This window comes from Brevibacterium ammoniilyticum (genome assembly GCF_038429965.1).
Lineage (GTDB): Bacteria > Actinomycetota > Actinomycetes > Actinomycetales > Brevibacteriaceae > Brevibacterium > Brevibacterium ammoniilyticum.
This window is the reverse complement of sequence record NZ_BAABNP010000014.1, coordinates 1-56,966: the sequence shown is the minus strand read 5'-3', so window position 1 is coordinate 56,966 and position 56,966 is coordinate 1. Positions and strand designations below refer to the sequence as shown.

54 protein-coding genes and 3 tRNA genes (1 of these 57 running past the window's edge) are annotated in these 56,966 nt (G+C 68.2%); 48 read left to right on the top strand and 9 right to left on the bottom strand.

The genetic code is table 11. From position 1 onward, the window contains the following. The 25 genes from AAHA49_RS14845 to AAHA49_RS14725 all read left to right on the top strand — a co-directional run. Nucleotides 1-291 carry the final stretch of an ABC transporter ATP-binding protein gene (locus AAHA49_RS14845; RefSeq protein ID WP_342038824.1) on the top strand. The gene continues 468 nt to the left of window position 1, outside the view, so only the last 291 of its 759 coding nucleotides appear in the window; its start codon lies beyond the left edge, outside the window; it ends in the stop codon at nt 289-291. Continuing rightward, complete coding sequence (locus AAHA49_RS14840) at nt 288-2,825, top strand: ABC transporter permease (RefSeq protein WP_342038823.1); 2,538 nt, start codon at nt 288-290, stop codon at nt 2,823-2,825. Before AAHA49_RS14845 ends, AAHA49_RS14840 begins: the two co-directional genes overlap by 4 nt. Before the next feature lie 43 nt (nt 2,826-2,868). After that, the gene (locus AAHA49_RS14835; protein WP_342038822.1) at nt 2,869-4,032 is read left to right on the top strand and encodes an MFS transporter; all 1,164 of its coding nucleotides are present in this window, start codon (nt 2,869-2,871) and stop codon (nt 4,030-4,032) included. Nucleotides 4,033-4,106: 74 nt separating this feature from the next. Further along, entirely contained in the window at nt 4,107-4,982 is an 876-nt protein-coding gene (locus tag AAHA49_RS14830; RefSeq protein WP_342038821.1) for a DALR anticodon-binding domain-containing protein, read from the top strand. Continuing rightward, entirely contained in the window at nt 4,983-6,422 is a 1,440-nt protein-coding gene (gene lysA / locus AAHA49_RS14825) for a diaminopimelate decarboxylase (protein WP_342038820.1), read from the top strand. It begins immediately after the preceding gene. 40 nt (nt 6,423-6,462) lie between these two features. Further along, entirely contained in the window at nt 6,463-7,770 is a 1,308-nt protein-coding gene (locus tag AAHA49_RS14820) for a homoserine dehydrogenase (protein WP_342038819.1), read from the top strand. Further along, nucleotides 7,767-8,885, top strand: coding sequence for a threonine synthase (thrC, locus tag AAHA49_RS14815; protein WP_342038818.1), 1,119 nt, complete (start codon nt 7,767-7,769; stop codon nt 8,883-8,885). The genes AAHA49_RS14820 and thrC overlap by 4 nt, the downstream gene beginning before the upstream one ends. Further along, the gene (gene thrB / locus AAHA49_RS14810; RefSeq protein ID WP_342038817.1) at nt 8,885-9,793 is read left to right on the top strand and encodes a homoserine kinase; all 909 of its coding nucleotides are present in this window, start codon (nt 8,885-8,887) and stop codon (nt 9,791-9,793) included. The genes thrC and thrB overlap by 1 nt, the downstream gene beginning before the upstream one ends. Before the next feature lie 219 nt (nt 9,794-10,012). Further along, on the top strand, nt 10,013-11,956 hold the full coding sequence (gene rho, locus AAHA49_RS14805) for a transcription termination factor Rho (RefSeq protein WP_342038816.1): 1,944 nt from the start codon (nt 10,013-10,015) through the stop codon (nt 11,954-11,956). Between the two features lies 1 nt (nt 11,957). After that, nucleotides 11,958-13,031, top strand: coding sequence for a peptide chain release factor 1 (gene prfA / locus AAHA49_RS14800; RefSeq protein WP_342038815.1), 1,074 nt, complete (start codon nt 11,958-11,960; stop codon nt 13,029-13,031). 25 nt (nt 13,032-13,056) lie between these two features. Further along, entirely contained in the window at nt 13,057-13,953 is an 897-nt protein-coding gene (gene prmC, locus AAHA49_RS14795; protein ID WP_342038814.1) for a peptide chain release factor N(5)-glutamine methyltransferase, read from the top strand. Nucleotides 13,954-13,967: 14 nt separating this feature from the next. Next, nucleotides 13,968-14,618, top strand: a complete 651-nt coding sequence (locus AAHA49_RS14790) for an L-threonylcarbamoyladenylate synthase (RefSeq protein ID WP_339391864.1) — start codon at nt 13,968-13,970, stop codon at nt 14,616-14,618. After that, nucleotides 14,619-15,728 carry an MraY family glycosyltransferase gene (locus AAHA49_RS14785; RefSeq protein WP_339391863.1) on the top strand — a complete coding sequence of 370 codons (1,110 nt, stop codon included), beginning with the start codon at nt 14,619-14,621 and terminating at the stop codon, nt 15,726-15,728. Further along, the gene (locus AAHA49_RS14780) at nt 15,725-16,177 is read left to right on the top strand and encodes a Cg1360 family ATP-synthase-associated protein (RefSeq protein ID WP_339391862.1); all 453 of its coding nucleotides are present in this window, start codon (nt 15,725-15,727) and stop codon (nt 16,175-16,177) included. Before AAHA49_RS14785 ends, AAHA49_RS14780 begins: the two co-directional genes overlap by 4 nt. Nucleotides 16,178-16,398: 221 nt before the next feature. Beyond that, entirely contained in the window at nt 16,399-17,211 is an 813-nt protein-coding gene (gene atpB / locus AAHA49_RS14775; protein ID WP_339391861.1) for a F0F1 ATP synthase subunit A, read from the top strand. Between the two features lie 80 nt (nt 17,212-17,291). Further along, entirely contained in the window at nt 17,292-17,522 is a 231-nt protein-coding gene (gene atpE, locus AAHA49_RS14770; protein ID WP_342038813.1) for a F0F1 ATP synthase subunit C, read from the top strand. A 15-nt stretch (nt 17,523-17,537) separates the two neighbouring features. Beyond that, nucleotides 17,538-18,089: a F0F1 ATP synthase subunit B gene (locus tag AAHA49_RS14765; RefSeq protein WP_342038812.1), complete on the top strand. Its 552-nt coding sequence runs from the start codon at nt 17,538-17,540 to the stop codon at nt 18,087-18,089. After that, nucleotides 18,089-18,895 (top strand): F0F1 ATP synthase subunit delta, encoded by an 807-nt coding sequence (locus AAHA49_RS14760; protein WP_339391858.1) that lies wholly within the window; start codon nt 18,089-18,091, stop codon nt 18,893-18,895. The genes AAHA49_RS14765 and AAHA49_RS14760 overlap by 1 nt, the downstream gene beginning before the upstream one ends. Before the next feature lie 77 nt (nt 18,896-18,972). Further along, nucleotides 18,973-20,607 carry a F0F1 ATP synthase subunit alpha gene (gene atpA, locus AAHA49_RS14755; protein WP_339391857.1) on the top strand — a complete coding sequence of 545 codons (1,635 nt, stop codon included), beginning with the start codon at nt 18,973-18,975 and terminating at the stop codon, nt 20,605-20,607. A gap of 31 nt (nt 20,608-20,638) precedes the next feature. Beyond that, nucleotides 20,639-21,571 carry a F0F1 ATP synthase subunit gamma gene (locus tag AAHA49_RS14750; RefSeq protein WP_339391856.1) on the top strand — a complete coding sequence of 311 codons (933 nt, stop codon included), beginning with the start codon at nt 20,639-20,641 and terminating at the stop codon, nt 21,569-21,571. 27 nt (nt 21,572-21,598) lie between these two features. Continuing rightward, nucleotides 21,599-23,050 (top strand): F0F1 ATP synthase subunit beta, encoded by a 1,452-nt coding sequence (atpD, locus tag AAHA49_RS14745; protein WP_339391855.1) that lies wholly within the window; start codon nt 21,599-21,601, stop codon nt 23,048-23,050. Between the two features lie 3 nt (nt 23,051-23,053). After that, nucleotides 23,054-23,314 (top strand): F0F1 ATP synthase subunit epsilon, encoded by a 261-nt coding sequence (locus AAHA49_RS14740; protein ID WP_342038811.1) that lies wholly within the window; start codon nt 23,054-23,056, stop codon nt 23,312-23,314. A gap of 23 nt (nt 23,315-23,337) precedes the next feature. After that, nucleotides 23,338-23,805: a DUF2550 domain-containing protein gene (locus AAHA49_RS14735; RefSeq protein ID WP_339391853.1), complete on the top strand. Its 468-nt coding sequence runs from the start codon at nt 23,338-23,340 to the stop codon at nt 23,803-23,805. Then, on the top strand, nt 23,805-25,118 hold the full coding sequence (gene murA, locus AAHA49_RS14730; protein WP_342038810.1) for a UDP-N-acetylglucosamine 1-carboxyvinyltransferase: 1,314 nt from the start codon (nt 23,805-23,807) through the stop codon (nt 25,116-25,118). Before AAHA49_RS14735 ends, murA begins: the two co-directional genes overlap by 1 nt. Nucleotides 25,119-25,328: 210 nt before the next feature. Continuing rightward, a complete protein-coding gene (locus tag AAHA49_RS14725) occupies nt 25,329-26,294 on the top strand; it encodes a hypothetical protein (protein ID WP_339391851.1) in 966 nt (321 codons plus the stop codon). 77 nt (nt 26,295-26,371) lie between these two features. Here the strand turns inward: AAHA49_RS14725 and nucS are convergent, their stop codons facing one another. Beyond that, nucleotides 26,372-27,067 (bottom strand): endonuclease NucS, encoded by a 696-nt coding sequence (nucS, locus tag AAHA49_RS14720; protein ID WP_342038809.1) that lies wholly within the window; start codon nt 27,065-27,067, stop codon nt 26,372-26,374. A 30-nt stretch (nt 27,068-27,097) separates the two neighbouring features. Here nucS and AAHA49_RS14715 point away from each other — a divergent pair, with 30 nt between their 5' ends. Next, nucleotides 27,098-27,394 carry a hypothetical protein gene (locus tag AAHA49_RS14715; protein WP_342038808.1) on the top strand — a complete coding sequence of 99 codons (297 nt, stop codon included), beginning with the start codon at nt 27,098-27,100 and terminating at the stop codon, nt 27,392-27,394. 99 nt (nt 27,395-27,493) lie between these two features. Here AAHA49_RS14715 and AAHA49_RS14710 read toward each other — a convergent pair whose 3' ends face one another. Next, on the bottom strand, nt 27,494-29,041 hold the full coding sequence (locus tag AAHA49_RS14710; protein WP_339391848.1) for a coiled-coil domain-containing protein: 1,548 nt from the start codon (nt 29,039-29,041) through the stop codon (nt 27,494-27,496). Nucleotides 29,042-29,271: 230 nt separating this feature from the next. Here AAHA49_RS14710 and AAHA49_RS14705 point away from each other — a divergent pair, with 230 nt between their 5' ends. The 10 genes from AAHA49_RS14705 (at nt 29,272) to ettA (ending at nt 38,786) form a co-directional block, all read left to right on the top strand. Beyond that, the gene (locus AAHA49_RS14705; RefSeq protein ID WP_342038807.1) at nt 29,272-30,462 is read left to right on the top strand and encodes an acetyl-CoA C-acetyltransferase; all 1,191 of its coding nucleotides are present in this window, start codon (nt 29,272-29,274) and stop codon (nt 30,460-30,462) included. 47 nt (nt 30,463-30,509) lie between these two features. Continuing rightward, on the top strand, nt 30,510-31,127 hold the full coding sequence (locus AAHA49_RS14700; protein ID WP_342038806.1) for an MOSC domain-containing protein: 618 nt from the start codon (nt 30,510-30,512) through the stop codon (nt 31,125-31,127). A gap of 44 nt (nt 31,128-31,171) precedes the next feature. Beyond that, on the top strand, nt 31,172-31,495 hold the full coding sequence (locus AAHA49_RS14695; protein ID WP_342038805.1) for a thiamine-binding protein: 324 nt from the start codon (nt 31,172-31,174) through the stop codon (nt 31,493-31,495). 59 nt (nt 31,496-31,554) lie between these two features. Continuing rightward, complete coding sequence (locus AAHA49_RS14690) at nt 31,555-31,764, top strand: hypothetical protein (RefSeq protein ID WP_339391844.1); 210 nt, start codon at nt 31,555-31,557, stop codon at nt 31,762-31,764. A gap of 105 nt (nt 31,765-31,869) precedes the next feature. Beyond that, nucleotides 31,870-31,943 (top strand) — tRNA-Arg (locus tag AAHA49_RS14685). Between the two features lie 77 nt (nt 31,944-32,020). Beyond that, nucleotides 32,021-33,718, top strand: a complete 1,698-nt coding sequence (locus tag AAHA49_RS14680) for a dynamin family protein (protein ID WP_342038804.1) — start codon at nt 32,021-32,023, stop codon at nt 33,716-33,718. After that, nucleotides 33,715-35,295, top strand: coding sequence for a GTPase (locus AAHA49_RS14675; protein WP_342038803.1), 1,581 nt, complete (start codon nt 33,715-33,717; stop codon nt 35,293-35,295). Before AAHA49_RS14680 ends, AAHA49_RS14675 begins: the two co-directional genes overlap by 4 nt. Before the next feature lie 178 nt (nt 35,296-35,473). Continuing rightward, nucleotides 35,474-36,292, top strand: coding sequence for a single-stranded DNA-binding protein (locus tag AAHA49_RS14670; protein WP_342038802.1), 819 nt, complete (start codon nt 35,474-35,476; stop codon nt 36,290-36,292). A gap of 137 nt (nt 36,293-36,429) precedes the next feature. Continuing rightward, nucleotides 36,430-37,059, top strand: coding sequence for a DUF6993 domain-containing protein (locus tag AAHA49_RS14665; protein WP_342038801.1), 630 nt, complete (start codon nt 36,430-36,432; stop codon nt 37,057-37,059). A 44-nt stretch (nt 37,060-37,103) separates the two neighbouring features. Continuing rightward, nucleotides 37,104-38,786 carry an energy-dependent translational throttle protein EttA gene (ettA, locus tag AAHA49_RS14660; RefSeq protein ID WP_342038800.1) on the top strand — a complete coding sequence of 561 codons (1,683 nt, stop codon included), beginning with the start codon at nt 37,104-37,106 and terminating at the stop codon, nt 38,784-38,786. 135 nt (nt 38,787-38,921) lie between these two features. Here the strand turns inward: ettA and AAHA49_RS14655 are convergent, their stop codons facing one another. Together AAHA49_RS14655 and AAHA49_RS14650 are read right to left on the bottom strand one after the other, a co-directional pair. After that, entirely contained in the window at nt 38,922-39,170 is a 249-nt protein-coding gene (locus AAHA49_RS14655; RefSeq protein ID WP_342038799.1) for a hypothetical protein, read from the bottom strand. Further along, the gene (locus AAHA49_RS14650; protein ID WP_339391837.1) at nt 39,167-40,075 is read right to left on the bottom strand and encodes an acyl-CoA thioesterase; all 909 of its coding nucleotides are present in this window, start codon (nt 40,073-40,075) and stop codon (nt 39,167-39,169) included. The genes AAHA49_RS14655 and AAHA49_RS14650 overlap by 4 nt, the downstream gene beginning before the upstream one ends. A gap of 85 nt (nt 40,076-40,160) precedes the next feature. Between AAHA49_RS14650 and AAHA49_RS14645 the strand changes: the two genes are divergently transcribed. Next, on the top strand, nt 40,161-40,700 hold the full coding sequence (locus tag AAHA49_RS14645) for an acyl-CoA thioesterase (RefSeq protein ID WP_342038798.1): 540 nt from the start codon (nt 40,161-40,163) through the stop codon (nt 40,698-40,700). Then, nucleotides 40,697-41,467, top strand: coding sequence for a DUF8185 domain-containing protein (locus AAHA49_RS14640; RefSeq protein ID WP_342038797.1), 771 nt, complete (start codon nt 40,697-40,699; stop codon nt 41,465-41,467). Before AAHA49_RS14645 ends, AAHA49_RS14640 begins: the two co-directional genes overlap by 4 nt. Before the next feature lie 155 nt (nt 41,468-41,622). Here the strand turns inward: AAHA49_RS14640 and AAHA49_RS14635 are convergent, their stop codons facing one another. Genes AAHA49_RS14635 through pepN form a run of 3 tightly spaced genes read right to left on the bottom strand, consistent with a single transcriptional unit; the run spans nt 41,623 to nt 45,888 of the window. Beyond that, complete coding sequence (locus AAHA49_RS14635; RefSeq protein ID WP_342038796.1) at nt 41,623-42,057, bottom strand: globin; 435 nt, start codon at nt 42,055-42,057, stop codon at nt 41,623-41,625. Beyond that, nucleotides 42,054-43,220, bottom strand: coding sequence for a mechanosensitive ion channel family protein (locus tag AAHA49_RS14630; protein ID WP_342038795.1), 1,167 nt, complete (start codon nt 43,218-43,220; stop codon nt 42,054-42,056). Before AAHA49_RS14630 ends, AAHA49_RS14635 begins: the two co-directional genes overlap by 4 nt. Before the next feature lie 13 nt (nt 43,221-43,233). Beyond that, nucleotides 43,234-45,888 carry an aminopeptidase N gene (gene pepN, locus AAHA49_RS14625; RefSeq protein ID WP_342038794.1) on the bottom strand — a complete coding sequence of 885 codons (2,655 nt, stop codon included), beginning with the start codon at nt 45,886-45,888 and terminating at the stop codon, nt 43,234-43,236. A gap of 160 nt (nt 45,889-46,048) precedes the next feature. On the opposite strand from pepN, the gene AAHA49_RS14620 reads away from it, so the two are divergent. From AAHA49_RS14620 to AAHA49_RS14610, 3 genes are all read left to right on the top strand, one after another. Then, nucleotides 46,049-46,654, top strand: a complete 606-nt coding sequence (locus AAHA49_RS14620; RefSeq protein ID WP_342038793.1) for a mycothiol-dependent nitroreductase Rv2466c family protein — start codon at nt 46,049-46,051, stop codon at nt 46,652-46,654. 111 nt (nt 46,655-46,765) lie between these two features. Beyond that, on the top strand, nt 46,766-47,239 hold the full coding sequence (locus tag AAHA49_RS14615) for a ribose-5-phosphate isomerase (protein ID WP_342038792.1): 474 nt from the start codon (nt 46,766-46,768) through the stop codon (nt 47,237-47,239). A 34-nt stretch (nt 47,240-47,273) separates the two neighbouring features. Continuing rightward, on the top strand, nt 47,274-48,386 hold the full coding sequence (locus AAHA49_RS14610; RefSeq protein WP_342038791.1) for an alcohol dehydrogenase catalytic domain-containing protein: 1,113 nt from the start codon (nt 47,274-47,276) through the stop codon (nt 48,384-48,386). A 107-nt stretch (nt 48,387-48,493) separates the two neighbouring features. Here the strand turns inward: AAHA49_RS14610 and AAHA49_RS14605 are convergent, their stop codons facing one another. Beyond that, entirely contained in the window at nt 48,494-49,660 is a 1,167-nt protein-coding gene (locus tag AAHA49_RS14605; protein ID WP_342038790.1) for a PQQ-dependent sugar dehydrogenase, read from the bottom strand. Between the two features lie 95 nt (nt 49,661-49,755). Beyond that, nucleotides 49,756-49,829 (bottom strand) — tRNA-Pro (locus tag AAHA49_RS14600). Between the two features lie 125 nt (nt 49,830-49,954). Here AAHA49_RS14600 and AAHA49_RS14595 point away from each other — a divergent pair. From AAHA49_RS14595 to AAHA49_RS14565, 7 genes are all read left to right on the top strand, one after another. Beyond that, nucleotides 49,955-50,028 (top strand) — tRNA-Gly (locus AAHA49_RS14595). 297 nt (nt 50,029-50,325) lie between these two features. Next, complete coding sequence (gene tig / locus AAHA49_RS14590; protein WP_342038789.1) at nt 50,326-51,690, top strand: trigger factor; 1,365 nt, start codon at nt 50,326-50,328, stop codon at nt 51,688-51,690. Nucleotides 51,691-51,928: 238 nt separating this feature from the next. Further along, nucleotides 51,929-52,525 (top strand): ATP-dependent Clp protease proteolytic subunit, encoded by a 597-nt coding sequence (locus AAHA49_RS14585; protein ID WP_009375387.1) that lies wholly within the window; start codon nt 51,929-51,931, stop codon nt 52,523-52,525. Nucleotides 52,526-52,551: 26 nt separating this feature from the next. Beyond that, entirely contained in the window at nt 52,552-53,193 is a 642-nt protein-coding gene (locus AAHA49_RS14580; protein WP_063249760.1) for an ATP-dependent Clp protease proteolytic subunit, read from the top strand. 272 nt (nt 53,194-53,465) lie between these two features. Then, nucleotides 53,466-54,752, top strand: coding sequence for an ATP-dependent Clp protease ATP-binding subunit ClpX (gene clpX, locus AAHA49_RS14575; RefSeq protein ID WP_009375390.1), 1,287 nt, complete (start codon nt 53,466-53,468; stop codon nt 54,750-54,752). 15 nt (nt 54,753-54,767) lie between these two features. Next, nucleotides 54,768-56,054 carry an MFS transporter gene (locus tag AAHA49_RS14570; protein ID WP_063249763.1) on the top strand — a complete coding sequence of 429 codons (1,287 nt, stop codon included), beginning with the start codon at nt 54,768-54,770 and terminating at the stop codon, nt 56,052-56,054. 394 nt (nt 56,055-56,448) lie between these two features. Beyond that, nucleotides 56,449-56,685, top strand: a complete 237-nt coding sequence (locus tag AAHA49_RS14565; RefSeq protein WP_063249765.1) for a hypothetical protein — start codon at nt 56,449-56,451, stop codon at nt 56,683-56,685. The last annotated feature ends 281 nt before the right edge of the window (nt 56,686-56,966 follow it).

Sequence of the window (56,966 nt, the reverse complement as noted above, 5' to 3'; positions counted from 1 at the left end):
CAGCAGCAGCGGGTGGCCGTGGCCCGGGCGCTGCTGACGAAACCCGATGTCGTCTTCGCCGACGAACCCACCGGCAACCTCGACTCCCTCTCCGGCGCCGAGGTCCTCGATCTCCTCCACGCCGCCGCCTCGCAGTACGGTCAGACGATCATCATGGTCACCCACGACCCCGTCGCGGCCGCCCACGCCGACCGCGTCGTGCTGCTCAAGGACGGTCGTGTGGGCGGTGAGATCACCGCGCCGACGACGGAGTCCGTCGTCACCGCGCTCAGCGAGCTGAGCGCCCGATGATCGCAGTCGCCCTCGCCCAGATCCGCGTCCACTGGGCGCGGTTCACGGCGATCGGCCTGGGCATCGCGCTGGCCGCCGGCTTCGTCTCGGCCACCCTCATCGTCAACTCCTCGCTCCAGGAGAGCATGCGGGAGGGGATCGGGGCGACATTCGCCCGGGCCGACGTCGTCGTCCTGCCCGCGCCGGGAGCCGCCATCGACCCCGCCGAGGTCGCAGCCCTGACCCGGGAGCTCTCCGGAGTTCCAGGAGTGCGGGCGGTCGAGGTCAGCGCCACCGCGATCGCCTCGGCCCGCGGCAGCGGTGTGCGCGACACCGATTTCGCGGTGACACCCGCCCCGGTGGATCCGCGGCTCGACACCTTCTCCATCACCACCGGCACCCGCCCGATCGGCCCCACCGACCTCGTCCTGTCCGCGGACACGGCCGCGGACCTCGGCCTGCGAGTGGGTGACACTCTGCGGTTCTCCACGGGCACGGCGCGCATCGACACGGATGCCGACTCGCAGCCGATCTACCGCGGTCCGCGGCACTCGGCGACCGACTTCACCGTCGTCGGGCTCGCGGAGATGGGCAACGACCCCCGGTACGTGGGCACGGCCCGGGCGATGACCACCTCGGCGAGCTACCGGGAGCACTTCGCACGGACCGGCGACGTCTCCGCGATCCAGATCGGAACGGCCACGGGCACTGACCCCGCCGAGGTGGGCCAGGGGATCGAGGCAGCACTCGGCGGGACCGCCCTGGCCGAGCGCATGGAGACGATGACCGTCGACGAGGCGGTCGATCGGAAGGTCGCCGAGTTCTCCGAAGGCAGCGACTTCATCGCCTGGATGCTGCTCGGCTGTGCGGGGATCTCCGTCGTCGTCGCCGTCCTCGTCGTTTCGAACACCTTCTCCGTCATCGTCGCCGGGCGTCGGCGGGAGCTCGCACTGCTGCGGTGCATCGGGGCCTCGCGGTCCCAGCTCTACGGCTCCGTCCTCGTCGAGGGCGTCATCGTCGGGGTGGTCGGTTCGATCCTCGGGGTGCTCGCCGGCGTCGGGGTCAGTGCGGTGCTCATCGGCATCGTCGCCGAGGTGTGGCAGCGCGAACTCTCCTACGTGTCCCTGTCCGTGCCGGCGTGGACGCTCATCGCGGGCGTCGTCGTCGGGGTGCTGCTCACCCTCTCGGCGACGATCCGCCCCGCTCGCGCGGCGATCGCCGTGACCCCGCTCGAAGCCCTCCAGCCCTTCGACGTGCCGAGCGCACCGACCTCCGGGTCCCGCGCCCGGCGGCTGCTGGGGTGGGGGAGCATCGGACTCGGGATCGTCGCCGTCGCGCTCTCCCTCATCTTCGCCGCGGCCTCCGGCGTCTGGGTGCTCGTCGGGGCGCTCGGAGGCACCCTCGTCGTCATCGGCCTCGTCCTGTGCTCAGGTGAGATCATCCCGCCGGTGGTCTCGTGGTTCGGCGACCTCGTCGTCAGTCCGTGGGGACTGCCCGGGCAGCTGGCGACGCTGAACACCCTGCGCAACCGCCGGCGCACCGGGTCGACGGCGGCGGCCCTGGTCATCGGGGTCACCCTCGTGTCCACGCTCGTCGTCGGCGGCATGTCGACGAAGGCGACGTTCGGCGCGGGCCTGACCCAGCACTTCCCGGTCGACGTCGCCGTCAACCTCGGCAATGCCGCGGACCAGGACGTCGTCGACCGCATCCGCGGCATCGACGGCGTCGACACGGCGGCTCTGGCCTATCACGCGGCCGTCGTCGACAGCGAGGCGGAGCTCTACATCGTCGACCCGGACTCGCTCAGCGCCCTCCTCGGCGAGTCGGCCCCGACACTCGTGCCGGGACGCGTGACGGTGCCCGAGGACTTCACGGGCGACACGGTGCAGGTGCGTGGACTGACCACGGCCTCGCTGCCGGTCGAGAAGTCCGGGGAGTCGGATCGGGTGTACTTCACCACCGCAGATGTGGGCAACCGGATCGGGGTCTCCGCCGCCTCGACGGCCGTGCTCATCACCCTGCGCCCCGACCAGAGCGTCACCGACGTGCTGCGCATCCGCCAGGACGTCGCCGAGGCGCTCGATGTCACGACCGACGAGGTCATCGGCTCCGCCGTCGACCGCGGGCTCTTCGCGCAGGTCATCGACATCCTCCTCCTCATGGCCGTGGGCGTGCTCCTCATCGCCGTCCTCATCGCGCTCATCGGAGTGTCGAACACCATCAGCCTCTCCGTCATCGAACGCCGGCGGGAGAACTCCCTGCTCCGGGCGCTCGGTCTCAGCCTCACCCAGCTGCGCGCCCTCCTCGCCTTCGAAGCCGTCCTCATCTCCGTCGTCTCGGCGCTCATCGGCCTCGCCCTGGGCGGTGCGCTCGGCATCGTCGGCACCCGACTCATCACCGTCGACTTCTCGAACGCCTTCGTCGTCGACTGGTCCATCCCCGCGTCCCTGGGCATCCTCGCAGTCGCCGTGGTCGCCGGCATCCTCTCCGCCCTCGCCCCCGCCCGGCGCGCGTCTCGGCTCTCTCCCGTCGAAGGGCTCAAGCAGGAGAACTGACCCGGCCGGCGGCCGACTGTGCCGGCAGTGGTAGAAAGGCCCCATGAGAACCGCGATCATCCTCACAGGAATCGTCGTCGCGGCATTCAACCTCCGTCCCGGGGTCACCGGGCTCTCCCCGCTGCTCGAAGCGATGGGGGAGGAGATCCGCCTCGGCGGGGGATTCCTCGCCGTCATCGGCATGCTGCCGCCGCTGCTGTTCGGACTCTGCGGCTTCGCCGCCCCACGGCTGATCGCCCGCTTCTCCGCGGTGACGATCACGCTCACGGCGACCGCGATGATCGCGGTGGGTCTCGGCGTCCGCGCGCTCGTGTCCGACCCGTCCGCGTTCCTGCTGCTCAGCGTGCTTGCGCTGGCCGGCATGGGGATCGGCAACGTCGTCCTGCCCCCGATCGTCAAAGCCTACTTCCCCGACCGGGTCGCCTCCGTCTCGACCCTCCACGTCGGCCTCCTCCAACTCGGCACCTTCGTCCCGCCGCTCGTCGCGGTGCCGCTGGCGAACGCGCTGAGCTGGCGGGGTTCCCTGCTCGTGTGGGCCGGCACCGCCGTCGTCGCCGTGGCCGTGTGGATCGTCATCACAGTCCTTCGCCCCGCGCCCCGGACGACGGTGAGCGCCACCGCGGTCGGGGGCCGGGAGCTCAGGCGACTGCTCTCGACGCCGCGGGCCTGGGCGCTCATGACGATGACGGGCATGACCTCGTTCAACAACTTCATCCTCTTCACGTGGCTGCCGCCGCTGCTCACCCGCGCCGGATTCGACTCGGCCTTCGCCGGGGCGATGCTCGCCCTGGTCACCGCGATCCCGCTCGTGCTCGGCTTCGTCCTGCCCGCCCTGGCCGTCCGGCTGCGCTCGGCGGCGTCGATCGTCATCGCCTTCTGCCTCAGCCTCGCCGCCGGCTACCTCGGCCTCTGGCTCGCCCCGCAGGCGGCCCCTGTGCTCTGGACCGTGCTCCTGGGCATCGGGATCTCGACGTTCCCGCTCGCCCTGACGCTGATCACCCTGCGCTCGCGCGGCCCCGAGGCCTCGGCGGCCCTCTCGGGCTTCGTCCAGGGTGGGGGCTACCTGCTCGCCGCGACCGGTCCGCTCCTCTTCGGCCTCCTCGTCGACAGCGGCCCGGGCCTGGGTGCCGCATTCGCCCTCGTGCTCGCCTCCGTCGTGGTCAAACTCGCCGTCACCGTGCCGGCGACCCGACCCGGCCACATCTGAGGCGGCCCCCGGGCGCAGGAGCGTCGTCCGCGGACGATTCGGTGCCCGAGACGCCCGCCGAGTACGCTGGTCGCGTGACCCCGGAACAGCTGCGCACCGTCCTCGCCGAGGCGGTGGCCCAGACCACCCGGTGCGCGCAGCAGCCCGAGGGCGCGGTGCTCCGGCGCGCCGATGCGCGCACCCCCGGCCACTGGCATTCGACCATCGCGCTGCGTGCGGCCGCACAGTCCGGCGGCGACCCCCGCGAGGTGGCCGATCGCATCGCCGAGGCGGTGCGCACCCACCCCGACATCGCGGCCGTGACCGTGACGGGCCCCGGGTTCCTCGGCATCGAGGTCCGTGCGGCGGCCCTCATCGCCGCGGTCACCGCGCTCATCGCCGAACCCGAACCGGGCAGCGGCCCTGAACCGAGCAGCGGCCCTGGACGGAGCGCTGCCCCTGAACCGGGCGGTGTCCCTGAGCTGAACGGAGCCGAAAGTGTGCCGGCGGTGAGGACGTCGAACGAAGGGGCGTCGACCGTGTGGGGGGTCGACGCTCAGCTCGTCCGCCGGGCCGTCGACGCCAATCCGGCCTACCTGCTCATGCGCACACACGCGCACACCCGCAGGCTCCACCGTCGCGCCGTGGCCGCAGGCCTGCCCGCGGCTGCGCCGGATGCGGCCGCCGAGCAGCTCGACGCCGTCGACCGCAGCCTCCTCGTGCACATCATCGACACCCCCGCGACCGCGGACCGCGCGGTCACCGCAGGCGACCTGCGCCCTCTCGTTCTCGCCCTCGACGAGCTCTCCCGCGCCTACCTCGCGTGGACGGGCGACCACGAGATCGTGCCCACGATCGACCACGACATCACCGGCCTCCACGCCGCGCGCCTGCGCCTCGTGGACGGCGTGACCACGGTCCTCGCCCGAGGACTGCGACTGCTGGGCGCCCCCGCCCCGGAGAGGATGTAGATGCCCGCGCACATCGCAGGACCCCTGCACGCGACCCCGGCACCCGTGTGGCTGCCCTATCCTGACGACGTCAACGCCGTCATGCCCAGCCTGTGGTCGGACAACGTGACCAAGGACGAGTCCGGGGTGCTCACGGTGGCCGGTCATCCGGTGACCGATCTCGCCGAGCGGTACGGCACTCCGACCTTCGTCTTCGACGTCGACGACTTCGTCTCCCGGGCGCAGCTCTACCGGCAGGCTTACACGGCCGCGTTCGCGCCCGACAGCGGTCTCGCCGGCATCGACGTGTTCTACGCCGGCAAGGCCTTCCTCTGCACCGCCGTGGCCCGCTGGGTGCACGAAGCCGGCCTCGGACTCGACACGTGCTCGCTGGGGGAGATGATGATCGCGCGTGCCGCCGGGGTTCCCGGGGACCGGGTCGGCCTGCACGGGAACAACAAGTCCGTCGCCGAACTCGAGTACGCCCTCGACTACGAAGTGGGTCGCATCATCGTCGACAGCCTCGACGAGATCGATCGGCTCGAGACCGTGGCCGCGGCCAAGGGACTCATCGCCCCCGTCATGCTCCGCGTCACGGTCGGCGTCGAAGCCCACACCCACGACTTCATCGCCACCGCACATGAGGACCAGAAGTTCGGTCTCTCGGTCTCCGCGGGCAAGGCCGCCGAGGCCGCCGCCCGCGTCATCGATTCCGCCCACCTGCGCCTCGACGGCCTCCACTCGCACATCGGCTCGCAGATCTTCGACATCTCCGGCTTCCAGGTCGCCGCCGCCCGCGTGCTGGCCCTGCGGGCCGAGATCATGGCCGAGCACGGCGTCGACGTCCCCGAGGTCGACCTCGGCGGAGGCTTCGGCATCCGCTACACCTCCCAGGACACCCCGATCCCCGTCGCCGAGATGGCTGCCGAACTCGCGTCGGTCGTGGCCAAGGAGTGCCGGGGACTGGGCACTCACGTCCCCCGGATATCGATCGAACCCGGGCGCGCGATCGTCTCGCCCGCGGTGTTCACCCTCTACCGGGTCGGGACCGTCAAGGAGGTCGTCACCGATGAGGGCGTGCGCACCTACGTCGCCGTCGACGGCGGGATGAGCGACAACATTCGGACAGCTCTCTACGACGCGGACTATTCGTGTACCTTGGCCAATCGGAACTCGCCAGCCGCACCCGTCGTCGTCCGCGTCGTCGGAATGCACTGCGAGTCCGGTGACATCGTCGTCCGTGACGAGTACATGGGCGCTGACGTCGCACCCGGCGACCTCGTCGCCGTTCCCGGCACCGGCGCGTACTGCCGGGCCCTGTCGAGCAATTACAATCATGTCACTCGGCCGGGGGTTCTCGCCGTGACCCGGGATAGGGTGGACTGGATCGTCACCCCGGAGACGTATGCGCAGCTCTTCGCCAGCGACCCGGGAATGGCGGACCCGACCACCGCCCAGTGAGCACCACTGAGCGCCAACTATTGAGACGAGAGAGTGAGCCATGCAGCCTTTGAAAGTCGCCATGCTCGGATGCGGAGTCGTCGGCTCGGAAGTCGCGGCTCGCCTGCAGTCGCGGGCTGAGGCGCTCGAGGAGCGCATCGGCGCTCCTCTGGAGCTCACCGCCGTCGTCGTCCGCGACGCGACGAAGGAGCGTCCGGGCATCGACGCGAACCTGCTCACCACCGACGCCGAGGCGGCCATCGCGGGAGCGGACATCGTCATCGAGCTCATGGGCGGGATCGAGCCCGCGAAGTCGCTCATCACCAGCGCCCTTGCCCAGGGCTCCTCGGTCGTGACCGCGAACAAGGCGCTGCTCGCCGCGGCCTACGGCGAGCTCATGGCCGCCGCCGACGAGACCGAGGTTCGGCTCGAGCACGAAGCCGCGGTGGCCGGGGCGATCCCGATCATCCGCCCCGTCGGCGACTCGCTCGCCGGTGACCGGATCGACCGGATCATGGGCATCGTCAACGGGACGACGAACTACATCCTCGACCAGATGGACTCCCAGGGCTGGGACTTCGCCGACGCCCTGTCCTCGGCGCAGGAGCTCGGCTACGCCGAAGCCGATCCGACCGCGGACATCGGCGGCCACGACGCCGCCGCGAAGGCCGCGATCCTCTCCTCCCTGGCCTTCCACGCACCCGTGACGATCGACGACGTCCATGTCGAGGGGATCACCGGCATCACCGCGGAGATGGTCGAGACCGCGAAGGACCAGGGCTTCGTCATCAAACTCCTCGCCGTGTGCGAACGCGTCGAGGACTCACCCGCAGGACCCGGGCTCTCCGCCCGCGTCTACCCGGCCCTGCTCCCGCGCACCCACCCCCTGGCCTCCGTCCACGGCGCGTTCAACGCCGTGTTCATCGAAGCCGAGGCCGCGGGCTCGCTGATGTTCTACGGCCAGGGAGCCGGGGGAGCCCCGACCGCCTCGGCGGTGCTCGGCGACGTCGTCTCCGTGGCCAGGCGCAGGGTGCTCGGCGGACGCGGACAGTACGAGCGCCCCCTGCACCCCGAGACGACGCTGCTGCCGATCTCGGCGATCACCACCCGCTATCACATCACCCTCGACGTCGTCGACCGACCCGGCGTGCTCGCCGCGGTCTCCGAGGTCTTCGCCGACGAAGGTGCGTCGATCGAACTCATGCGCCAGACCATCGGCGAGGTCGACGACGACGGCGTGCAGCACGCGAAGCTCGTGCTCGCCACCCATGAGAACACCGACGCCGCGCTCTCCCGCACGGTCGACCGCCTCGGCGACCTCGACGTGGTGCGCGCGGTGGCCTCCGTCATCCGGGCGGAGGGACAGTGACAGAGACGAAGGACGCAACCCCTGTGACGACACCCCAGTACCCCCGCCACCAGTGGCAGGGCGTCATCGACGAATACCGCAGCCTGCTCGACATCGCAGCCGACATCCCCGCAGTCACCCTCGGCGAGGGCGGGACCCCGCTCATCCGCGCGGAGAAGCTCAGCGAACTCACCGGCGCGCAGGTGTGGGTGAAGTACGAAGGCCTCAACCCGACCGGCTCGTTCAAGGACCGCGGGATGACGATGGCGATCACCAAGGCCAAGGCCCACGGGGCCAAGGCCGTGATCTGCGCATCGACCGGCAACACCTCGGCCTCGGCCGCCGCCTTCGCGACGAAGGCCGACCTCACGTGCGCCGTCCTCGTGCCCGCGGGCAAGATCTCGCCGGGGAAGATGAGCCAGGCCGTCGCCCACGGTGCGACCCTGCTCGAGGTCGACGGGAACTTCGACGACTGCCTCACGCTGTGCCGCAAGCTTTCCGAGTCCTACCCCGTCCACCTCGTCAACTCGGTCAACCCCGACCGCATCGAAGGACAGAAGACGGCCTCGTTCGAAGTCGTCGACGTCCTCGGCGACGCCCCCGACATCCATGTCCTGCCGGTCGGCAACGCCGGCAACATCACCGCGTACTGGAAGGGCTACAACCAGTACCAGGGCATCGGGGTCTCGACGAAGCTGCCGCAGATGTGGGGCTTCCAGGCCGCCGGCGCCGCCCCGCTCGTCCTCGGCCACCCCGTGACCGAACCGGACACGATCGCCACCGCCATCCGCATCGGCAACCCCGCGAGCTGGGACCGGGCGATCGAGGCCCGCGACGCCTCGGGCGGACTCATCGACTCCGTCACCGATGAGCAGATCCTCGCCGCGCACAAGGTGCTCTCCCGCCAGGAGGGGATCTTCGTCGAACCCGGTTCGGCCGCCTCGGTGGCGGGACTGCTCAAGATGGCCGAGGCGGGCCGAGTGCCCGCCGGCGCCGTCATCGCCGTCACCGTCACCGGCCACGGTCTCAAGGACCCGTCGTGGGCGCTGCACACCGAGGACGGGTCGGCGATCGAACCGGTGCGCGTGCCCGTCGACGCCGTTTCCGCCGCCCGGGCGCTCGGGCTCGAGGGCTGATGATCCGCTCTCTGCGCATCGAGGTGCCTGCCACCTCGGCGAACATCGGCCCCGGCTACGATTCGTTCGGCCTCGCCCTCGGCCTGGTCGACTCGCTGACGCTCACCGTCCACGACGCCCCCGTCGACACGGAGACCGTGGTCACGGTGCAGGGGGAGAGCGCCGACGAGCTGCCGCGAGATCGCTCCCACCTCATCGTCCGCGTGCTCGGGGAAGTGCTCGCCGAGCTCAGCCCGGAGACCCACCGGAGGTTCATCGACCGGATCACGCTGGAGAGCGTCAACCGGATCCCGCACTCGCGCGGACTCGGCTCCTCGGCGGCCGCCGTCGTCGCCGGCATCGCGCTGGCCGGGGCGCTCTCCGAGGCGGCCGGCGGTCCGCGTCTCTCCCGGGCCGAGATCCTCGAACGCGCCGCCGTCATCGAAGGCCATCCCGACAATGCGGCGCCCGCGGTCGTCGGGGGCCTGACGATCTCACTGTCGGATCCGGCCCGGGCGTGGACCGTTCCCGTGCGCACGATCGGGGAGGTCACCGTGCTCGTGCCCGAGGTGCGCCTGGACACGAAGACCGCGCGCGGGGCGATCCCGCAGGACATCGCGCATGCGGTCGCGGCAGGCAACTCCGCACGCACCGGCCTGCTCGTCCACGCGCTCACCACCGACCCGTCCGCACTGCTCGAAGCCACCGTCGACGAGCTCCACCAGGAGTTCCGTCGGGCGGCGTATCCGGAATCGATGGACCTCGTCGACTCGCTGCGCGCCCGGGGCATCCCCGCGGTGATCTCGGGTGCCGGTCCCACCGTGCTCGCCCTGACCGATTCGGTCCCCGCCGAGGCGGTCCCCGCAGGCGTCCGCGCCCTGACGGTCCCGATCGCGGAGGGCGGCTTTCGGCTGAGCGCGGAAGTCTGAGCTCGGATTCGCAAGATCGGCTCGCTGAGGGTAAACTGAACATCGTTCCTCCGATGAACGGACTCCGGGGCAGTCGCTCCGAACTCCACATCAATTCTTCTGGAACATCTCCTGTTCCGTCTTGAGCAGGATGACTTTCACAATGCACCGTCAAGGGTGTTTCCGTCGCCGTGGGACTACGGCTCTTGCCGCACGGCCGAATGAGGGAGAAGGACCTTCGTGTCTGAAACCACAACCCCGGATTCCACACCGCGCACCGGCAGTCTGACCGCTCTGCGCCTTCCCCAGCTGCAGGAGATGGCAGCGGGAATGGGAATCAAAGGATACCGTCGACTTCGCAAGGGCGAACTCATCGACGCCATCAACTCCGCCGGTGCCTCGAGCGCGCCGGCCACCACCGACTCGGCTTCTGCCGAGACCAGCGAGGCAGGGCGCGGACGTCGTCCGGCCCGCCGCAGCGCCGCCGATGCCGCCCGCGGCGAGTCCGCCACCACGCAGGCAACCGAGACGGCCGAGGCCAAGTCCGCAGAGGCTCCGTCGGCGGAGTCGTCGTCTGCCGATGCCCAGCCCTCTGAGGGGAACGCCTCCGAGGGCGAGGGTCAGGACCGTCAGCGCAGCCGCCGCAGCCGTTCGCGTTCGCGCGGCGGTGACGCCCAGCCCGAGGCCGATGCCCAGCCCGAGTCCCGCGAGGAGACCGGCCGGCGGAACCGTCGCGAGGACGACCGCAAGGGCGAGGATCGTCGCGACAACGATCGTCGCGACAACGACCGCAAGGGCGAGCGTCGCAATCGCCAGGGCGAAGGCGACGACCGCGGCGACGACCGCGGAGGCCGGACCAACGATCGCCGTGACAACGACCGCCGCGACAACGACCGCCGCAACCGCAACGACGACGACCGTCGCAACCGCGGCAACGACGACGACGAGCGCGGCGGACGCCGCGGCCGCGGACGGGACCGCAAGCGTCGTGGACGCGGCGGAGACGAGCCGGAGATCCGCAGCGACGACGTGCTCATCCCCGTCGGCGGCATCCTCGACGTCCACGACAACTACGCGTTCCTCCGCACCTCGGGCTACCTGCCCGGTCCCAACGACGTCTACGTCTCGGCCTCGATGGTGCGCAAGAACGGCCTGCGCAAGGGCGACGCCGTCGCCGGTGCCATCCGCCAGCCGCGCGAGAACGACCGCGGCGGCAAGCGCGAGAAGTTCGACGCCCTCGTCCGCCTCGACTCGGTCAACGGCCTGAGCGTCGACGATGCGAAGAACCGCGTCGAGTTCTCCAAGCTCACCCCGCTCTACCCGCAGGAGCGCCTGCGCCTCGAGACGACCTCGAAGCTGCAGTCGACCCGCCTCATCGACCTCGTCACCCCCATCGGCAAGGGTCAGCGCGGCCTCATCGTCGCCCCGCCCAAGGCCGGCAAGACGACGATCATGCAGCAGGTCGCGAACGCGATCACGGAGAACAATCCCGAAGTCCACCTCATGGTCGTCCTCGTCGACGAACGCCCCGAAGAGGTCACGGACATGCAGCGCGCGGTCAAGGGCGAGGTCATCGCCTCGACCTTCGACCGTCCCGCCGACGACCACACGACGATCGCCGAACTCGCGATCGAGAGGGCCAAGCGCCTCGTCGAGATGGGCTCGGACGTCGTCGTCCTCCTCGACAACATCACCCGCCTGGGCCGCGCGTACAACATCGCGCAGCCGGCCTCGGGCCGCATCCTCTCCGGCGGTGTCGACGCGAACGCGCTCTACCCGCCGAAGAAGTTCTTCGGTGCCGCCCGCAACATCGAGGGCGGCGGCTCCCTGACGATCCTCGCCACCGCGCTCGTCGAGACGGGCTCGAAGATGGACGAGGTCATCTTCGAGGAGTTCAAGGGCACCGGCAACATGGAGCTGCGCCTGTCCCGTCAGCTCGCGGACAAGCGCATCTTCCCGGCCGTCGACGTCAACGCCTCGTCGACGCGTCGTGAGGAGATGCTCATGACGCCGGAGGAGACCAAGGTGATGTGGCGTCTGCGCCGCCTCCTCTCGGGTCTCGAGCAGCAGCAGGCCGTCGAACTCCTCATGTCCAAGCTCAAGGAGACCGGTTCGAACGCCGAGTTCCTCATGCAGGTGCAGAAGACGACGCCGCTGCCGAAGTCCGCGACCGACGACCACTGAGATGAGTGACAGCCTCAGGGCCAGTGTGAGCATGCTCCTCGACGAGCATGCGAGGCTGTCCGAGGAGCTCTCCGACCCGGCCGTGCACGCTGATGCCGGCCGGGCGCGGAAGCTCACCCGCCGCTACTCCGAACTCGACCGGATCGCGGTGGCCGCGAAGCGCGTCGACGAACTCGCCGCGGATCTGCTCACCGCCGAGGAGCTGAGCACCGAGGATCCGGAGCTCGCCGAGGAGGCGCAGCGTCTGCGCGCCGAGCAGGACGAGGCCGAGGCCGAGCTGCGCGACCTCCTCGTGCCCCGCGACCCCGACGATGCCCGCGATGCGATCGTCGAGATCAAGGCCGGTGAGGGCGGTGACGAGTCGGCGCTCTTCGCTGGTGACCTCCTGCGCATGTACCAGCGCTGGATCGACTCCCACGGCTGGTCCTCCCAGATCCTCACCGCCACGCACTCCGACCTCGGCGGCTACAAGGACGTCAGCTTCGCCGTCAAGGCCGGCGACGACGGCGCCTACGGGTGGCTGAAGTTCGAAGGCGGCGTCCACCGCGTCCAGCGCGTCCCGGTCACCGAATCCCAGGGCCGTATCCACACCTCGGCGGCCGGGGTCCTCGTCTTCCCCGAGGTCGACGAACCCGAAGAGGTCCGCCTCGACGAGAGCGACCTGCGCATCGACGTCTACCGGTCCTCGGGTCCGGGCGGTCAGTCGGTGAACACGACGGACTCGGCCGTGCGCATCACGCACCTGCCCACCGGGATCACCGCGAGCTGCCAGAACGAGAAGTCCCAGCTGCAGAACAAGGAAGCGGCCCTGCGCATGCTCCGCGCCCGGATCCTGGCCAAACAGGCCGAGGAGGCCGCCGCCGAGGCCGCCGACATCCGCCGCTCCCAGGTGCGCACCGTCGACCGCTCCGAACGCATCCGGACCTACAACTTCCCGGAGAACCGGATCACCGATCACCGCACCGGGTTCAAGGCCTACAATCTCGACCAGGTGCTCGCCGGCGATCTCGACCCCGTCGTCGGTTCGAACCGGGACGCCGACCGGGCCGCCCGCCTCGATGCACTGGGGGACTGAGCTGGATATTCAGCCCCGCACGGACGTGCCCACGCTGCTGCGCGCCGGTGCCCGTGTGCTCGCCGAGGCGGACGTGCCTTCGCCCGATGCCGACGTCGCGGCCCTGCTCGCGCATGCGTGGGGCATCGATTCCGCGACGCTGTCCCGCAGGCGTCTCTTCGCCGAGGCGGTGCCTGCCGCCGTCGCCGCCCGCTTCGCCCATCTCATCGACGAGCGCGCCCGCCGCATCCCGCTTCAGCATCTCACCGGCATCGCCCACTTCCGTCGCATCGAACTGCGCGTCGGACCCGGGGTCTTCGTTCCCAGGCCGGAGACCGAGCTGCTCGTCGGGGAGGTGCTCGACCACCTCGGCGGTCCGGGCATCCCGGGCACCCCGCTCATCGTCGATCTGTGCTCCGGGTCGGGGGCGATCGCCCTGTCCATCGGTCTCGAGCACCCCGGTGCCCGCGTCATCGGCGTCGAACGGGAGGAGGCCGCGCTGGCATGGTCACGGGCGAACCTCGAGCCCCTCGACCTGGGATCCTCGCACGTCGAACTCGTCTCCGGGGATGCGACGACGGTCGCCGTCGACCGGCCCGAGCTCATCGGCACGGTCGACGTCGTCGTGAGCAATCCGCCCTACGTCCCCGACGCCGCCGTGCCCAGGGACCCCGAGGTCCGCGACCACGACCCCGCCGCCGCCCTCTACGGCGGGACCACGGGTCTCGAGGTGCCCGCCCTCATCGCCGTCCAAGCGGCTCAGCTCCTGCGCCCCGGCGGACTCTTCGCCATGGAGCACGCCGAGGATCAGGGGGAGGGCGTGCGCGAGATGCTCGCGCGCACGCCCGGCCTGAGCGATGCGGCCACGTTCCCGGACTACACTGGACGCGAGCGCTACACCGTGGCCCGCCGACAGGCCCGCCCAGCGCGTGAGACCAGATGAGAAACGGAGAATCAGTGTCCCGTCGATTCGACGTCAGCCAAGCCGACATCCGCGACCTCGTCCTCGACGAGTGCGCACGCGTCATCGAGGCGGGGAACCTGCTCGTCATCCCCACCGACACGGTCTACGGGATCGCCGCGGACGCCTTCAGCGCCTCCGCCGTGACCGCGCTGCTCAAGGCGAAGGGACGCGGACGCGAGATGCCCCCACCGGTGCTCGTGCCGCGTGCGGACACCGTCTTCGGCCTCGTCGACGGCGTCGATGAGACGATCCTCACCCTCACTGCCCGGTTCTGGCCGGGCCCGTTGACGATCATCGCGGCAGCCCAGCCCTCCCTCGACTGGGACCTGGGCGAGACCCACGGCACGGTGGCCGTGCGCATGCCCGACGACGATGACGCCCTGGCTCTGCTGACTCGGACCGGACCGCTCGCCGTCTCGAGTGCGAACATCTCCGGGAAGCCGGCGGCCACCTCGGCGGACGAGGCCCAGGACATGCTCGGATCCGACGTCGAGATCTACCTCGACGGGGGAGAACGCACCGCGGGGACCGCGTCGACGATCATCGACCTCTCCGGTGACACCCCGCGCATCGTGCGGCAGGGGCCGATCACCGCCGAGGAACTGCGCGAGATCGTCCCCGACCTCCTCGACCTGGACGGCTGAGTGCGCGCCTACCTCTTCATCCTCGTCGTCTCCGCTCTGGTGGCGTACCTGCTCACGCCCATGGTCAGGCGGGTCGCCGAACGCGGACTGATCTTCTCGCCCCTGCGCGAGCGCGACGTCCACTCCGTGCCCACGCCGAGGCTGGGGGGAGTCGCGATGTTCGGCGCGGTCGTCGTCGGCCTCGTCTTCGCCTCCCAGACCCCGTTCCTCGCCCGGATCTTCGTCGATATGGGCCCGATCATCGGCATCGCGGGGGCCGCGGGACTGCTGTGCATCCTCGGCGTCATCGACGACATCTGGGACCTCCACTGGATCACGAAGCTCGCCGGTCAGGCGCTGGCGGCCGGCTTCATGGCGATCAACGGCGTCGCCCTGCTCTCGATCCCCTTCGGCGGGGTGATCATCGGCTCCCCGCGGATGTCGATCATCATCACCATCCTCGTCGTCCTCGTGACGATCAACGCCGTGAACTTCGTCGACGGCCTCGACGGACTCGCCGCCGGGGTCGTCGCGATCGGCGGCAGCGCGTTCTTCATCTACTCGTACTGGCTGGCCACCGACGCCTCACCGGACTCGTATGCGAACCTCGCCTCGCTCATCATCGCGATCCTCGTCGGGGCATGCCTCGGCTTCCTGCCGCATAACTTCAATCCGGCCCGCATCTTCATGGGTGACTCCGGTTCGATGCTCATCGGCCTCCTGCTCGCCGCCTCGACGATCCGGGTGACCGGTCAGGTCGACCCCGCGCTCATCGGTCAGGAGCGGGTGTTCGCGACCTACCTGCCGATCATCCTCCCCATCGCCGTGATGTTCCTGCCGCTGCTCGACCTCGGTCTCGCCGTGGTCCGGCGGCTCATGGCCGGGCAGTCGCCGTTCTCCGCCGACGCCAAGCACCTCCACCACCGGATGCTGCGGCTCGGGCACTCGCACGCCCGCGCGGTGCTCATCCTCTACACGTGGACCGCGCTCATCGCCTTCGGCTCGGTCATGCTCCTGCTCATGCCCCCGCTGCTCGTCATCACCATCATCGGCGCACTCTTCGCAGTCACCCTCGTCTTTACGTTCTACCCGCTGCGGATCCGCCGCCATGCCCGAGAGGAGATCTCGTGACCGATCGCCAGCCCGAAGAGACCGCCGTCCAGGCCGCCTGGACCCGCGTGTGGAGGACGATGCTCATCCGCGGGGCGATCCTCGTCGCCGTCGTCGCCCTCGGCGGCATGGGCGTCGGCTGGCTCGTCTCCGGGTCCCGCGGGCTGGCCGGGGGAGCCGTCGGCGGGGGACTGGCAGCGGTGTTCATCGTCGTCACCCTCGTCATCATGTACTTCGGCCGCAATCTGGGGCTGACCGCGATCGCCGGCTTCCTCGGCATGGGCTTCCTGTTCAAGGCGTTCGTCTTCATGATCGTCATCTGGCGGCTCAAGGACGCCGCCTGGCTCGACGGCACGGTCGCCTTCGTCACCATCGTCGTCGCCGTCATCGGATCCTCACTCGTCGAGGCGCTCACCGTCGTCAAGGGCCGCGTGCCCTATGTCGATCCCGAGGCCGGGCAGAGCCGCTGAGACGCAGCGCGGTGCGAACCGCTGATCCGTCCGCATAGCGAACACAGGCTTCGCTCAGCGAGGGCGCATGGATTTGTCGGCGCTCTCTACCGTTGGTAGAGTAGTTCCGGTGCTGGAGCCGTGTCGCTCCATGTCGCTCCTGATCTGTTCGCCGCGCACTCATCGCGCGGTGCGAAGGCCAGGCCATCTAGGGCCAATGACCATGGGAGAGAAACGAAAACGTGGGTAAACTCAACGCCGCGCAGACAATGATCCAAGCCGCTGAAGGCGGATTCGAAGCCCCGTCGATGGCGGAGTTCTTTCCCTCACCGTTCGCGTTCGTCGGCACGCCGTTCGAGATGAACCGCGTGATGCTCATCCGCATCCTCGCCACTCTCGCCGTCGTCATCCTCCTGGCCGTGTGGGCCAAGCGCATGAAGCTCATCCCCACCCGCTTCCAGTCGGCGATGGAGATCGCCATGGAGTTCGTCACCGTCGGCATCGCCGAGGACACGATGGGCAAGGAGAAGGCGAAGAAGTTCATGCCGCTCATCGTGGCGATCTTCTTCGGCGTCCTGTTCTGGAACGTCACGAAGCTCATCCCGTTCCTCAACATGCCGGCCTCAGGCGTCATCGGACTGCCGATCGTGCTCACCGCGGTCGTCTACATCACCTACCACTGGGCGGGCATCGCCGAGAAGGGCCTCGGCGGCTACCTCAAGGATGCGCTCATCCTCCCCGGCGTGCCGTGGCCGATGCACTTCCTCCTCATCCCGATCGAGTTCATCACGAAGTTCGTCACGCAGCCGTTCACGCTCGCAATCCGACTCTTCGCGAACATGATGGTCGGCCACCTCCTCCTCGTCCTCTGCTTCTCCGCGACGAGCTTCTTCCTCTTCGACGCCTCCAACGGCTTCCAGTTCTTCGCGATCCTTACCTTCGCCGGCGGATTCTTCGTCTTCCTCCTCGAGATGCTGGTCGTCGTCCTCCAGGCCTACATCTTCGCCCTGCTCTCGTGCGTGTACATCAACGCCGCCATCTCGGAAGACCACTGAGTCGACCGTCTAAGTCTGTAACCCAGGTGTTACAAGGTCGGGCCAACCCCCCGACCGCCATATGAAAGGAAAAGCATCCTATGGATATGCTCGCTGAAGTCAACGGCAGTATCGCCACCGTCGGATACGGCCTCGCCGCCATCGGCCCCGGCATCGGTGTCGGAATCGTCATCGGCAAGACCATCGAAGGAACCGCTCGTCAGCCCGAGATGGCCGGCGCACTCCGCGGAAACATGTTCCTCGGTATCGCTCTGATCGAGGCCCTGGCCCTCATCGGCATCGCGACCCCGTTCTTCCTGCCCGGCGCCTGATTAGAGGACTAAACGATGACTCCGGTACAAATCGTTGCAGCGTCTGAGAACCCGCTTCTCCCAGCGCTGTATGACATCGTCTGGAGTGCCGTCTGTCTGCTGATCGTCTTCCTGGTTGTCTGGAAGTACGTCCTCCCCGCCTTCAACAAGACACTCGACGAGCGCGCACAGCGCATCCAGGGTGGCATCGAGAAGGCTGAGAAGGTGCAGGCCGTAGCCGATCAGGCTCTGGCCGAATATCAGAAGCAGCTCGCCGACGGTCGTGCGGAAGCCGCACGACTGCGCGCCGAGGCTCAGGAAGAGGGCGCCCAGATCATCGCCGAGATGAAGGCACAGGCTCACACCGAGGCTGATCGCATCATCGCGCAGGCACAGACCCAGATCGACGCGGAACGCCAGTCCGCCATGGTGCAGCTGCGCTCCGAAGTGGGCTCGCTCGCCACGGACCTCGCGTCGCGCATCGTCGGCGAATCGCTCACCGATGACCAGCGTTCCGCTGGCGTCGTCGACCGCTTCATCGCCGATCTCGAAACGCAGTCGTCCGGCCAGCCGGTCAAGGGGGCGTGATGCTCCAGTCGAGCAGAGTCTCCCTGCAAGCCGTTCTCGAAGCGGCGAACGCTGAGATCTCCGGCGGCAATGCCCGGGAGATCGGGCAGTCGCTGCTCGGCGTCGTCGGCGTCCTCGCCGACAACCTCGGCCTGCGCAAGGCGCTCGCGGACTCCTCGGAGCCCGCGGAGAAGAAGCAGGGACTGCTTCGCGCCGTGTTCGCAGCCCAGGTCCCCGAAGCGGCGCTGCGCGTCGCCGAGGTGGCCGTGTCGAAGCGCTGGGCGAGGACGCAGGACTTCGTCACGAGCCTCGAGGTCGCCGGGGTCACGGCGATCGCCGCGGCCGCCCAGGAGATCGGTCAGCTCGGTCAGGTCGAAGAGGAGCTCTTCCGCTTCGCCCGTCTGCTCGAGAGCGATCACGAGCTCTCGCGCGCACTCGACTCCGATGCCGGAGCCGAGGCCAAGCGGGCGCTTGTGGAGAACCTTCTCTCCGGCAAGGCCGAACCCGACACGATCACCCTCGTCGAGCATGCGGCGGTGCACCCGCGCGGACTGCGTGTGGCGATCGCCCTCGATCACTTCAGCGACATCCTCGCCGCTCGCCAGCAGCGCTCCGTCGCCGAGGTCACCGTGGCCGCGCCGCTGAGCCAGGAGCAGACCGACCGCCTCGCCGCCGCCCTGGCTGCGAACTACGGTCGTGAGCTCGTGCTCAACGTCCAGGTCGACCCCGAGGTCATCGGGGGAGTCCGGGTCCAGGTCGGCGACGAAGTGATGAACTCGACCATCGCGGATCGCCTCGCCGAGGTCCACCGCAAACTCGCAAGCTGAATCGCCCTCGCCGGTCTGTCCGGCGACGCAGGCGGCCCACCGGTCGCCGGACAAGTAAAGGAAGCAGGGAAACCACAATGGCGGAACTGACAATTCGCCCGGAGGAGATCCGGGACGCTCTGGGGAAGTTCGTTGAGTCGTACAACCCCGAGAGCTCGGAGAAGACCGAGGTCGGCAAGGTCGTCACCGCTGGTGACGGCATCGCCCACGTCTCCGGTCTCCCGGGCACCATGGCCAATGAGCTCCTCCGGTTCGAAGACGGCACCCTGGGCCTGGCCCAGAACCTCGACGAGCGTGAGATCGGCGTCGTCGTCCTCGGCGACTTCGCAGGCATCGCCGAGGAGCAGGACGTCTACCGCACCGGTGAGGTCCTCTCGATCCCCGTCGGCGACGGCTACCTCGGCCGCGTCGTCGATCCGCTCGGTCGTCCGCTCGACGGCCTCGGCGAAGTCGAGACCGAAGGCCGCCGCGAGCTCGAGCTCCAGGCGCCCGGCGTCATGGACCGCCAGGAAGTCCGCCAGCCGCTGCAGACCGGGTACAAGGCCGTCGACGCCATGATCCCCGTCGGCCGTGGTCAGCGTCAGCTCATCATCGGCGACCGCAAGACCGGCAAGACCGCTCTGGCGATCGACACGATCATCAACCAGCGCGACGCCTGGGCCACCGGTGACCCCGAGCAGCAGGTCCGCTGCATCTACGTCGCCGTCGGCCAGAAGGGCTCGACCGTGGCCAATGTCCGCCGTGCCCTCGAGGAGAACGGCGCACTGGAGTACACGACGATCGTCTCGTCGCCCGCCTCCGACCCGGCCGGCTTCAAGTACCTCGCCCCCTACTCGGGCTCGGCCATCGGCCAGCACTGGATGTACGGCGGCAAGCACGTCCTCATCGTCTTCGACGATCTCTCGAAGCAGGCCGAGGCCTACCGCGCCGTCTCCCTCCTGCTCCGCCGCCCGCCGGGCCGCGAAGCCTACCCGGGTGACGTCTTCTACCTCCACTCGCGCCTGCTCGAGCGCTGCGCGAAGCTCTCCGACGCCCTCGGCGCCGGCTCGATGACCGGTCTGCCGATCATCGAGACGAAGGCCAACGACGTCGGCGCGTTCATCCCGACCAACGTCATCTCGATCACCGACGGACAGATCTTCCTCCAGTCGGATCTGTTCAACTCCGGTCAGCGTCCCGCTGTCGACGTCGGCGTCTCGGTCTCCCGAGTCGGCGGTGCCGCACAGACCAAGGCGCTCAAGGGCGTCTCCGGTACGCTCAAGCTCTCGCTCGCGCAGTACCGTTCGCTCGAGGCCTTCGCGATGTTCGCCTCCGACCTCGACGATGCGACCAAGCGCGACCTCGCCCGCGGTGCCCGCCTCATGGAGCTGCTCAAGCAGCCCCAGTACTCGCCGATGCCGTTCGAGAAGCAGACCGTGTCGATCTTCGCCGGCACCAACGGCTACCTCGACGAGATCGCCGTCTCCGACGTCCTGCGCTGGGAAGCCGAGATGCTCGACATGCTCGAGCGCAAGACCGAGATCCTCACCGTCATCCGCGAGACCAAGAAGCTCGAGGACGACGTCCGTGAGCAGCTCGAGAAGGCGCTGAAGGAGTTCAACGAGAACTGGGTCGCCCAGGAGAACGACGGCTCGCACGTCGGCTCCGAGGATTCGTCCGTGGCCTCGACCGATGAGGTCGAGCAGGAGCAGATCGTTCGGCAGAAGCGTTGAACCTGATCTGTAACGGCGAAAGGAAGAACTGATGGGAGCCCAGCAGAGGGTCTTCAAGCAGAAGATCCGCTCGACTCAGTCCTTGAGGAAGATCTTCAAGGCCATGGAGCTCATCGCCGCGTCCCGGATTCAGAAGGCGATCGCGCGTTCGCAGGCGGCCAGCCCGTATGCCAACGCCCTGACCCGCGCTGTCTCCGCCGTCGCCAGCGAATCGAACGTCGACCATGTGCTGACCTCGGAACCGGACCATGTCACCCGCGCTGCGGTGCTCGTCATCGGTCCGGACCGGGGCTTCGCCGGAGCCTACTCCGCCAACCTCATCCGTGAGTCCGAAGAGCTCGTCCGCCTGCTCAAGGGCGAGGGCAAAGAGGTCGCACTGTTCACGGTCGGCGGCAAGGCCGAGAGCTACTACACCTTCCGCGATCGTCCGATCGTCCAGGCCTGGACCGGGTTCTCCGAGAACCCCACCGCCGAGGACGCCCGCGCGATCGGCGAAGCGCTGCTCAAGGCCTTCGGTGAGGATGCCGCGGACGGCGGGGTGCAGGAGATCTACATGGTCTTCACGCGCTTCGTCTCCTCCGTCAAGCACGACCCGGAGTACCGGCGCCTGCTGCCCCTCGAGGTCGTCGACGCCGACGAGGCCACCACCTCGGCGGGATCGACGGGATCTGCCGATTCCGGCAGCCAGCCGCTCTACGAGTTCGAACCCAGCGCCGAAGCCGTCCTCGACGCGCTTCTGCCCCGGTACATCGACTCGCGGATCCTCTCGGCACTGCTCTCGGCCTCGGCTTCGGAGCAGGCCTCGCGCCAGGCGGCGATGAAGACGGCGACGGACAACGCCGACGACCTCATCAAGACCTACACCCGGCTGGCCAACACGGCCCGTCAGGCGGAAATCACCCAGGAACTCACCGAGATCGTCGGTGGGGCCGACGCCCTTGCGGCATCGGCAGCCGGCGACTGACCGGTACGAGCAGAGAAGAAAGAGACCATGACTGCCACAGTTACGGATAACTCCCCGGCACAGGGCACTGCCCTCGGTCGCATTTCCCGGGTCATCGGCCCGGTCGTCGACGTCGAGTTCCCGCTCGACTCCGTGCCGGAGATCTACAACGCCCTGACCACGACCGTGGAACTGTCCGAAGGCACGCGCAAGCTCACCTTCGAGACCAGCCTCCACCTCGGCAACGGCATCGTCCGCGCCGTCTCCCTGCAGCCGACCGACGGACTCGTCCGCGGTCAGGAGGTCACCGACACCGGATCACCCATCACGGTGCCCGTCGGCGACGTCACCAAGGGACACGTGTGGAACACCACCGGCGACTGCCTCAACCTCGCCGAGGGTGAGACGCTCGACATCAAGGAACGCTGGCCGATCCACCGTCCGGCTCCGGCCTTCGACGAACTCGAGTCGAAGCAGGAGGTCCTCGAGACCGGCATCAAGAGCATCGACCTGCTCACCCCGTACGTCCAGGGTGGAAAGATCGGCCTCTTCGGCGGCGCGGGTGTGGGCAAGACCGTCCTCATCCAGGAGATGATCTACCGCATCGCGCACAACCACTCGGGCACCTCGGTGTTCGCCGGTGTGGGCGAGCGGACCCGTGAGGGCAACGACCTCGTCTTCGAGATGGACGAAGCCGGCGTCTTCGGTGACACCGCCCTCGTCTTCGGACAGATGGACGAGCCGCCGGGCACGCGTCTGCGCGTGGCCCTGGCCGGGCTGACGATGGCGGAGTACTTCCGCGATGTCGAGAACCAGGACGTGCTCCTGTTCATCGACAACATCTTCCGCTTCACCCAGGCCGGCTCCGAGGTCTCGACCCTGCTCGGTCGCATGCCCTCGGCCGTGGGCTACCAGCCCAACCTCGCCGACGAGATGGGTGTGCTCCAGGAGCGCATCACCTCGACGCGCGGTCACTCGATCACCTCGATGCAGGCGATCTACGTGCCGGCCGACGACTACACCGACCCGGCTCCGGCGACGACCTTCGCCCACCTCGACGCGACCACCGAGCTCAACCGCGACATCGCATCGCGCGGTCTCTACCCCGCGATCGATCCGCTGACCTCGTCCTCGCGCATCCTCGACCCGCTGGTTGTGGGCGAGGAGCACTACCGTGTGGCCAACGAGGTCAAGGCGATCCTGCAGAAGAACAAGGAGCTGCAGGACATCATCGCCATCCTCGGCGTCGACGAGCTCTCGGAAGAGGACAAGCTCGTCGTCCACCGTGCGCGTCGCATCGAGCAGTTCCTCTCGCAGAACACGTACACCGCGGAGAAGTTCACCGGCGTTCCGGGTTCGACCGTTCCCGTCGCCGAGACCGTCGCGGGCTTCGCGAAGATCGTCTCCGGCGAGGTCGACCACATCCCGGAGCAGGCGTTCTTCAACGTCGGCGGCATGGACGATGTCATGCGCAACTACGAAGAAATGCAGAAGAAGTAAGCCATGGCCGTCCTCGATGTCAACGTCGTCGCAGCCGACCAGGAGGTATGGGTCGGTGAGGCCAAGCGCGTCATCGCCCGTACCCTGGACGGCGAGATCGGCATCCTGCCCGGTCACGAACCCGTTCTCGGGGTCGTGGCCGACGGTGAGGCGCGGATTCTCACCACCTCGGATGAGACCATCCGGGTGCAGGCCGACGGGGGTTTCCTCTCGGTCGAGAACAATCGCGTCATCATTGCGGCTGATCAGGCCGAACTTCTCTGATCAGTCAATTACACTTGGCAACCGTGAACCCTTCAGTCCTGCTCATCGTTCTGCTTTCGCTGGTGGGACTGGCGCTTGCCCTGATCGTCGTGGTGACGATCCGGCGCAGGTCGATCTCGAAGTTGTCGGGTGCCTTTGACTGTTCGATCAACGTGGGCGAGGAATCCAGTTCCCGCCCACGTTGGCGTTTGGGCGTTGCGGTGTTCGCCGTGACCTCGCTGGACTGGTATCCCGTCTTCGCCCTCAATCGGCGCGCGGCCGTCCGTCTGCCGCGCGCCGATCTCGACATCCTCGTGCGGCGCAAGCCCACCTCGGGGGAGCAGTACTCGGTGCTGCCCGACGCCGTCGTCGTCGACTGCTCGTACGGCAAGGCCGACGGCCGTCCCCGGAACGTGTCCTTGGCGATGGACACCGAATCCCTGTCGACGATGTCCTCGTGGCTCGAATCCTCGCCCCCCGGCTTCAATCCGACGATGGGACGGTTCACGTAATGGAAGTCCTCCGACTCAAGGGACCCACGCAGCTGCACGGCACCGTGGACGTCCGCGGTGCGAAGAACAGCGTGCTCAAGCTCATGGCGGCCACTCTGCTCGCCGTGGGCCGTTCGACGATCCGGAACGTGCCCGCGATCCTCGACGTGCGGATCATGGTCGAGCTGCTCAGCCGGCTGGGCTGCACCGTCGACTACGATGCCGAGGCCGGCACCGTGAGCATCGACGTCCCCGGCGAGGTGGGGATCCAGGCCGACTACGAACTCGTCCGCGCGATGCGGGCCTCGATCTCCGTCCTCGGGCCGCTCACCGCCCGGATGCGCGCGGCGCATGTGGCGCTGCCCGGCGGTGATGCGATCGGCTCCCGCGGACTCGATATGCACCAGGCCGGTCTCGAAGCGCTCGGCGCACAGGTCCGCCTCGACCACGGCTACTTCGTCGCCGAGGCCCCGACAGGTCTGACCGGCACGGACATCGCGCTGGACTTCCCGTCGGTGGGCGCCACCGAGAACCTCATCATGGCCGCGACCCTGGCGGAGGGGACGACGACGATCGCGAACGCGGCGAAGGAGCCGGAGATCGTCGACATCTGCCTCATGCTCGTCGAGATGGGCGCGCAGATCGAGGGGATCGGCACCGCCGAGCTCACGATCACCGGTGTCTCCGCGCTGCGCCCCGTCGACCATCGCACGGTCGGGGACAGGATCGTCGCGGGCACCTATGCGTTCGCCGCGGCCCTGAGCGCCGGTGACGTCACCGTCAGGGGAGTGGGGCTGGAGATCATGCCCAACGTCGCGATCAAACTCCGCGATGCCGGGGCCACGGTCGACGACCTCGGCGAGATCGAACTCGGTGACGGCACGATCGGGCGCGGCTTCCGCGTCATCGGGCCCAAGCGTCCCCGGGCGATCCGGGTCGCGACGATGCCGTTCCCGGGGTTCCCGACGGATCTCCAGCCCTTCGTCATCGCCCTCAACGCGGTCTCCGACGGGGTCGGCCTGCTCTCGGAGAACCTCTTCGAGGCCCGCTGGCGCTTCGTCCAGGAGGTCGCCCGTCTAGGCGCGAAGGTCCGCATCGACGGCAACCACGCCCTCGTCACGGGTGTCGAGGAGCTCTCCGGCGCCGAGGTGGAGGCCTCCGACATCCGCGCCGGTGCGGGCCTCGTGCTCGCAGGCCTGCGGGCTGCCGGGGTGACCGAGGTCTCGGGCGTCGACCACATCGACCGCGGGTACGAGGGCTTCGTCGAGAAGCTGCGGGCGCTCGGTGCCGACATCGAGCGCGTCAGCCGCGCCGACGCGCTCAGCTTCGACTGACCGCCGTCTCACTCGGGCGCCCTCGTTTGGGCCGCAGCTCGGATCGAGGCCCGTGCACCGCCCTCAACACGAGCTAAGGCCCAAACGAGATCGTCGACACGCCTGTCCACAAGGGTCGATGCACAAGTGGAGGGTTGTCCACAGGTGCGCTCGACGCCCTTGCGAGGCGAGACAGTCTCGTCCATCCTTGCGATTATGTTCGCGTGTCTGGTGACTGCCGACTTCGACGGTGCCGGGTGGGACTTCCACCGGGTCGGTTCCGCAGTGGGGTGCTGTCTGCGCCGACTGCGACGCGGTCACTATGTCGTCACACGCGTGTGTTCGCGTCCCGAGCACAGCTTCGTCGCCGCGATCGCGGGGGCCGCAACGACCGATCTGCCCGTTGAGACGACCGGGATGCGCAAACGGGTTGAGGACCTGCGGATCCTCGTCCGTTCCTTCGTCGGCGCACTGCCGCGTGACGCAGTGTTCTCCCATCGGAGCGCGCTCATCGTCCACGGACTTCCCGTTCCCTTTCTCGAACGCAGCGATGTCCGCGCCGAGGCGGTCAGCCCCCACTACCCGTCCCGGCAGACCGACCTGGTGATCAGGCTTCGGTCCCTGGACACCGAGGCGGTGACGTCGGTCGGCGGGATCCCGGTGACCTCGCTCCCGCAGACCCTGATCGACGTGGCCCGAGATTGCCCGCTGGACTTCGCCGTGGCTGCAGCCGATGCGGCTGTCCATCAGGGGCTCATCGCGCTCGAGGATCTCCGCGTCTACAGCCGAGCCCATCCGGTCCGCACCGGCCGGCGCCGGATCGACGCGATGCTGGCGAACATCGACGGACGCAGAGAGACAGTGGCCGAATCGATCTGCGCTGTGCGCTTCGTCGAGTATTCGATTCCCGGCTTCGAACCGCAGTTCGTCGTCCGTGACCAGCACGGTCGTTTCCTTGCCCGGTCCGACTTCGGAAACGAAGCCGCGAAGGTCTTAGCCGAATTCGACGGCGCAGGCAAGTACTATCTCGACGGCCAGGACCCGCATCGGGCGTTCGAACAAGAGCGTCGGCGCGAGTATGCGCTGCGCAACGAGGGCTATATGGTCTTCCGCATCCGTTGGCGGGACCTGTTCCGGGCCGACGTCTTCCTCAAGATCAGAGAAGCGGTCCGCAGGCGAGGAGTGACCGGTGACTGACCGCGCTCGATTGGGTCGTAGCGCGGATCGTGGGCGGTGCACGGCCCACGATCCGCGCTGCGGACCAAACGAGCGGCTCAGAACAGGCGGGTCTCCGGATCGTCCATGCCGCGCAGCGCGTCGTAGTCGAGGACGACGCAGCGGATGCCGCGATCCTCGGCGAGCGTCCGCGCCTGGGGCTTGATCTCCTGCGCGGCGAAGACGCCGGTGACCGGAGTGAGCAGCGGATCGCGATTCATCAGCTCGAGGTAGCGGGTGAGCTGTTCGACGCCGTCGATGTCGCCTCGGCGTTTGATCTCCACCGCCACCGAACGCTGGGCCTCGTCGCGGGCGAGGATGTCGACGGGACCGATCGCGGTCATGTACTCGCGGCGGACGAGGCTGTAGCCGTCGCCGAGGGTGTGGATGTGCTCAGCGAGCAGCTCCTGGAGGTGGGCTTCGACGCCGTCCTTGACCAGCCCGGGATCGACGCCGAGGTCGTGGCTGGTGTCGGAGAGGACATTCGTGATCGAGATGACGAGTCGGTCGCCGGTCTTCGCCTGCGCGACCGTCCAGACCTCGCTCAGTCCTGCCGCGGCCTGCTCCTCGGTCGGTTCGGCGATCGCCACCGTGGCCGGGGGAGTCATCCAGTTGAGCGGCTTGTACGATCCGCCGTCGGAGTGGATGAGGATCGACCCGTCGGACTTGAGCATGATGAGACGGGTGGCCAGGGGCAGATGCGCGGTCAGACGACCGGCATAATCGACAGAGCATTCAGCTATCACGAGACGCACGCGTCTCACCCTACGTGAGAGAATCCCCTTATGCCACGATCGAACTCCTCGCGTCGCCGGAACAAATGGAGCGCACCCGCACGGGACCTCTCCGAGTCCGTCAGCGGCATGCGCAGGAGCCGCGACCTGCCCGACGGGACATGGTCGATCCAGCACGTCGCGGGGAATTCGAGCGGCAAGTCCTACGTGTGCCCCGGCTGCGGTCAGCAGGTCGCAGCGGCGACCGCGCACGTCGTCGCGTGGCGGCAGGACGCCGCGCACGGCATCGACATCGGACTCGAATCGCGCAGGCACTGGCACACGAGGTGCTTTCAGCGCTTCCGCTGACGCAGAACGGGCCCGCTCGATCGAGCGGGCCCGTTCCGGACGTTGGCGTCAGTCGGACGCCGGTGTCAGTCGGACTGTGACGTCAGTCGGACGCTGGTGTCAGCGCAGCGAGTTGCGCGAGCGCGCCGCCTTGGGATTGGCACCGGGGCGGTTCGCACCCTGACCGCTGTCTCCCGACTTCGGCGATCCCGAGACCTGGGCGTCGATCGCGATCGTCTCGGCATCCGTGGCGCCGTTGGGCAGATCCTCGGAATCGGTCGCCTCGGCGTCGTCAGCTTCCTCGACGGTCTCAGCCTGCACGGTCTCAGCCTGCACCGTCTCGGTCTCGGCCGTCGCGTCAGAGGACGACGAGCATGCGTCCTCGGCGCCGGCCTCGGAATCCTTCGCCTCGGAATCCTCCTCGGCGGAATCGGCGGCGATGAGATCGGCCAGCGCCTCGCCGTCGGCGATCTGCTCGGTCGCATGCGTCGCGGCTTCGGCCTTCGCGGGATCGACCGCTTCGCCGCCCATCACGCCGGGCATCGCGAAGAGCGAACGCAGCTGGTCGAGCTGCGCGGTGATCGTCTTGCGCTGCTTCGTGAGCAGGTCGACCTGCGACTGTGCGGAGGCGACGTTGCGCTTGGCTTCGGCGGCCGATTCCTCGATCGTCGCCTCGGCGGTCGCACGCGCCTCCGAGATGAGCGTCTGCGCGCGGGTCTTGCCGTCCGCGATGATCTCGTCGGCCTTCGTCACAGCCTCGGCGCGCGTCGTCTCTGCGCGTTCGGCGGCGGTCTTCGCCTCGGCGTCGGCCTTCGCCGCGCGCTCCTGCGCCTCTTCGATGAGCTTCTTGTTCTCCGCCTGTGCCGTGTCGTAGCGCTGCTTGCGCTCGGCCTCGGCCTCCTGGCGCTTGGTCGCGAGTTCGACGTCGAGGTCGTTCGCGGCCTTCTTCGAGGCCTCATCGCGCGACTTCGCCGAGGAGAGCAGCTCGTCGGCCTGGGCCTGAGCGGCGGCGATCGTCTCGTCGGCCTGGGTCTTCGCCTCGGCGCGGAGGTCGGTGGCCTCCTTCTGGGCGGCGGCACGCAGTTCGGAGAGCTCGTGCTCGAGGCTCTCGCGGGCGTCCTTCGACGCGGCGTCGTTGGCTTCCTTGGCCTGTGCCGACTCACGTTCGGCGGTGGCCTTGAGTTCGGCGGCGCGCTTCTCCGCGGACTTCACGGCCTCCTCGGCGCGCAGCTCGGCCGAGCTGATGATCGCATCGGCCTCCGAACGCGCGTTGTTGAGGGTGTCGTTGCTCTCCGTGTGCATGCGCGCACGGGCCGAAGCCGCCTCGGCGCGAGCCTTGTTGCGGATCGTCTCGGCATCGGAGTTCGCCTGAGCCAGCGTCTCGCGGGCCTGGGATTCGGCGATCTTGAGCAGATGGTCGATGCGGCTTCCGGGGGGACCGGCCGCCTCGGCGTTCTCATTGGCCGCCTTCTTCAGCTGAGCCTTCGCCTCGGACAGCTCGCCGGCGATCTGAAGCTTCGCGCGATCGGCGTTGATGACCTGACTGCGAGCATCCGACAGCGCCTTCCGCACGGATTCGATCTCCGTCCGCAGCTGCTGCAGCCGGGAATCGACTTCGCTCTTCTCGTACCCGCGCATCGCTGTGCGGAATTCTTCGGTGGGCGTCACTGAAGCTGACTCCTGTCGTGTCAAAGGGGATGTGGTCATGCCTGCGCGCTTCCTACTCTATCGGACTCAAGATGAGTGTTGTGTCCGAATCCGGCCTGCGGAGGGCCGCCTCGGCGACCCCGGTGACGAAGGCCACAGAGGCCTCGACTACCCTTGACTCAACAGCTCTCCGCGTGCGCGGCCGCCGACTGCGGCTGCTCGACGGAGCCACAGTCCTTCGAGGAGGAAACATGACTGAAGCAGTGATCGTCTCCGGTGCGCGCACCCCGTTCGGGCGGCTCCAGGGAGCACTCGGCACGCAGACGGCGGTCAACCTGGGCGCCGCCGCGATCAAGGGCGCGCTCGACCGCGCGGGCATCTCCGGTGACCAGGTCGAATACGTCATCATGGGCCAGGTCCTCCAGGCCGGCCTCGGTCAGGGACCGGCACGTCAGGCCGCCGCCGAGGCGGGCATCCCGATGAGCGTGCCGGCGATCACGATCAACAAGCTCTGCCTCTCGGGCATCAATGCGATCACCCAGGCAGCGCAGCTGGTCCGGGCAGGGGAGTACGACGTCGTCGTCGCCGGCGGGCAGGAGTCGATGACCCTGGCCCCGCACCTGCTCGAGAAGTCCCGCGCCGGGTACAAGTACGGCGACGTCGTCGTCAAGGACCACATGGACTACGACGGCCTCTGGGACGCGTTCACCGATCAGGCCATGGGCGGTCTCACCGAGGACGCGAACAAGGGCGAGTCCGAGTTCTCCCGCGAGGAGCAGGACGCCTTCGCCGCCCAGTCGCATCAGCGGGCCGCCGCCGGCTGGGAGAAGGGCGCGTTCGAGAACGAGGTCGTGCCCGTGACCATCTCGACCCGCAAGGGCGACGTCACCGTCTCCGTCGACGAGGGCGTGCGCCCGGACACGACGGTCGAGTCGATGGCGAAGCTGCGTCCGGCATTCCGCAAGGACGGTGCGATCACCGCCGGCAACGCCTCGCAGATCTCCGACGGCGCGGCCGCCGTCGTCGTCATGTCCCGGGAGAAGGCCGAGGAGCTCGGTGCCCCGATCCTCGCCGAGATCCGCGCCCACGGCTGGACGGCCGGACCCGACTCGACGCTGCAGCACCAGCCTTCGCAGGCGATCCGCAAGGCCGCCGAGGCCGAAGGTGTGGCCGCCGACTCGTTCGACCTCTACGAGATCAACGAGGCGTTCGCCGCCGTGGGGCTGGCGAGCACGAAGGACCTCGGCATCGATCCGGAGAAGGTCAACGTCAACGGCGGAGCGATCGCGCTCGGCCACCCCATCGGTGCCTCGGGCGCCCGCATCGTCCTCACCCTCGCGCTCGAACTCCAGCGCCGAGGCGGGGGCACCGGAGTCGCTGCCCTCTGCGGCGGCGGTGGGCAGGGTGATTCGCTCATCATCACCGTTCCGGAACAGGGCTGAGGCCAGGGAGCCGACGGGCTGCCGAGGTCGACGAGGAGACCCGACCGATGGGCCCGACAACGGGGGAGCGGGGCGACGTCAGTGCGACGCGCTCCGCTCCGGTCGTGCCCAGGTCGGAACTGCGGGCTGTTCCGCAGATCGTCAGCGTCGCCTGCGATGGGGAGCACGGCTTCTCCAAGCCCGTCCGGGAGTCGATCGAACTCATTGAGGGTCTCGGCGTGCGCGGCGATGCCCATGCGGGGGTGACCGTCCAGCATCGCTCGCGCCTGGAGAGGACGCCGTCTGCTCCGAATCTGCGCCAGGTCCATCTCCTCCATTCCGAACTCTTCGACGAGCTTGCCGAGGCAGGATTCGCCGTCGGCCCGGGTCAGTTGGGGGAGAACATCACGACGGCAGGCCTCGACCTTCTCGGGCTCCCTGTCGGCACTCGGCTGACGATCGGCGCCGCCGTCATCACGCTCACCGGACTGCGCAATCCGTGCGCACAGATCGACTCATGGCAGTCCGGTCTCCTGCGCCACGTCGTCTCGCGCGACGGCGAGGGTGAGGTCGTGCGGCGCGCCGGGGTGATGGGGATCGTCTCCCGCGGCGGGATCGTTCGATCAGGAGACACCATCACTGTCGGGGTGCCGCCAGGGGAGCATCAGCCCTTGGCTCCGGTGTGATGACGACACACCAGTCATGACACAACAGTAAGGAGACCCACACCATGCTTCTCGCATTCTCAGTCGCCCCCAGCGGGGGAGACAACGCTGACGGTTCGGTCCATGAGGCCGTCGCCGCAGCCGTCGAGGTCGTCCGCGATTCCGGGCTGCCCAACCGCACCACGAGCATGTTCACCGATATCGAAGGGTCCTGGGACGAGGTCTTCGACGTCGTCAAGCGGGCCACCGAGGCGGTCGCGCCCTTCGGCACCCGGATCTCACTGGTCATCAAGGCCGACATCCGACCGGGCCGAGACGGCGAGATCGAGGCGAAGGTCGACCGGCTCGAAGAGGCGATCGAGGCGCGCCGAAAGATTTCCGACCAGTAGGCAGTGACGCGGATCGCAATCGGGTCTATCCTCGGCTTAAGGAAGAAGGAGGATGACCCATGAAGAATGGATCCGCATATTTCACCACAGCCACTGCTCTGACCATGATCGCCCTGCTCGGGTTCATGGTTGCGGGGTTCGTCCCGATCGCGGCCGAGGTCGCCTTCGGCGTCGAGGCTCTCGCGGTCTTCCTCGCGCTCACGGGTGTCGTCATCCTCGCGCTCGTCACGATCCGCAAGGCATTGGAGAAGGCCGGCAGCGACCACTGACGCCCTACCCCTTCACGCGGCCCCGCACGCCCCCGGTCTCAGACCCGGCAGGGCGAGTGCGGGGCCGCTTTCGTCTGCCTACAGCTCATCGGTTACGATGTGTGGGCCTCCGTAGCTCAGTCGGATAGAGCAACCGCCTTCTAAGCGGTAGGTCGCGGGTTCGAGCCCCGCCGGGGGCGCAGTGCGCAGGCAATTGTCCCTCGTCACGGCGTGCCTCGTGGTGCTCATCTGTGAAAACAGGGAAAGTGGATGCGTGATGACAGACAGCGGAAATGCCGTGACGCCACCGGTGGGCGGAGCACTGAGCGATATCGCGAAGAAGCTCTCCGAGACCCGGTTCACCCTGCAGACCGAGGACGCGACCGCCGGCCGTCGCCTGCTTTCGTCTCTGACCTCGGAGATGGACGACTTCATCCTCCCGCGGATCAACCGCGCCCCGGCTCCCTTCCTCATCGCCGTCGGCGGATCGACAGGGGCAGGGAAGTCGACCCTGGTCAACTCCCTCGTCGGCCGCACCGTCAGCCCGGCCGGCGTGCGTCGGCCGACGACGGCCAACCCGATCGTCATCCACAATCCCGCCGACGCCAAGCACTTCGAAGCCCAGACCTTCCTCGGCGATCTGCCGCGCAGCTCGGATCCCGAATCGACGACCCCGGCCCTCGTCCTCGTCCCCGACGCCGACATCGCCCCGGGCACGGCCATCCTCGACTGCCCCGACATCGACTCGATCGCCGAATCCAACCGCGAACTCGCCCGACGCATCCTCATGTGCGCCGACCTCTGGCTGTTCGTCACCACGGCCAACCGGTACGCCGACGCCGCCCCGTGGGCCCTGCTGCGCGAGGCCGCCGACCGGAGCACCTCGGTGGCCATCGTCCTCGACCGCGTGCCCCCGGAAGCGAACCGCGAAGTCCGCCACCATCTCTCCCATCTGCTCTCCGAGGCGGGACTGGCCCAGTCGCCGATCTTCTCCGTCGCCGAGCTCCCCCTCGAGGACGGCCTCCTCCCGCACACCGCGGTCTACCCGATCCAATCGTGGATCCGCGAGGTCAGCGCCGAGGCGGACTCCCGCGCCCGCATCCGCCGCCGCACCCTGACCGGGGCCATCGGCTCCCTGCCCGGTCGGGTCGAGGTCCTCGCCGAGGCGGCCGGATCCCAGGAGCGCGCACACGCCGAACTCGCGGGGATCGTCGATGAGCGCTTCCGCGCCGCCCACGAGTCACTGGCCACCGTCGTCACCGACGGACGCATCCTCCACGGCGCCGTCAACGCCCGGTGGCAGGACTTCGTCGGCACCGGTCAGCTCTTCCGCGGCCTCGAGCCGACGATGGCGCGGATGCGCGACCGCATCTCCGCAGCGGTGACCGGCAAGCACGATGCCGCAGCCCCCCTGCACGTCGCGATCCTCCGCAGCGCGGCGATCACCCTGCGTGAGGCGGCCGTCGACGTCGTCGACGTCGTCGCCGACGACTGGCGCCGCAGTCCCGCCGGAGATGCCCTCGTCGAATCCGAACCGGCGCTGCACAATCCCTCCGCGGAACTCGAGGACCGGGTCAAGGACGCTGTGAGCGGCTGGTCGAACGAGGTCAACGCTCTGGTCCGCGACATCGGGCAGGGGAAGAAGTCGAAGGCGAGGATCCTCTCCTTCGGCGTCGGCGGCGTCTGCGCCGTCCTCGAATACGCGACCTTCTGGGACCCACGGCACACCTCGTCGAACGACGCCGCCTCCCGCTCGGGCGCCGGAGTCGCACTCAGCCTCGCCGGGACGATCTTCGGCGAAGAGGAGGCCGTCAACCTCATCGCCTCGATCCGCGACCGCTTCCTCACCGCCGCGGCCGGCATCGTCGGCGACTGCCGCATCCCATTCGACCAAGCACTACGACTGACAGCGGTTCCCACCAGGCAGTCCGGAGCACTCCGCACCGCCGGCGTCCGCCTCGAGGAGGCATTGTGAACGATTCGGCCCAGTCCGAGATCAGGCGACTCGCCGAGGGCATCCGCCATTCGCTGGCCCTCGAGGACGACAGGATCAGCGCCGAGGTGCGCGCGGACGCGGCGAGCCTGCTCGAGCGGGCCGACGATCGCCTCGACCTCGGCGAGGACTTCACCGTGGTCGCCTTCGCCGGTTCCACCGGCTCGGGCAAGTCGTCTCTGTTCAACGCCGTCGCCGGCCTCGACATCGCCCGTGTGGGCGTGCGCCGTCCCACGACCTCGCGGCCGACGGCCTGCGTGTGGGGCGACGGCGGGACCGAGATCCTCGACTGGCTCTCCGTGCCCCCGCGCAGTCGGACATGGCGCGAGTCCGCCCTCGACGGCGACGACCAGCGCCGCCTGCACGGACTCATCCTCCTCGACCTGCCCGACCACGACTCCACCGCCGTCGAGCACCGCGTCGAATCCGACCGCCTCGTCGGCCTCGTCGACGTCGTCTTCTGGGTCGTCGACCCGCAGAAGTACGCGGACTTCTCCCTCCACTCGGAGTACCTGACGAAGCTGGCGGAGAACAGCGCGAACATGGTCGTCGTCCTCAACCAGGTCGACAAGCTCAGCCTCGAGGAGCAGAAGGCCGCCGCCGCACACCTGCGTCAGCTGCTCAACGAAGACGGACTCACCGACACCGAGGTGCGCCTGTCCTCGGCGGTGACGCGCGAGGGGATCCCGGAGATCCGCTCGATCCTCGCCGACACCCTCGATTCGAAGCAGGCCGCCGCCGAGCGCCTGCTCTCGGACATGCAGGCGATGGCGCGCCGCATCCGCGGCGAACTCGGTGAGCCGGTCGCCACCCCCGATGAGCTTCCCGGCGCTGCGCACCTGATGGAGACGATGTCGGAGGCCGCCGGCGTCGAGGCGGTCGCGCAGACCGTCCACGACGATTACATCCGCCGCGCCTACCGACGCACCGGCTATCCGCTGCTCGCCTGGATGCAGCGCAACGCCCCGGACCCCCTCGGCGCCAAGCACGGTGACAACCGCGACGAACTCGTCCGTGCCTCAGTGCCGGCGACGAGCAAGACGCAGAGCTCGCAGGTCCGGCTCATGGCCCACGACCTCATCACGGAGTCCGTCTCGACCCTGCCCAGGCCATGGCAGGCCGCAGCCGCCGAGGCGGAGCGGACGAGCACGAATCAGCTCGCCGACACCCTCGACTCGGCCGTCACAGCTGTGGATATTGAACGCCGGACCCCCGGTTGGTGGTCGCTGGCGAACGTCCTCCAGGTCATCTTCTTCCTCGCCACGATCATCGGGGCGCTCGGGCTCATCGTCGTCGCCGCCCTCGAACTCGCCACCCCGGGTGCGATGCCGTGGTGGACGTGGGCGGCGACGATCGGCGTCCTCGTCCTCGGCATCCTCGGATCGGTCATCACCTCGGTGAGCGCCCGTAACGCGCGGAACAAGGGCGCTGACGAAGCCGCCGCGGCCGTCGACGCCGACCTGCGATCAGCGGTGGCGCATGCGGCGCAGAGTTCGTACCTGCAGCCGGTCAACGCGGTCATCGCCACGCACCGCGACGCGTATCAGCGCCTCGCCTGAGACTCATCCTCACAGGCCCGCTCACTCGTGTGCTCAGGCCCTGTGGACGCTTGACCGTCGTCCACAGGGCCTTTTCGCACCCTCGACAGCTCTGCGTCGACCGCGCTGTGCTGGAGTGACCCCTGGCGGGCGCGACCAGACCGTCCCCGCCGACCCAGAGTAGAGCGAGGAATGAGCAATGTCGAACATCCCCATCACCGTGTGCGGCACCGTCGCAACGGCCCCACAGGCCCGGACCCTGCCGACCGGACGCCCATGTGCGTCCTTCCGGCTCGCCGTCAACCACTGGCGGGTGGACAAGCAGACCGGTGAGTTCGTCACCGACACGACCTCGTGGTTCGGCGTCGACTGCTACGGACAGCTGGCGAGCAACGTCGGCTCCTCGGTCAGCTTGGGCATGAACGTCGTCGTCCAGGGCCACCTGCGCATCCGCAGATGGGAGTCCGGGGAGCGTTCGGGCATCGCGCCGACGATCATCGCCGACCACCTCGGTCCCGACCTCAAGTACGGCACCGCGCACTACGTCAAGGTGTCGGGACCGAACGCGGCCAAGCAGTCATCCGCTCCTCAGGCCGGTGAGGACTCATCGTCGGGTTGGGGCGGGATCGCCGGCGACTCGGCCGCACACGCCGGCGCGGGTTCGTTCGGAGCGAACGGATGCGATGCGGGGACGTTCGAGACGACCGAAGGAGTGTCGGTCGCGGCGGCCACCGTCTCTCCGGGCTTCAGCACCGACGCGGAGACAACCGGTTACGGCGGCGACGGTGACGCGGATGTCGACGACCGCGACGATCAGGACTCCGAGGTCCGCACCGGATTCGGTGAGGAGGCTGGTCACAGCGACGACGATGGTCGCAGCGGCGACGATGACGGCCGCGCCGACGATCGCGGCGAGTTCTCCGCCACCGGGTCAGGCACCCGTGACGTTGATGACGATGAAGACGAGTCCGACGACGGCATCGCGGGCGCGACGGTCGCCGCTGCCGCCCCGTTCTGATCTCTGTCCACGGATGCGACGGTCGTGCGGACCCTCACGAGCAGGCTGGCGACCCGCATGGAGATGCAGGCGACCCGGCCGAGGAGGCTGATCGGCTAGAGTGGTGTCGTTCGTGTTCGTCCTCACCGAGGTGATCCATGCGTCTCGTTCCCCTCCTGGGTGTCGCAGCCCTCTCCTTCGCCCTGTCGGGATGCTCCCTGCTCGGATTGGACGACGACGCCGGACCGGCGCCGAAGAAATCGCAGGAGAAGCCCGCGGCCGAGGTCGACAAGGTCCTCAAGGCCGTCGAACCGCTCACCGGCGACGAGGAGAAGATCCCGTCGACGAAGAAGTTCTTCGACACGATGATCGAGGCCGGTTACAAGCCCGATCAGCTCGAAGCCACTCTCGACGCCTCTCCCTTGGGCAACGAAGTCCCTTCGAAGGTGTTCGGGGTGAAGACGAAGAAGGGCTGCGTGGTCGGCGAGATCCGCAAGGGCAAGGCCACCGCCGAGCTCATGCCGCCCACCGAGTCGACCGGAGCCTGCCTCCTCGGCGACGTCGACCGACCCGAAGGCGTCGACGCCCCCAAGGGCGAGAAGCGCGACGAGGACGGCGACTCCAACGGTGCCGGACACATGCCGGGTGAGAACATCACCGGCGACGATGCCGAGACCCCGAGCCCAGGTTCCTCCGACGGTTCGTCGTCCTCGGGAGGATCCTCCTCGTCGGGAGGGTCGTCCGACGGCTCCTCGGACGGCGATTCGCCGTCGCTCGGCGGGGGCTAGATCGATTGGCACATGGGGTGCCCAACCGATAATCTGGGGCCACTATGGCCGAATTCATTTACACCATGCACAAGGCGCGCAAAGCGCACGGTGACAAAGTCATTCTCGACGACGTGTCGATGTCCTTCTACCCCGGGGCGAAGATCGGCATGGTCGGCCCCAACGGCGCCGGCAAGTCGACGATCCTCAAGATCATGGCCGGCCTCGAACAGCCGTCGAACGGCGAAGCCCGGCTGAGCCCCGGATACACCGTCGGCATCCTCATGCAGGAGCCGCCGCTCAACGAGAACAAGACCGTGCTCGGCAACGTCGAAGAGGGCGTGGCCGAGATCAAGGCGAAGCTCGACCGGTACAACGAGATCTCCGAGGAGATGGCGAATCCCGATGCGGACTTCGACGCCCTCATGGAGGAGATGGGCAAACTCCAGGAAGCCATCGACGCCGCCGACGCGTGGGACCTCGACTCCCAGCTCGAACAGGCCATGGACGCCCTGCGCTGCCCGCCGCCCGACGCCGACGTCAGCGTCCTCTCCGGTGGTGAGCGTCGCCGTGTCGCCCTGTGCAAGCTCCTCCTCGAGAAGCCCGACCTGCTCCTCCTCGACGAGCCGACGAACCACCTCGACGCCGAATCCGTGCTCTGGCTCGAGCAGCACCTCAAGTCCTACCCCGGCGCCGTCATCGCCATCACCCACGACCGGTACTTCCTCGACCACGTCGCCGAATGGATCGCCGAGGTCGACCGCGGGCACCTCTACCCCTACGAGGGCAACTACTCCACCTACCTGGAGAAGAAGCAGGAGCGCCTCCAGGTGCAGGGCAAGAAGGACGCGAAGCTCGCCAAGCGCCTCAAGGACGAACTCGAATGGGTGCGCTCGAACCCGAAGGCCAAGCAGACGAAGTCGAAGGCCCGACTCGCCCGCTACGAGGAGATGGCTGCCGAGGCCGAGAAGACCCGCAAGCTCGACTTCGAAGAGATCCAGATCCCGGCCGGCCCCCGCCTCGGCGACATCGTCATCGAAGCCAAGGACCTCGAGAAGGGCTTCGACGGCCGACTCCTCATCGACGGTCTGAGCTTCTCGCTGCCGCGCAACGGCATCGTCGGCGTCATCGGACCCAACGGCGTGGGCAAGTCGACGCTGTTCAAGACGATCGTCGGCCTCGAAGGACTCGACGGGGGAGACCTCAAGGTCGGCGAGACCGTGAAGATCTCCTACGTCGACCAGTCCCGCGGCGGCATCGACCCCGACAAGACCCTGTGGGAGGTCGTCTCCGACGGACTCGACTTCATCCAGGTCGGCGCCGTCGAGATGCCCTCGCGCGCCTACGTCTCCGCATTCGGGTTCAAGGGACCCGATCAGCAGAAGAAGGCCGGAGTCCTCTCCGGCGGTGAGCGCAACCGCCTCAACCTCGCGCTCACCCTCAAGCAGGGCGGAAACCTCCTCCTGCTCGACGAGCCGACGAACGACCTCGACGTCGAGACCCTGAGCTCGCTCGAGAACGCCCTGCTCGAATTCCCCGGCTGCGCCGTGGTCGTCTCGCACGACCGCTGGTTCCTCGACCGGGTCGCCACCCACATCCTCGCGTGGGAGGGCACCGAGGAGAACCCGGCTCAGTGGTACTGGTTCGAAGGCAACTTCGAAGCCTACGAGAAGAACAAGGTCGACCGCCTCGGCGAGGAAGCGGCGCGCCCCCACCGGGTCACACACCGCCGCCTCACCCGCGACTGAGCCGGCTCAGCCGCACCGGCACGAACGTCGGGCCCCAGCGACTGCGCTGGGGCCCGATGTCGTTGGTGCGGTCGACGTCTCACGTCCGCGCACCCTCAGCGGAAGGCGCAGCCTCCGCAACAGGCAGCGCCCACCTCAGCGGGCGAAGGAGTCGAAGACCTTCCGCCACAGGCGGTGGAGGAGCCGGAGCACCCAGCGCACCGCGATCGTGCCGAGGACGCCGATGACGACGGCGAGGGCGACGACGATACCGAGATGGAGGTCCGTCCCATTGCGCAGCCGGAGCAGCGCGATCGAGGTGATCACGAGGCAGAGGGCGACGTTGACGAGGCGGCTGAGGATCGAGGAGAGGATCTCGATCATCGCGGTCTTCTCATCGCTCACGGCATGTCCTTGACCCGGACCATGCCCTCCTGGGCGACCGTGGCGAGCAGCGCCCCGTCGCGGGAGAAGATCCGGCCGTAGCCGAGTCCGCGCCCGCCCCTGGCCGCCGGGGACTCCTGGACGTAGAGCATCCAATCGTCGACGTGGACGCGGCGATGCCACCACATCGCGTGATCGAGGCTGGCGACCCGCAGACCCGGGGAGCCCCACGAGAGGCCGTGACGGCGCAGCACGGGTTCGAGGAGATTGAAGTCGCTCGCGTACGCCAGCGCCGCGGCGTTGAGCACGGGATCGTCGCCGAAGTGCGCGCTGGCCCGGAACCAGATGTGCTGTTCGGGCAGCTCGGTGTCGATCGTCGTGCCCGGCACGCCGAAGGGCTCGACGGGACGGATGTCGAAGGGACGCCGGTTGAGCCACTCGGTGACCTGGACGGTGTCGACCGCGGCGAGGAGCTCCCGGAGGTCGGGGGAGTCCTCGGGGCCGGGAATCCCGGTGGGCATCGACTCCGAATGCTCGAACCCCGGCTGCTCCTCCTGGAAGGAGGCGATGAGCGAGAGGATCGGGGCGTCCTTCTGATACGCGTGGACCCGTCGGGCGGAGAACGACCGGCCGTCGCGGAGGCGTTCGACGCCGAACTCGATCGGTTCGGCGACATCCCCGGCGCGCAGGAAGTATCCGTGGAGGGAATGGATGAGCCGATCCTCGGGCAGGGTCGCCGAGGCCGCCACGATGCACTGCGCGAGGACCTGCCCGCCGAAGACCCGGCCGTCGGGCTTGTACTGACTCGGTCCCACGAAGAGATCGGACTCCCTGGGGCCTGCCTCCGACTCCAGTCTCCGCAGGGTGAGGAGTTCGTGCAGACGCGCGACGTTCGCCTCGGCGGATGACGGTTCGGTTTCGCTCACAGGGGCCTCCGGGGACGGGGTCGGGTGTCGTCTCCCGATCCTATCGCGGTCTTCGTCCCAGGTTGGGAGATGGCATCATGGACACATGCGCAACGGTCCCACGAACCCCCTTCTCACCGACTTCACCCGAGTGCTCCTCGAACTGAGATGGGGTGACATGGACGCCTACGGACACGTCAACAACGTCACCCAGATGCAGCTGCTCGAAGAGGCGCGCGTGCGGGCTCTCGGCTCGCCGACGCAGAGCCGCGACGCCGTGGCCGTTCCCGGTGCCCATGGTGCCGCCGAGGTGGTCTCGGGACTGCCGATGCCCGAGGTCTTCGGTGCCGCCTCGGCGACGACGGAACTCCTCGTCGCCGCGCACACCGTCGAATACCGCAGCCCCATCAGCTACCGTCCCGGCCCCATCGCCGTCGACCTCGTCGTCAGCGAGGTCAAGCCCGCCTCGGTGACGATCGGCTACGTCGTCTGCGAACCCGACGGCTCCCGGGTCTTTACCGTCGCCGAGACCGTCATCGCCTTCGTCGACACGACCACCGGTCGACCCCGCCGCCTCACCGAGGAGGAGATCGCCGGACTCTCCGAGGTCGTCCGGGAGCCCGTGCGTCTGCGGAGCCGCCGATGACGACTGTGGAGATCGCCGACGAGAAGACGATGCGCGACCTCACCGCGTTCACCTCCCTGGCCCACCGGCTCGACCGCGACGGGGCGATGCGGCTGCAGGTGGTCTCGAACGTCCTTGTCCTCACCGTCGCCCCGCTCTTCCCGCACGGCATCGGGGATTCGACGCCGCTCGTGCTGGCGATGCGCATGCAGCGCCTCGAGCGTCCCGAGCTCGACGGCCTCGACGAGGTCGTGCCGCTCTCGGCTCTGACCGACCGTTTCGCGCGGGCCGAGAACGGCAGCACCCTCCCGCTGCCGCCGACGACGGCGCTCGTCTCCTGGGCGGGCATCGCCCCGCCGCGCGGTCCGTGGGAGCGCACCGACACGATCGATGCCGGGCTGCTGCGCTCGACCGCCGAGGCGGGCATCGCCGAGGTGGGTGCGGGCACTCCCGACGGTGCGGGCTCGCATGCGGTCAAGGCGCTGCGGGCCAGAGTGTGGTCGCGTCCCGTCGAGGCGGTCGGCGGCACGGCGATTCCGAGCGGGCTCGCCTTCGCCGCCGAGGGACTGCGGTTCCTGCCGCAGGGGACCGGCCCGGGGACGGCGGGCTCAGGCTCTGCGAGCTCAGGCTCGGCGGGCGAGGGCAGTACGGGCGAGGGCTCTGCGAGCTCGGGCTCCGTCGATGAGGGCAGCGCGGACCCGCGCACCGAGGTCGCGGTGATGGAGAGCTCGGGCTGGATGCGGCTCGTCACTCCCGGCGGTCACCTGCTCACTCGCAGCGCTGGCTGAGGCGCGCACTCCCGGCGTTCGCTGAGGCACACTCCAGGTGCCGTCCGGAGCGGCCACCAAGCGCCAGCTGAGGCCCGCACGCCGCGCGCCAGCCGAGGCCTCGCTCTATGCCCTCGGCGCAGGCGCGGCCGGTTTCCTACCCTGCGCCTCGCGCTTCAGGCGCCGGTGCTGTTCGTGTTGACCATCGCGGTGGCAGCACGCTGGAAGTAGTCCCAGAAGAGCTCGTCGTAGAGCGGCGGCAGGGCGACGTCGTCGAGTGCCGCGCGCATGCTCCTCAGCCACCGGTCCCGGGCGTCGAAGTCGACGGGGAACGGGAAGTGGCGCATCCGCAGACGCGGGTGCCCGCGCTCTGCCTGATACGTCGTCGGGCCGCCGAAGTACTGTTCGAGGAACATCTGCAGCCGATGCTTGGCACCGGTGAGCTCGTGGCCGTCGGGGTACATCGCGATGAGCACCTCGTCGGCGGCGACGTGCTCGTAGAAGACGTCGACGAGGCGGGTGAACGTGGGGTGGCCGCCGACGGCCGCGAAGATCGTCTCCGTGCCCGACCCCGTCTCCGTGTTCGTTCCGGTGTTCGACTGCTCGCTCATCGTCTGCTTCCCGTCTTCGGTCCTTTGGATCCACTCGCCCCGCCGGAACCGGCCGCACCGCCGGGACCTTTTGCTCCGCCGGAACCCTTTGCGCCACCGGCGCTCCCGGCCTCCCTGCGATCGTCTGCATCCTCCGCGGACTCGCGCTGCGCCCGCTTCTCGTGCTCGTCGGCGTCGGTGACCGAGTCGTCCATCGACTTGATCCGCACCGCCTCGCTGGGGTCCGGCAGGGTCCGGAACACCGTCTCCTGAGTGATCGGGATGTGGATCCCGCGACTGTCCATCTGACGTTTGAGTTCGGCCCGGAACGCGCGGGCGACCTTCCACTGCTGGTTCGGCTTCGTCTTGAGCACTGTCCGGATGACCTGCGACTGGGCCGACAGTGATTCGACACCCCAGATCTCCGGCGGCTCGAGGATCGCATCGGCGATCTCCGGATCCTTCTCGATCGCCTTCGTCGTGTCGTCGATGACGGTCGAGTACGTCGCCACCGAGGTGTTGTAGGCCACGGGGATGTCGAGGACGGCCCGGGCCCAGCCCTGGGACTGGTTGCCGACGCGGAGGATCTCGCCGTTGCGCACGTGCCACAGCGTGCCGTCGAGCCCGCGGACCTGGGTCGTGCGCAGGCCCACGTCCTCGACGACGCCGATCGCCTCTCCGAGGTCGACGGAGTCGCCGATGCCGTACTGGTCTTCGATGACCATGAAGAACCCGGACAGGTAGTCCTTGACGAGCGCCTGCGCGCCGAAGCCGATCGCGACACCTGCGATACCCGCAGAGGCGAGGATCGGACCGACGTTGAAGTTGAGCTCGCTGAGCACGATGAGACCGGCGACGATGGCGATGACGATCGAGGTCACCGAGGACAGCATCCGCCCCACCGTCTGCGCCCGCTGCGCCCGCCGCTCCCGGATCGTCGCCTGATCGATGCCCGTGAGCTGCGATTCCATCGCCGAGGTGGAGAAGCGCGAGCTCGCCTTCGACGAATCGACGGTGCCCTTGGCCACGCTCGCTGCGAAGCGTCGGATGGCGATGCGCATGAGGAAGTTGATCAGCAGGGCGCCGACGATGATGATCGTCACCCGCAGCGGGACGTCGAGGAGGAACGACCAGTCGATCTGGGCGGCGGAGAGCAGAGTGGTCTGCAGTGATTCAGCTGTCATGATGCCAACGACCCTATCGGCTGTTCTTGGACGGGTCCTCAATGTCGCTGGACGTCCGCTGAGCCGTCAGCGCACGTTCGGCGTCCGCGAGGTTCTCCCGCATCAGCCGGGTCAGTCCCTTCGGCGCGGCCGGATGCTGCTCGAGCCACGTCCGGGCGGCGGCGACGGTCTGGTCACTCGCGGGCGGGAAGAGCCGCAGGGTCATCGTCTGCGCCATCTCCAGGGTCCTCGTCTCCCACCATCCGGAGATGCGCTGGAAGTACTCCGAGGCGAAGTCCGTCAGCGGTGCCTGCGCGGGGATGAGCTCGCCGTCACCGGTCTGCAGGCCCATCGCGAACCCGGTCGCGAGCGCCCCGAGCTCCGAGTTCGGCATGTCGATCTGTTCGATCATCGCCGTGAAGGCGCGGGACTTCGCCGCCGAGGTGGTCCGTGCGGCCCGTGCGGTCGCGGCCTGTCTCTGGCCGGTGGCGCTGGGATCGTCGGCGGCCATGTCCGCGATCGCGGACTCGGCGATCGCGTCGTGGTTGGACAGGGCGATGAGCAGCTCCCAGCGCAGGTCGGTGTCGATCGTGATGCCCCCGACCTCCTCGGCGTCGACCCATTCGCCCAGGGTCGCGATCTGCTCCGGGGACTGCGCATGCCGGATGATGCCGCGGAAGAACTGGAACGCCTGGTCGGTCCCGGCCGGGGCCTGGGCGAAGAGCTCGCCGAGGCGGTCGGCGATGCGGGTGTGCGCGGCAGCCCTGACCGCAGGCGGAAGATAGGCGCCCACAGCGGTGTCGAGTTGGCGCATCTGCGTGAGCAGACCCGAGGAGTGGGTGATCGCCAGGAGATGGTCGAGCAGGGTGTCGATGTAGTCCTGGGCGGGCACCTCGCCGTCGCGCACACCGTCCCACAGTGTCGAGAGCACGAGGAGCTGGGTGAGCGAGTCATCGAAGTCCGAGAGTCGGGCGGCCGCGGTCGCCATGCTCGCCGGATCGAAGCGGACCTTCGCGTACGTGAGGTCGGCGTCGTTGACGACGATGACCGCAGGCACCGGCAGGCCCACCGCCTCCGGCACATCCGCCTCGGCGGAGTCGAGGTCGAGCGGGAAGGAATGGGTGCGCACGAGCCGGCCGTCGGCATTCTCGGAGTAGAACCCGATCGCCAGGCGGTGCGGGCGCAGGGACGGCACCGGCTGGCCGTCGATCACCCACGGCTTCTGCGTGACCCGCAGCCGCTGGACCACCTCGGCGGGGGAGTCCGGTGCGGTCGCGGTCTCCACCGCGGCCTCGATGAGGTTGACCCCGGACTCCTCGAGCCAGAGCTTCGACCACGCGGCGAGATCGCGTCCGCTCGTGGCCTCGAGTTCGGTGAGCAGGTCATCAAGCTCCGTGTTCGACCATGCGTGCTTCTCGAAGTACTGGGAGAGCCCGGCGAAGAACTCGGCCCGTCCCACCCAGGCGACGAGCTGCTTGAGCACCGAGGCGCCCTTGGCGTAGGTGATGCCGTCGAAGTTGACCTCGACATCGGCGAGGTCCTCGATGGGGGCGACGATGGGGTGGGTGCTCGGCAGCTGGTCCTGGCGGTAGGCCCACGACTTCTCGATCGTCGCGAACGTCGTCCACGCGTCGGAGTACTTCGTCGCCTCCGCCGTCGCCAGCGTCGACATGAATTCGGCGAAGGACTCATTCAGCCACAGGTCGTTCCACCAGCGCATCGTCACGAGGTCCCCGAACCACATGTGGGCGAGTTCGTGGAGGACGGTGACCGTGCGCCTCTCGACGAGCGCCTCGGTGGGCCGGGAGCGGAAGATGTAGTTCTCGAGGATCGTCACCGCCCCGGCGTTCTCCATGGCCCCGGCGTTGAAGTCGGGGACGAAGAGCTGGTCGTACTTCTCGAACGGGTAGGGCACGCCGAACTCACGTTCGAAGAACTCGAAGCCCGCCCGGGTGATCGCGAAGAGGTTCTCCGCATCGAGGTGCTCGAAGAGGGACTGCCGGCAGTAGAGGCCCAACGGCACCGGCTGACCGTCGGAGGAGACGAGCTCGGAGTGGACGCTGCGGTAGGGTCCGGCGACGATGGCGGTGATGTAGGACGAGATCGGGGTGGTCGGGGCGAACTGCCACACGGCCATGCCTGCGGTCTCCTCCTCGTCGAGGTCGGCGAAGGTCTCGCTCGCATCGCCCGGGGTGGGCGTGGGCGAATTCGACACGACCGTCCAATGCTCGGGGGCTAAGACGGTGAAGGAGAACGGCGCCTTGAGGTCGGGCTGTTCGAAGACCGGGAAGACGCGCCGGGCGTCGGGCACCTCGAACTGCGAATAGAGGTAGACCTCGTCATCGATCGGGTCGACGAAGCGGTGCAGGCCCTCACCCGTGTTCATGTAGAAGAAGTGCGCGTCGACGGTGAGTTCGTTCTCCGCCGCCAGCCCTGCCAGGGTGATCCGGGAGGGGGCCACCACCTCGGCGATCTCGAGATCGATGCCGTTGAGCTGGACGCGCTCGACGCTGGCGGTGATCGCATCGATGAAGGTCTGTGTGCCGGGATCGGCGGTGAACCGGATCCGGGAGCGGACCCGGAAGCTCTCACCGGTCCCGGTGAGGACGAGGGTGTGCTCGTAGCTGGTGACGTGGATATGGGACGCACGCGTTCTGGCTTCTTCGCGAGTGAGGTTGTACTGGGGCACTGTCTGGCGACCTCCGCATCGGGACCGGGTGTGTTCGTCGTCATTCTGTCATGAACCCTTCCCACGCATCGGTCCACGCGGTGGGGCACGCGGGAAGTTGGTAGATTGGCCTCGGAGATCGCGGTGTCGCATCGCCGCGCAGACCTGACGAGGAGTGAGCATGAGCAGAGAGACCCTTGACCTGTGGTTCGACACGGCGTGCCCGTGGGCGTGGATGACCTCCCGCTGGGGGCTCGAGGTCGCGAAGGTCCGCGACGTCGACGTCCGCTTCCACCCGATGAGCCTCAACATCCTCAACCGCGGCCGCGAACTGCCCGAGGACTACCGCGAACTCATCGACCGCACGCTCGGACCCATGCGCGTGGTCACCGCGGCGATCGCCGAACACGGCGAGGAGATCGCCGAACCCCTCTACACCGCGATCGGCACCCGCATCCACCCGGGCGGGGAGAAGGACTTCGACAAGGCCGTCGCCGAGGCGCTCGCTGAGCTCGATCTGCCCGCCGACCTCATCGAGTACGCCGAGAAGGACGACTACGACGAGGCGCTGCAGAAGTCGCACGACGAGGCCATGGCCCTCGTCGGCGACGACGTCGGCACCCCGATCTGCCAGGTCGCGGGCACCGCGTTCTTCGGCCCCGTCGTCACCCCCGCCCCGAAGGGCGAAGACGCCGGACGCCTCTTCGACGGCGTCCTCGCGGTCGCCTCGACCCCGGGCTTCTTCGAACTCAAGCGCACCCGCGACCAGGGGCCGATCTTCGACTGACCGGCACCTCGGCGCTGCCCACGGCACCGGCACTTATCCGGCGCCGGCTCCCGCACCGACTGCACTGACTCATCCCGGCCCGCGACGGCGACCGGGTACGAAAGGAACACAATGAAGGTCCACCTCGGCACCGACCATGCAGGCTTCGAGTTCAAAGAGGTCCTCAAGACCCACCTCGGCGATGAGGGCTATGAGGTCATCGATCACGGCGCTCTCGAGTACGACGCCCTCGACGACTATCCCGCCTTCTGCATCGCCGCCGCCCAGGCCGTCGTCGACGACCGTGCGGCCGGCCTCGACTCGCTCGGCGTCGTCATCGGCGGTTCCGGCAACGGCGAGCAGATGGCTGCGAACCTCGTCACCGGCGCCCGCGCCGCCCTGGCCTGGAACCCGGAGATCGCGAAGCTCGCCCGGGAGCACAACGACGCCCAGATCGTCGCCGTCGGAGCCCGACAGCACCCGGAGGCCGACGCTCTCGCGATCGTCGACGCCTTCCTCACGACCCCGTTCTCCGGCGACGATCGCCACTCCCGACGGATCGGGATCATGGCCGCCTACGAGTCCGAGGGACAGGCCGGACTGTGAGCGAATCGACCGCGCCTGCTCGGGAAATTCTGCGATGAGGATCCGGGGCGCGGTCCTGCGCGACATGGGACTCGATCGCCCGTACGCGGACTCCCGGCCGCTGACGATCGAAGACCTCGACCTCGACGCACCCGGCCCCGGTGAGGTCCTCATCCGGCTCACCGCGGCCGGCGTGTGCCACTCCGACCTCTCCGTCGTCGACGGCAACCGGCCGAGGCCCCTGCCGATGCTCCTCGGCCACGAGGGCGCCGGCATCGTCGAGGCCCTCGGTGAGGGGGTCGATGATCTGCGCCTTGGCGAGCAGGTCGTCACCGTCTTCCTCCCGCGCTGCGGGGTGTGCCGGAACTGCCTCACCGACGGCAAGCTGCCGTGCATTCCCGGCAGTGCGACGAACTCCGCCGGCACCCTGCCCTTCGACGGGCACAAGGTGCGGCTGCACGACGATTCCGGAGCCGAGGTGCTCCACCACCTCGGCGCGTCCGTGTTCGCCACCCACGCTGTGGTCAACCGTGCCTCGGTCGTCCCGGTCGGCGACGATGTGCCGCCCGGCATCGCCGCGGTGCTCGGGTGCGCGGTCCTCACCGGAGGCGGCGCCGTCCTCAACGCAGGCGCGCCGGGGCCCGAGGACGAAGTGATGATCGTCGGCCTCGGGGGCGTCGGGATGGCCGCGCTCATCACCGCCCTGTCGGTCGAGACCGCCGGGGTCATCGGGGTCGACGCGAATCCGGACAAGCTCGCCTTCGCGGAGGAGCTCGGCGCGATCGAGACGTACACCCCGGAGGAGCTGGGGGACCGGAGGGCCCCGATCGTCATCGAATGCGTCGGCCACCCGCGGGCCTTCGAGACAGCGTTCACCGCGACCGCCGTCGGCGGGACCACCGTCACCGTGGGACTGCCGTCACCGGAGGCCCGAGCCTCCATCGCGCCCGTGACCCTGACCGCCGAGGCGCGCACGGTCATCGGGTCCTACCTCGGTTCCGCCGTGCCGAGTCGCGACATTCCCGTCTACGCGCAGGCCTGGCGCGAGGGTCGGCTGCCCGTCGAGGCGCTCATCTCCGACACGGTGGGCTTGGACGACATCAATGCGGCCTTCGACGCTCTCGCCGAGGGGCGCGTCATCCGGCAGGTCATCGACTTCACCCGCTGAGGTGCCGGGGTTCGGGCCGGTGACGCACCGAGGATGGGGCTGCAGATTCGTCGAAGAGGGGGCCGCCGCCTCGGCGAGGTCGGGTCGACTCAGTCGGGAACTGCGGCTCAATCGGGCACGGGGATCCGGAGGATCCGGTCGTCCCCGGCGGCCGGGCTGCCGCGGCCGTCGGTGTTGTTCGTCAGCATCCACAGCTGCCCGTCCGGGGTCGTGACGACATCGCGGAGGCGGCCGTACTCGCCCTGGTAGAACGTCCGCGACTGGGAGAGATCGGTCGTCGGCACCTCGCGGAGCACCTGCCCGCGGAGGTTGGCGATATAGATCGACTCGCCGAGGACGGCCAGCCCGCTCGGACTCGCCTCGTCGGTGCGCCACTGCTGGACGGGGTCGACGTAGTCGGAGCCCTCCCCGGGTTCGGCCATGCCCTCGACCTCGGGCCAGCCGTAGTTGCCGCCGGCCTCGATGACGTTGAGTTCGTCCCATGCGTTCTGCCCGAACTCGCTCGCATACATCCGACCCGAGGAGTCCCAGCCGATGCCCTGCGGGTTCCGATGCCCGAAGGTGTAGACGTAGGAGCCGGGGAACGGATTGTCCGCGGGCACGGAGCCGTCGGGGTCGAGGCGGAGGATCTTGCCGGAGAGCGCCTGCCGGTTCTGCGCGGATTCGCGGTCGCCCGCGTCGCCGGCGGTCGCGTAGAGGCGGCCGTCGGGTCCGAAGGCGATGCGCCCGCCGTTGTGGGTTCCCGCCTTCGGGATGCCGTCGAGGAGCTCCTCGGGATCGCCGAGGCTGTACGACCCCGGCCCGCCGGTGAGGGGGAAGCGGACGATCCGGTTGTCCTGCGCGGCCGTGAAGTAGGTGTAGAGGAAGTCATCGGCGACGGCGAGGCCGAGCAGACCTCCTTCGCCCGCCGGCGCCACGCCCGGCACGGTCCCGACCTCCCTGGTCTGCGCGGGTCGGGAGGTGGAGAGTTCGAGGATCCGACCCGAATCGCGTTCGCTCACCAGCGCGACATCTCCGGCGAAGGCGATCGACCACGGTGCGGCCAGGTTGTCGACGACGGTCTCCGGGGCGCTGATGTCCGGGGGAGTCCCGGTCGCAGAGGGGTCGGACGACGCTGCCGCCGCGGAGCTCGGGGCAGGGGAGGTCGGCGTCGAGTCCCCGGGATCGGGGGAGGAACAGGCAGAGAGAACCAGGCTGAACCCGGCGATGAGGGCGGTCGTCCGTCGTGGATTCGGTCGGCGCTGCGGGTTCACTGGAGGATGCGTGCTCGACATCTCGGGTCCTTTCCCGTCGGAACACCATTGTCACCGAAGACCGCCCGAGAACGCGAGAGCCGTCCGAACCACACGGTCCGAACGGCTCTCGATCGTCGGGATGACAGGATTTGAACCTGCGACCCTCTGTTCCCAAAACAGATGCGCTACCAAGCTGCGCCACATCCCGCGACGGACTCAATCTAACCACACCCGCGCTCAGGCGCCCAACGGGAGAGAGCGAGGGTGAGACACGTCACGAAAGCTCGATTTGTCCGCTCCAGCGGACCTCGGCTATAGTCATATTCGCAACACGGGGATGTAGCTCAATGGTAGAGCCTCAGTCTTCCAAACTGATGGTGCGGGTTCGATTCCCGTCATCCCCTCCACCGGCCGGTCGGACCTCAGGGTCCGGCCGGTCTCTGCATTCACACAAGCATTCACCCGAGCAGTCACCCGACTTCCGCCTCGGCGACCATGACACCGACCTTGACGCACCGCCGTGCGCCCCGCGCGGGCACGGGCCTTCGACCGCCTCGGCGGGTTTCGTGTTTTGGACCTGGTGTCAAGTAGGATGGGTGACTGCATCTTGCGGACATGGCCCATGTCCGCAGCCTCACCGGTCCCATGACCCTGCAGGGCCATGCCGACCCCGAGCATGACTGTCGATTCTGAAAGGTCACACTGTGAAGAGCTCCGTCGAGCAACTCGACCCGACCCGGGTCAAGATCAGCGTGGAAGTCCCTTACGCCGAACTCAAGCCGAGCGTCGACGAGGCCTACAAGACCATTGCTGGCCAGGTCACCGTTCCCGGCTTCCGCCAGGGCAAGATCCCCGCTCGCATCATCGACCAGCGCATCGGCCGCCCGACGGTGATCCAGGAAGCCATCAACAACGGACTCGACGCCTTCTACCGTGACGCGGTCGAGGCGAACGACCTCAAGCCCCTCGGCCAGCCCGAGGTCGAGATCTCCGAGGTCCCCGGCCTCGACGGCACCGAGGACGGCGACCTCGTCTTCACCGTCGACGTCGACGTGCGCCCCGAGATCACGCTTCCCGCCTACGACTCGATCACCGTCGAGGTCGACCCCATCGAAGTCACCGACGCCGACGTCGAGGCTGAGCTCGAGCAGCTGCGCTCGCGCTTCGGCACCCTCACCGCGGTCGACCGTCCCGCCGCCAAGGACGACTTCGTCACCCTCGATCTCGTTGCGAAGATCGACGACGAGGAGATCGACCAGGCCTCCGACATCTCCTACCAGGTGGGCGCCGGCACCATGCTCGAGGGCATGGACGAAGCGCTCGAAGGACTCTCGGCCGACGAGTCGACGACGTTCTCCACGACCTTCGCCGGCGGTGAGCACGAAGGCGAGTCCGGCAGCGTGACCGTCACCCTCAAGGCCGTCAAGGAGCGCGAGCTCCCTGAGGCCGACGACGACTTCGCCCAGCTCGCCAGCGAGTTCGACACGATCGACGAACTCCGTGAGGACCTCAAGGTCCAGGCCGGCAAGCAGAAGGAGTTCGCGCAGGGCGCCGAGGCCCGCGACAAGGTCCTCGAAGCCATCATCGCCGCCGTCGACGTGCCGGTTCCCGGCAAGATCGTCGCCGACGAGGTCGAGCGCCACCTCGAGTCCGAGGACCGCGTCGACGATGACGAGCACCGCAAGGAGGTCACCGAGGAGACCGAGCGCAACCTGCGCACGCAGTTCGTCCTCGACGCCATCGCCGAAGCCGAGAACGTCGAGGTCACCCAGCCCGAGCTCATCGAATACCTCATCTCCGCCTCGCAGCAGTACGGGATGAACCCGAACGAGTTCGCGCAGATGCTCGACAACTCCGGCCAGGTCAACGCCCTCGTCGGCGAGGTCTCCCGGCGCAAGGCGCTCGCGGCGGCACTGGCCGGCGCGGTCGTCAAGGACACCGACGGCAACGTCGTCGACATGGAGGAGTTCACGACTCCCGCCGGCGACGCCGAGGAGTCCGCGGACGACGCAGCCGACGATGCCGAGGCACCTGCCGCAGACGAGCAGGACGACGCTGAGCAGAAGTGACCACTGACCGCCTCGGCGAGTGAGTGCGACGGCGGGCACGGGGAGACCCGGGCCCGCCGTTTCGTCATTCACACCCCTCGCCGAGGCGGGGGCGCAGTCCCCGCGCACACCGGATCACCCCCGTATCACGCTGAGGGCGAACACGGGTGAGCGGGGGGACTAAAAGGGACTGCCGACCAGTTAGAGTCCATAGCAACCGATCACGACCAATCAGGAGAGAAACGTGAGCGCACACGACATGACAGCGCCCGTCGGCCTCGACGCCGGTGGGGGCATGGGCCTCGACGACCACATCTTCAACCGTCTGCTCAAGGAGCGGATCATCTGGCTGGGCTCGGAAGTGCGTGACTCCAACGCCAACGCGATCTGCGCGCAGATGATGCTGCTGGCAGCCGAGGATCCCGACTCCGACATCTGGCTCTACATCAACTCGCCCGGCGGCTCGGTGACTGCGGGCATGGCGATCTACGACACGATGCAGTACATCAAGCCCGACGTCGCGACCGTCGCGATGGGCATGGCCGCCTCGATGGGTCAGTTCCTGCTCTCCTCCGGCGCCAAGGGCAAGCGGTACGCGACCCCGCACGCGCGCATCCTCATGCACCAGCCGCTCGGCGGCATCGGAGGAACGGCCACGGACATCAAGATCCAGGCCGAGCTCATCCTCCACATGAAGAAGCAGATGGCTGAGCTCACCGCCGAGCAGACGGGCAAGTCGCTCGAGCAGATCCTCAAAGACAACGACCGCGACCACTGGTTCACCGCCGAGGAGGCCCTCGAATACGGCTTCATCGACGATGTCGTGACCCAGTCGTCCGAAGTCACCGACAACTGACGGGAAGACAGAGAAGAATGAACTCGATGAATCTCATGCCAGGCGGGGCCGCGGGCCAGATGCCGGTCTCACGGTACGTCATGCCCCAGTTCGAGGAGCGCACGCCCTACGGCTTCAAGCGCCAGGACCCGTACACGAAGCTGTTCGAGGATCGCGTGATCTTCCTCGGCGTGCAGGTCGACGACACGAGCGCCGATGACATCATGGCGCAGCTGCTCGTCCTCGAATCGCAGGACCCCGACCGCGACATCACCCTCTACATCAACTCGCCGGGCGGCTCGTTCACCGCGCTCACCGCGATCTACGACACGATGCAGTACATCAAGCCGGAGATCCAGACGGTGTGCCTCGGCCAGGCAGCCTCGGCCGCGGCAGTGCTGCTCGCCGCGGGCACCCCGGGCAAGCGCCTCGCTCTGCCCAATGCCCGCGTCCTCATCCACCAGCCCTCGATGCAGGGTCAGGGACAGGGACAGGCCTCGGACATCGAGATCCAGGCCGCCGAGGTGCTGCGGATGCGCCAGTGGCTCGAGCAGACGCTCGCGAACCACTCGAACAAGACGGCCGAGCAGGTCTCGAACGACATCGAACGCGACCTCTTCCTCACCGCCGAGCAGGCGAAGGACTACGGTCTCGTCGACCAGGTGCTCACCTCACGTAAGGGAGCCTGATTCCCCGCAGGGGAGTCTGACCTCCCGCCGGGGAGTCCGAGCGCTCTCGCAGCGGGCCCGGGCGATCACTGATCGCCCGGGCCCGCCCGTCGTCCGCGCACGGTCCGACCATACCGTCCGACCAGGAGCGTCGGCTCCGGGCGCCCTGGATGCGACGACACACCGTGTGACACCGCGCAGGGACTGTGTCAGTGTCATGTGGGAAGCTATTGAGGTACAGGAAACACGAGCGGTAGAGTTGGGGCCAAGTGCCCTGGCGAAAGGTTGTGACAGTGGCTCGCAGTGCGGACGGAGCAGATCTGCTCAAATGCAACTTCTGTGGCAAATCACAGAAGCAGGTTCGGAAGCTCATCGCCGGACCTGGGGTGTACATCTGCGATGAATGCATCGGCCTGTGCAACGAGATCATCGAAGAGGAGCTGAGCGAGTCGACGGCCGACCATGCCGAGCTCGAACTGCCCAAGCCGCGGGAGATCTTCGACTTCCTCCACGAGTACGTCGTCGGACAGGATCCGGCGAAGAAGGCCCTCTCGGTCGCCGTGTACAACCACTACAAGCGCATCCGCGCCCTCCAGGGCAGTGACGATGCGAAGACGCTCGGGTCGTCCGAGTCCGACGTCGAGATCTCGAAGTCGAACATCCTCCTCGTCGGTCCCACCGGCTCCGGCAAGACCTACCTCGCCCAGACTCTCGCGAAGCGTCTCAACGTCCCCTTCGCCGTCGCCGATGCGACCGCGCTCACGGAGGCCGGCTACGTCGGCGAGGACGTCGAGAACATCCTCCTCAAGCTCATCCAGGCCGCGGACTTCGACATCCAGCGCGCCGAGCACGGCATCATCTACATCGACGAGATCGACAAGATCGCCCGCAAGTCCGAGAACCCGTCGATCACCCGTGACGTCTCCGGTGAGGGCGTGCAGCAGGCGCTGCTGAAGATCCTCGAGGGCACGCAGGCCTCCGTGCCGCCGCAGGGCGGGCGCAAGCACCCGCACCAGGACTTCCTCCAGATCGACACGACGAACGTCCTCTTCATTGTCGCCGGTGCCTTCGCCGGGATGGAGGAGATCGTCGCCGGCCGCAAGGGCAAGCACGGCATCGGCTTCGGAGCGCTGCTCCAGTCGAAGAACGACGACGAGGACCTCTACGCGGACATCCTGCCCGAGGACCTCCTCAAGTTCGGCCTCATCCCCGAGTTCATCGGCCGCCTCCCTGTCCTCGCGACGGTCTCCAACCTCGACCGCGCAGCACTCATGTCGATCCTCACCGAGCCGAAGAACGCCCTGGTCAAGCAGTACCAGCGGATGTTCGAGTTCGACAACGTCGAACTCAGCTTCGAGACCGAGGCGCTCGAGGCGATCGCCGACCTCGCGCTCCTGCGCGGCACCGGTGCGCGCGGACTGCGCTCGATCATGGAAGAGGTCCTCCAGCCGATCATGTTCGACGTGCCCTCCCGTGAGGACGTCGCCGAGGTGGTCGTGACCAAGGACGTCGTCGAGAGCAATGTCGCCCCCACCCTCGTTCCCCGGGAAGAGACGCGGACGCGCAAGAAATCTGCCTGAGCGTGTCACGCGCAGATGAAGCTGTTCGCTGACACCAGACCGCTCAGATACGACAACTACCGCCGGCTGTGGCTGGCCAACATCGTCACCGTCCTCGGTGCGCAGATGACCGTTGTCGCGATCCCCGCCCAGATCTTCCACATCACCGGCTCGTCCGGGTACGTGGGTCTGAGCGGGGTCTTCGGCCTCGTGCCCCTCATCGTCTTCGGACTCTGGGGCGGATCGCTCGCCGACGTCATCGACCGGCGCAAGCTCCTCATCGTCTCCACCGCCGGGCTCATCGTCACCAGTGCCCTGCTCGCGGTGCTCGCGATCATCCGGATCGACAATGTGTGGCTGCTGCTGAGCGTCTTCGCACTCCAACAGGCCTTCTTCGGTCTCAACCAGCCGGCGCGAGGGGCGCTGCTGCCGACGATCGTGCCGCTCGCGCTCCTGCCGGCGGCGAATTCGCTCAACATGACGGTCGCGACCCTGGGTGCGGTCGCCGGTCCCGTCATCGGCGGAGCGCTCATCCCCGTCTTCGGGTATCAGATGCTCTACATCCTCGACGCGCTCTTCCTTGCCACCACCCTCTATGCCGTGGTGAAACTGCCCGCGCTCATCCCAGGAAAGCAGCCGGACACGCGCTCCGGGTTCAAGGGCGTCGTCGACGGCTTCCGCTACCTGGGGACGAACACCGTCGTCATGGTCTCCCTCCTCGTCGACGTCATCGCCATGGTCTTCGGGATGCCGCGAGCACTGTTCCCGCAGATCGCGACCGAGACCTTCGGCGGGCCCCCGGAAGGCGGCATCGTCTTCTCCCTCCTCTTCGCCTCACTTGCCGCAGGCAGTGCTCTGGCGGGCATCTTCTCCGGGTGGGTGTCGAAAGTCGAACGCCAAGGCCTCGCGGTCATCGTCGCGATCCTCGTCTGGGGTGCGGCGATGGGGATCTTCGGCTTCTCACTCGAGTTCGCTTCCGGCTTCTGGACGGCGGCTCTCATCGTCGCCCTCTTCGGCCTCGCCCTCGGCGGGGGAGCCGACATCATTTCCGCGGCGTTCCGCTCGACGATGCTCCAGGAGGCGGCGAGCGATGACATGCGCGGGCGGATGCAGGGAGTCTTCATCGTCGTCGTCGCCGGCGGCCCGCGGATCGCGGACATCGTTCACGGCTACGCAGCGGAGGCTACGAACACGACGATCGCCTCGGCGGGAGGCGGCATCGCCGTCATCGTCCTCGTCCTCATCTGCGCTGCGGTCTTCCCGGCGTTCCGCCGCTACAGCGTCGACCGCGGGGGACCGGACGACCTTCGCACCGTGGCGTAGCCGACGTCCCCGCGGGGACGTGCGCCTCGGGGTGACGACGCGAGAAGCAACGCTGATGTACAGCGATATCCGAACACGAATCGATGAGAAGGTCGCGGATATATTACGTTCCTGTGGAACCAATGCTGGTGAGATCTCCGCTTTCCTGACAAGCCCGCGGATGTGCGCGATTGTCATGAGACGTCGATATTTCATCAATTCCTTAACAGGGCCGCCAGCAGGTAATGATCGATGTAGCGTCGTTGGTGCATAACACCTCACAAGAAAGGACAGGAATGGGACGCTTTTCGCAGCTGCCGCACTCTCCCGCGCTATCGGCCCCGCGCACATCGCGTCAGCCGGTCAGCCGACGTGTCCATGACCGCCACAAAGCGATCAAGGCGATGAAGTGCGTATGACTCACGATCGGAAGGAATCTCTGTCGAGCGGCGAGCTCAGGAACGAGCACCTTAAGAAGTTCGGGATCAAAGCGCTGGTGCTGATACCGCTCGCTCTGCTCGGATGGCTGCTCACAATGAACAGCTCTATGGGCGCTGTGGTGCCTGTTCTCATCGTCGTCGGAGGAGCCGTTGTTCTCGCCATCGATGGCGTTCTGAGATACAGGGCGGAAAGGCACTCCGTGCACGGCTGACTACCCGATACATGCCACTTGGCACGACAGAGGCGGAGTGCGACCAACCGGGGTACTTCGAGTTCGAGCCCGGTGAGCGACTGCCCCGCATAAGAGGCTGCCTCCCTCACACCTCGGTGAGGGCGGACTCCATGTTCGCGAGCACCCGCGGCCAGCCGGCCCCCATCCCGGTGAACGCTTGCCTGCCCATCGGGGTATCGGAATTTTTCAAGGTGTTTGAGGCCAGTGGGTGTCAGGCGGCTACCGGTTCGGCGGCGGTTGGTTGGTTGATCCAGGCGTGG

Excerpts from the sequence above, each read along its gene's own strand:
- AAHA49_RS14840 (WP_342038823.1), top strand. The coding sequence starts at position 288 with ATGATCGCAGTCGCCCTCGCCCAGATCCGCGTCCACTGGGCGCGGTTC.
- AAHA49_RS14835 (WP_342038822.1), top strand. The coding sequence starts at position 2,869 with ATGAGAACCGCGATCATCCTCACAGGAATCGTCGTCGCGGCATTCAAC.
- lysA (WP_342038820.1), top strand. The coding sequence starts at position 4,983 with ATGCCCGCGCACATCGCAGGACCCCTGCACGCGACCCCGGCACCCGTG.
- AAHA49_RS14820 (WP_342038819.1), top strand. The coding sequence starts at position 6,463 with ATGCAGCCTTTGAAAGTCGCCATGCTCGGATGCGGAGTCGTCGGCTCG.
- thrB (WP_342038817.1), top strand. The coding sequence starts at position 8,885 with ATGATCCGCTCTCTGCGCATCGAGGTGCCTGCCACCTCGGCGAACATC.
- prfA (WP_342038815.1), top strand. The coding sequence starts at position 11,958 with ATGAGTGACAGCCTCAGGGCCAGTGTGAGCATGCTCCTCGACGAGCAT.
- atpE (WP_342038813.1), top strand. The coding sequence starts at position 17,292 with ATGGATATGCTCGCTGAAGTCAACGGCAGTATCGCCACCGTCGGATAC.
- AAHA49_RS14765 (WP_342038812.1), top strand. The coding sequence starts at position 17,538 with ATGACTCCGGTACAAATCGTTGCAGCGTCTGAGAACCCGCTTCTCCCA.
- AAHA49_RS14760 (WP_339391858.1), top strand. The coding sequence starts at position 18,089 with ATGCTCCAGTCGAGCAGAGTCTCCCTGCAAGCCGTTCTCGAAGCGGCG.
- atpA (WP_339391857.1), top strand. The coding sequence starts at position 18,973 with ATGGCGGAACTGACAATTCGCCCGGAGGAGATCCGGGACGCTCTGGGG.
- AAHA49_RS14750 (WP_339391856.1), top strand. The coding sequence starts at position 20,639 with ATGGGAGCCCAGCAGAGGGTCTTCAAGCAGAAGATCCGCTCGACTCAG.
- atpD (WP_339391855.1), top strand. The coding sequence starts at position 21,599 with ATGACTGCCACAGTTACGGATAACTCCCCGGCACAGGGCACTGCCCTC.
- AAHA49_RS14740 (WP_342038811.1), top strand. The coding sequence starts at position 23,054 with ATGGCCGTCCTCGATGTCAACGTCGTCGCAGCCGACCAGGAGGTATGG.
- murA (WP_342038810.1), top strand. The coding sequence starts at position 23,805 with ATGGAAGTCCTCCGACTCAAGGGACCCACGCAGCTGCACGGCACCGTG.
- AAHA49_RS14715 (WP_342038808.1), top strand. The coding sequence starts at position 27,098 with ATGCCACGATCGAACTCCTCGCGTCGCCGGAACAAATGGAGCGCACCC.
- AAHA49_RS14705 (WP_342038807.1), top strand. The coding sequence starts at position 29,272 with ATGACTGAAGCAGTGATCGTCTCCGGTGCGCGCACCCCGTTCGGGCGG.
- AAHA49_RS14700 (WP_342038806.1), top strand. The coding sequence starts at position 30,510 with ATGGGCCCGACAACGGGGGAGCGGGGCGACGTCAGTGCGACGCGCTCC.
- AAHA49_RS14695 (WP_342038805.1), top strand. The coding sequence starts at position 31,172 with ATGCTTCTCGCATTCTCAGTCGCCCCCAGCGGGGGAGACAACGCTGAC.
- AAHA49_RS14690 (WP_339391844.1), top strand. The coding sequence starts at position 31,555 with ATGAAGAATGGATCCGCATATTTCACCACAGCCACTGCTCTGACCATG.
- AAHA49_RS14680 (WP_342038804.1), top strand. The coding sequence starts at position 32,021 with ATGACAGACAGCGGAAATGCCGTGACGCCACCGGTGGGCGGAGCACTG.
- AAHA49_RS14670 (WP_342038802.1), top strand. The coding sequence starts at position 35,474 with ATGTCGAACATCCCCATCACCGTGTGCGGCACCGTCGCAACGGCCCCA.
- AAHA49_RS14665 (WP_342038801.1), top strand. The coding sequence starts at position 36,430 with ATGCGTCTCGTTCCCCTCCTGGGTGTCGCAGCCCTCTCCTTCGCCCTG.
- ettA (WP_342038800.1), top strand. The coding sequence starts at position 37,104 with ATGGCCGAATTCATTTACACCATGCACAAGGCGCGCAAAGCGCACGGT.
- AAHA49_RS14645 (WP_342038798.1), top strand. The coding sequence starts at position 40,161 with ATGCGCAACGGTCCCACGAACCCCCTTCTCACCGACTTCACCCGAGTG.
- AAHA49_RS14640 (WP_342038797.1), top strand. The coding sequence starts at position 40,697 with ATGACGACTGTGGAGATCGCCGACGAGAAGACGATGCGCGACCTCACC.
- AAHA49_RS14635 (WP_342038796.1), bottom strand. The coding sequence starts at position 42,057 with ATGAGCGAGCAGTCGAACACCGGAACGAACACGGAGACGGGGTCGGGC.
- AAHA49_RS14630 (WP_342038795.1), bottom strand. The coding sequence starts at position 43,220 with ATGACAGCTGAATCACTGCAGACCACTCTGCTCTCCGCCGCCCAGATC.
- AAHA49_RS14620 (WP_342038793.1), top strand. The coding sequence starts at position 46,049 with ATGAGCAGAGAGACCCTTGACCTGTGGTTCGACACGGCGTGCCCGTGG.
- AAHA49_RS14615 (WP_342038792.1), top strand. The coding sequence starts at position 46,766 with ATGAAGGTCCACCTCGGCACCGACCATGCAGGCTTCGAGTTCAAAGAG.
- AAHA49_RS14610 (WP_342038791.1), top strand. The coding sequence starts at position 47,274 with ATGAGGATCCGGGGCGCGGTCCTGCGCGACATGGGACTCGATCGCCCG.
- AAHA49_RS14605 (WP_342038790.1), bottom strand. The coding sequence starts at position 49,660 with ATGTCGAGCACGCATCCTCCAGTGAACCCGCAGCGCCGACCGAATCCA.
- AAHA49_RS14585 (WP_009375387.1), top strand. The coding sequence starts at position 51,929 with ATGACAGCGCCCGTCGGCCTCGACGCCGGTGGGGGCATGGGCCTCGAC.
- AAHA49_RS14580 (WP_063249760.1), top strand. The coding sequence starts at position 52,552 with ATGAATCTCATGCCAGGCGGGGCCGCGGGCCAGATGCCGGTCTCACGG.
- AAHA49_RS14570 (WP_063249763.1), top strand. The coding sequence starts at position 54,768 with ATGAAGCTGTTCGCTGACACCAGACCGCTCAGATACGACAACTACCGC.
- AAHA49_RS14565 (WP_063249765.1), top strand. The coding sequence starts at position 56,449 with ATGACTCACGATCGGAAGGAATCTCTGTCGAGCGGCGAGCTCAGGAAC.